Genomic DNA, 56,255 nt, shown 5'->3' on the forward strand with positions numbered 1-56,255 from the left:
CCCCCATTTTGTTTTTTTTTTTCCAAAAATAAAAATCGGGGGCCCCCCCCCCCCCCCGGCCCCCCCGGGGTTTTTTTTTTTTTTCCCCCCCCCCGGGGGCCCCCCCCCCCCCCCGCCAGGTGACAGCCAGTGATGATTTACTGGTTTTCCTTGGTCTGACCCATGATTTCCTGGGCGCTGAAATTGATGCCGCAGGTCGGGAAGGAATTGCCGACGAAGAAATTATCGGATTCCTTGGGGAAGTAATCCGTGCCTTCCTTCAAGTTCGGGTCTTCGGCGATCGCCAGCGGCAGCTTCACCTCTTGTGGCACCACCTCGCCTTCGAGTGCGGCGATCGCGGTCTTGATGGCGACGGCGACCTGAGCCGGACCCGAGCCCGCGGACGAGCACTTCAGCCCGTCGGCCGAATGCGCGGCGCAGAACTTGCGGAAGCCGTTCTCGGTCTCGCCGCCAAACGGCACGAACGGATGCTTGGCGTCGATCATCGCCTGCACGATGCCGGTATCGCCGCCCTGGCCGGTGATGCCGTCGAACGGACCGTTGGTGGCGATCGCATCGGCGGTCACTTTCTGTGCCACGCCGTCATCCCATTTGCCGGCGACTTCGGTGACGTCCCACTTCTTGCCGGACGCAGCGAAGACCTCGTGGATGCCGTTGTGGCGGTCGGTGTCGACGGAGGTGCCGGCGACGCCGCGCACTTCCAGGATCTTGCCGCCATTCGGTATCTTGGCGACCAGCCACTTGGCCCACAATTCGCCAAGGCCTTTCTGATCGACATTGACGTTGATGGCATCCTTGGTGTCAAGGATGTTGTCGAAGGCGACCAGAACGATGCCGGCTTCCTTGGCGCGCTTGATGACCGGACCGAAGGCCGTCGGGTTCTGGGCGTCGGTGACGATGGCGTCATAGCCGGAATCGATGAAATTGTTGATCGCCGAGATCTGCGCCGGCACGTCCTCGCCCGTCGAGACGACCTTGAATTCCTTGATCTTGGCTTTGACTTCAGGTTGTGCGGCGTAGGCCTTGGCCGTCTGCACCATCTGGATGCGCCAGGTGTTGGCAATATAGCCATTGGCGAAGGCGATGCGGAACGGCCCTTCCTTCTTGGGATATTTGAAGAATTTGGTCTCCGCGCTCCACGGCGCGAAACAGTCCGCCTGAGCGGCAGGACCCGATACGATTTCGGGTCCGGCGGCCATGGCGGCCGAATTGAGCATGACGAATGCAGTGGCGGCAACGACGCCACCAACAAGTGACTTGATCATCGATAATCCTCCCGATTGCAGTTCTGATTGTTCGTTTCGCAATGCGAATTTTTCGCGCAATGGACCGGCACCTCCCGCCTCGCCATGCGCTTCCTTGGCCGCCCGTGGTGGCCGACCCGGTTCCTCCCTTGTCGCCGCCAGCGGGGCGAAAACTATCATATTATCCATAATAAACAAGTATTAGTTGTCGCTTATGTATAATAAACAGGTGCGACCTGTCGTTCATGCACCTGCCTGGAGAAGATGGTAGCGCTACCAAATTGGCGTGTAAACCGGCATTCGCACAGTCGCTCCTGTGCGTTTCAACGCGCCGTGCTCTCGCGGCGCTTGAGCTCGAAACCGAGGTCGACGATCCGTTGCTCCGGTCTGTTGCCGGCGATCGCCGCCAGCGCCATGGCGACGGCACGCCGGCCGATCTCATAGCGATGGGTGCGGATGCTGGTGACTGACGGAAACGCCACCTGCATCATGTCGAGATCGTTGAAACCGACGATGCCGACCGTCTTCGGCACCGCGATCGAGGCGCGATGGCATTCGAACAAGACGCCGAGCGCGATATCGTCATTGTTGCAGAAGACACCGTCGAGTGTCGGCACCTTGGCCAGCGCGTCGCGGAACATCTCGCGGCCGAGCGACACGCTGGACAGCACCGGCGTGGTGGTGACGAGGCGCGGGTCGAACAGGCCCGCGGCCTCCATCGCCGCGCGATAGCCGGCAAGGCGCCGCTGCGAACGCGGATCCATGCGCGCGCCGATGAAGCCGATGCGGCGATAGCCGGCCTCGACCAGATGCTCGGTCGCCGCCCTGCCGCCATCGAGATGCGAGAAGCCGACCATCATGTCGACCGGATCTGGACCGGTTTCCATGACCTGCACCACGGGGCAGCCGGCACTTTCCAGCAGCTTTCGCGAGGCCGGTGTCTGATCGATGCCAGCGACGATCAGCGCAGCTGGCCGCTGCGAACCGAACAGCTGCAGCAGCCGCTCTTCCTCGAGGCCGGAATAGTGGGTGTTGCCAAGCTGGATGCGGAACGGGCCGGCCGACAGGCTGTCATAGATGCCGCGCACCACCTCGGCGAAGACGTTGTTGGTGAGCGACGGCACCAGCACGCCGAACACCTCGGCGCGCGCCGAGGCCAGCGCCCGCGCATTCGGGTCCGGCACGTAGCCCAGTTCGTCGACAGCGGCCTGGATCTGGCGGCGCAGCTCTTCGGACACACGCTCCGGCTCACGCAGGGCGCGCGACACGGTAATGGCGCCGACGCCGGCCTTGCGCGCGACATCCGCGATGGTCGGGCGGCCGCCGCCCCGGCGCGAGCGCGGCTTGGTCAAGGACGCACTCCTGGCGACGGGCTTGTGCAGCCAAGCGCCTTTGGAACCATATTCGGGGTCTTTGCCACCGTCGTCATGCCAAACCGGCCTGTTGCCGCACCCATTCGCCTACCGGCGTCGCGCAGCCTTGGGTTGTTGTCAAGCCGCGCAGCTCCCGGACCATTGGGCACGGTGAGCTCAGGCCGTCACGGCTGTGCTGCGCCGTGCCTTCCAGAACAGCAGCCCGATCGCCACCAGGTTCAGCAAATTCCAGGCGATGCCGTTGAGGAACGCAGCGGCGTAGGAACCGGTCAAATCGTAGATCCAGCCCGACATCCAGCCGCCGATCGCCATGCCGAAGATGGTCGCCATCATGACGATGCCGATACGCTGGCCGGCCTCCCTGGCCGGCATGTAGTCGCGCACGATGATCGCGTAGCAAGGCACGATGCCGCCCTGCGACAGGCCGAACACCAGCGACACCACATAGAGCGAGGCAAGCCCGTCGAACGGAATATAGAACAGCAGCGACAGGCACTGCAGAACCGAGCCGATCATCAATGTCCACACCGCGCCGATACGGTCGGCCAGGAAGCCGGACGCCAGCCGGCTGACGACGCCGCCCGCCATCATGATCGACAGCATGTCGGCGCCATGTGCGACGCCGTAGCCAAGGTCCATGCAATAGGCGACGATATGCACTTGCGGCATCGACATCGCCACGCAGCAGCCGAGGCCGGCGGCGACCAGCAGCACCTGCAAGGCCGCCGGCGACAGCGAGATCGGCTGCACCGACCGGCTTCCGGGCGAACCCGCGACGGCCGCCGCCGGGGCACCGCGCCGCAGCATCAGCACCAGCGGCACCATTGTCACCAGGCAGAAGATGCCGATTGCCGCATAGGTGAAGCGCCAGCCCTCCGCCTTCATCAGTGTCGGCATGATGGTCGGCCACAACGCTCCGGCAAGGTAATTGCCGGCCGCCGCCGCTGTGACCGCAACGCCGCGACGGCGGTTGAACCAGTGCGAGATATCGGCGATCAGCGGCCCGAAGATCACCGACGTGCCGATACCGATCAGCACTCCTTGGGCAAGCGTGAACTGCAGGATCGAGGTCGACAGCGCCGCGAGCAGCAGCCCGGCGGAAAGCGCAATCGAAGAGATCAGCGCCGGGATCCAGTAACCCATCCGGTCGATGGCGCGGCCGACCAGCACGTTGCCGGCGGCGAAACCGACCATGGTCGCGGTGTAAGGCATGGACGCCGCGGCGCGGTCGACGCCGAACTCGGCCTGCACCGCGGGCAGCACGACGACGACAGCCCACATGCCCACGGCGCCGATCGTCGCCAGCAGCATCGAGATGGCAAGCCGCATCCAGGCATAGGAGCTGTCGATGCCGGGGCCGGGCTGGATGCTGTCGGTTCGAGTCAAGGCGTTTCCTGTCGGCGGTCTCGGAGATCGGCTGCCGTTTGCGCCACTATCGGCGCATTCTCAGGCCGCAGCAGCGCCACAGCGGGCAAATCCGTGGCTCCAGAGCCAGGCCGGAACCGATGCCGATGTGCGGAGTTTCCCGGCAACCCACCCTGCAAAGGAGTCCAGCGATGACCGCCACCAGGAAAAAATGGTCGGCCGAGGTGACCGAGCACAGCAACGCAATGGATCTTGAGGATCACGTCTTCGAATCCGACGACGCCAGGAAGATCGCCGCCTCGCTGAAACGATCCGCCGAACACAGCCACAGACGCAAGGCCGAGCCTTTCCAATCCGCCATGTCGATGCTGAATTTTTACATCAACCGCGCCGGCAAGAACTTGCCTGCCGCGCGCAAAAAAGTGCTTGAGGACGCCAAGGACGAACTGCGCAGCGCCTTCGGACGTGACAAGGATGACTAGCGGCGGCCGGTCAGGCTCTACCGGGCGCGGATGACGCCGTCTGTGTTGGCGAGCAGTTTGCGCACTGCATTGCGCGCGGCGTCGGGGCGCTGCAGGCGGATGTTCTTCTCGATCGCCTCGTGCAGCTTCTGCGCGTGGTTTAGATCGTCGATCTCCCGCGTCGTATAGGCAAAGAGGTGATCGAACGCGGACTCGATCAGTACGCCGAGCGGCACCAGAAGGTCGTTGCCCGAAGCCCGCAGGATGGCAAGATGGAAGCGCGTGTCGGCGCGGGTCCGCTCCTGCAGGCTCGTCGCCTCTCCCATCTCACGGCAGGCCAGGCTGATCTCGGCCATCTGCTCGTCGGTTCTTCGCATGGCGGCAAACGCGGTCGCTTCCGGCTCGATGATGTGGCGGAATTCCTGCACCGTCTTGAGGAACACTTCGCGATCCGGCGACGTCGCGTACCAGGCAAGCACATCGCGATCGAGCAGGTTCCAGCGTTCCTTCGGCTCGACCCAGCTGCCGATCTTGGGACGTGAGGCCAAAAGGCTCTTGGCCATCAGCATCTTGATGGCTTCGCGCACCGCCGAGCGGCTGACGCTGAAGGTCTCCGACCATTTCGCTTCATTGGGCAGGATGGTGCCGGGCGGATAGTCGCCGCGCACGATCCTGAGGCCGATTTCGCTGGCCAGCGAGGCGTGGACGCTGGAGCCTGGGATACGCGCGGCGTCGGCGCGGCGAACGCCGCCCGGACGGTCCCCGGAGACCGCCTTCCCCAACGATTTTTCCTTGTTCGGCTTCGCGTCCCGCATGGGTTCCAGAAAGTCCGTATTAAGCAGGCTGTCAAGCGCGGCAAGCGGCTTGCACCGCAAAGCCGCCCGCTGTGCACAGATCAGCCCCGATTGCTTCGCGGATCAGTCCTGCTTGACGTATTTGCGCCAGCTATGCTCCGGGCGGAAGCCCAGCACGTCGCGCGCCTTGCGGTTGGAGAGCAGCGTCTCGTATTCGCCGAGTTCGGCCTTGACCGTCACGCCGGGGTAGAACCGCTTCAGGAGTTCGGCGGTCGGCAGGTCGGACGAGGTGTCGTCATTGGCCGCGTTGAACACCTGATAGCCGAGCCCGTCCTTCTCGATGGCGCGCAGCGTGATCTGGCCAAGGTCGCGCGCGTCGACATAGCTCCAGGCGATGCGCTTGCGGAAACCCGGATCGGCGAACCATTTCGGAAACAGCGAATATTCGTGCGGCTCGATGACGTTGCCGATGCGCAGGGCGTAGATGTCGGTGCCGTTGCGTTGCGCAAAGGCCCGCGCCGTTTTCTCGTTGACGACCTTGGACAAAGCATAGCTGTCCATCGGATCGACATCATACTCCTCGTCGAGCGGGAAATATTTGGGATCGCGCGGCTCGTTGGCGAACACAAGCCCATAAGTCGTCTCGCTGGAGGCGATGATAATTTTGCGGATACCGAGCTTCACCGCCGCCTCGACGACATTGTAGGTGCCGAGCGCATTGATGCGGAACACCTCGTTGTCGGTGGTGATCATGATGCGCGGGATGGCGGCGAAATGCACCACTGCATCGACCGGCTGCGGGCGCAGCGAGGGGTCGAATTCATGCAGGCCCATATAGCTCGACAGTGCGTTGAACACCTGCCCGCTGTCGGTGATGTCGGTGATCAGCGTGCGCACCTTGGGATTGTCGAGCGGCTTGGTGTCGATGTTGAGCACCTGGCAGCCTTGCTCGACCAGATATTGGACGACATGGCGTCCGGCCTTGCCGCTGCCGCCGGTGAACATGATCCGCTTCGTCATTTTGCTCTCCACATCCTCAGGAATTTATGTGTATTGTCAGACAATATCGCCATCCGCAACCACCCTCGCCTGCAAAACAGCAGCGCCTGACATCAATCATTGCAACAGGACTTGAAGACATGAACACGACTGCCGCGAGCGAAAAGATCGGCTTCATCGGGCTTGGCCTTATGGGCCACGGGATCGCCAAGAACATCGTCGACAAGGGCTACAGCCTGACCTTCCTCGGCCGCAAGAACCGCAAACCGGCGGAAGACCTGCTTGGCCGCGGCGCCACGGAAGCATCGACCTCGCGCGATGTGGCGGCGGCATCTGATATCGTCTTCATCTGCGTCACCGGTTCGCGCGAGGTCGAAGCCATCATTCGCGGCCCCGGCGGCCTCAAGGAGGGCTTGAAAAAGGGCTCGGTCGTCGTCGACTGCTCGACCTCCGATCCGGTCTCGACGGTGGCGCTGGCAGCGGAACTCAAGGCGCTCGGAATCGATTTTGTCGACGCGCCGCTCAGCCGCACGCCGAAGGAAGCCTGGGAAGGCACGCTCGACGCCATGGTCGGCGCGCCGGACGCCCTCTTTGCCAGGGTGAAGCCGGTGATCGAAACCTGGGCCGGCCGCATCGTCCATATCGGCGACACCGGCGACGGCCATCGCATGAAGCTGCTCAACAATTTCATCTCGCTCGGCTACGCCGCGATCTATTCCGAGGCGCTGGCGCTGGCTGAGAAGGTCGGCATCTCGCCGCCGCGCTTCGACAGCGTCATTCGCAATGGCCGCATGGATTGCGGCTTCTACCAGACCTTCATGCGCTGGACGCTGGAAGGTGACCGCGACGCGCACAAATTCACCATCGCCAATGCCTTCAAGGACCTGACCTATCTGGAATCGATGGCGGGTGCGGCCGGTATTGCCAATCCGCTCGGCAACGCCACCAAGAACTCCTTCGCCGGTGCCCATGCAACCGGGCCGGCCGAGCAATTCGTGCCGATGCTGGCTACGCATATCGCTGGGGTGAACGGTGTCGACCTGATGCCGATGAAGGATGGGAAGAAGCAGACCATTTGACCGATTACCCAACCCTGGCGCCGGTCACCGCCTCCACCGCCCTATCCCATCGTCGGTATCTGCAAGCAGCTTGTGCACGGCGTTGCGCGCGGCGGCTGGGCGCTGCAGGCGGATGTTTTTTTCGATCGCCTCATGCAGCTTCTGCGCCTGGCGCTGATCGGCGACCTGCTGTGTCGTGAATGCGAAGAGATGGTCGAGGGCCGACTCGATCAGCACGCCGAGCGGCACCAGGAGGTCGTTGCCGGAGGCGCGCAGGATGGCCAGATGAAAGCGCGTATCGGCGCGGATACGCTCCTGCAGGCTCAAGGCCTCGCCCATCTCGCGGCAGGCCTGGCTGATTTCCGCCATTTGCTCGTCGCTGCGCCGTATGGCGGCAAAGGCCGACGCTTCCGGTTCGATGATATGACGAAACTCCTGCACGGTTCGCAGGAACGCCTCGCGGTCGGGCGCCGTCGCGTACCACGCCAGCACATCGCGATCGAGCAGGTTCCAGCGCTCCTTCGGCTCGACCCAGCTGCCGATCTTGGGGCGTGAGGCCAGCAGGCTTTTCGCCATCAGCATCTTGATGGCTTCGCGCACCGCCGAACGGCTGACATTGAAGATCTCGGCCCATCTGGACTCGTTGGGCAGGATGGTGCCGGGCGGATAGTCGCCACGCACGATCCGCAGGCCAATCTCGCCGGCCAGCGAGACATGGACGCTCGCTCCCGCAAAATGCGCGGCACCGGCCTTGCGCATGACAGCCGGGCCGTGGCTGGCTTGTGCCTTGGCCCGGTCGGTTTGCTTGCTTGACTTCTCGTCCGGCATCCACGTTCCAATGCGTCGACCGTCTGTCGTCCGGATTGAGCCGAACCGCACGGGCGCCGATCTCGTTGCCGAAAAATCCAGATCACGGGCACGGCAAAGCCGGAGCCGGTTGCCCCAACCATTGCGTCCGTTCGGGAATTATCGCTTCCGTTCAGGAATGACGGGGCGCCCGCAACCGGGCGCCCCGAAATCGAGAACCTACTTCTGGATGCAGGTGTCGACCGTATCCTTGGTGCACTCGTCGAGGCCGGTGAACACCGGATCGGCCACTGCCTTGCCTTCGATCAGGTCGATCATCACCGACGGTGCCTTGTAGCCCATTTCGAACGGCCGCTGACCGACCAGAGCCGTCACGAGGCCGTCACGAGCGATCGCCACTTCGTCGCCGATCGTGTCGGCGGCGCCGATGACGAAGTCGTTGCTGGCGATCCGGTCCTTGAGCGGTCCGAACAGATCGCGATAGGGCTGCGGCGCCCCGAACAGCGGCCAGCCGCCCATGATGCCGAAGGCGTCCAGCTTGGGGTTGGCGGCGAGGATGTCGGTCATCGCCTGTACGCCCTTGGCGCCGTCGTCATTGGTGAACACCGGGCAGCCGGCGACTTCGGTCCAGCCACCTTCACCGGCAAGTGCGGCAAGGCCTTCCTTGCCCGACAGTGCGTCACGCATGCCTTGCGCACGGCGCAGGATGTTGTCGGCCGCCGGGTTGCCTTCGATGGTGCAGATCGTGCCACCATTCGGCTTGCCCTTCTTGATGTACTCGCCGATCTTCTTGCCCATCAGGTAATTGTCGGTACCGAGATAGGTCTTGCGAAGACCTGCGTCTTCCTTGCTGAGATCGGCATCGACCGTCATGATCGGGATCGTCGGATTGGCGCTCTTGATCGTCTGCGCGATCAGCGGCGCGTTGGACGGCGAGATCGCCATCGCCACCGTGTCGGCCTTGCTCAGCATGTCCTGGACGATCTGCGCCTCGCCGGCCTCGTCCGAAGTCGACGCCGGACCGGTGTAGAAGCATTCATACTCCGAGCTGGCGTTTTCCTTGTTCCATTTCTCGCAGCCCTGGTGGATGGCCTCGAAGAACGGATTGTCGAGACCTTTCACGACAATGACGAGCTGTTTCTTGGCCAAAGCCGGCCCGGCACCCAACGCCATTGCGGCGACGGCGGCGAGCAAAAGTGTCTTCCTCATGTCAGTCCTCCCTTGAAACAAACGGACACGGCGTGCCCGCCATACAGATCGACCGGATGCGTGATGACCGAGGGTCGTTTCGAGCGCTCGTGTCGCCAGGACAGATCGATAAGCATTTCCAGATTCGGCTTCAGATCAGCTCACACACAGGTGTCGCCGGATGCTGGGCCGTCAAACCTCCGCCGATTCCGGCCGGCGAACCGCCAGCGGGGATCGGCATAATCTCCTCCGACGCTTAGCTAATATCGGCTTGGCGCCAACGTCAATGCTATTTGTCCTACAAAACGGATTTTTAAAATAGTCCTGGCCCAATTCGTCCGACAATTGATTGACGTGCGCCGGCTTTTGCGTAAAAGAACGCTAACGCCGTCTTCGGGAGGAGCCGGGGAGAGCGAGGCCTAAGCAGCGTCGGCATCCACGCCGGGAACAGCGGCAGGTCGCAAATCACGGGGAGGCAAAGGCTGGTGGCGGTTCTCGAACTCACCAACATCTCTAGGCATTTCGGCGCCATCCAGGCTGTCAACGACGTTTCGCTGTCGATCGAGCCCGGACAGGTGGTCGGCCTCATGGGTGACAACGGCGCCGGCAAGTCGACGCTGGTCAAGATGATCGCCGGCAATTTCCGCCCGAGCCATGGCACCATGCACATGGACGGCAAGGAATTGATCCTGCACAAGCCGGCGGAAGCCCGCCAGCACGGCATCGAGATCGTCCACCAGGACCTTGCGCTCTGCAACAATCTGACTGCCGCCGCCAACGTCTATCTCGGCCGCGAGCTGCGGCGCGGCGTCGGGCCGTTCCGCATCCTCGACTATGCCTCGATGTACAAGCGTGCCGGCCAGCTCTTTGCCGAATTGAAGTCCGAAACCCGTCCGCGCGACCTCGTCAAGCAGATGTCGGGTGGCCAGCGCCAGGCGGTGGCGATCGCCCGCACCATGCTGTCGCAGGCCAAGATCGTGCTGATGGACGAACCGACGGCGGCGATCTCGGTGCGCCAGGTCGCCGAAGTGCTGAACCTGATCCGCCATTTGCGCGATCAGGGCATCGCCGTCGTGCTGATCAGCCACCGAATGCCTGACGTCTTCACCGTCGCCGACCGCGTCATCGTCATGCGGCGCGGCCGCAAGGTCGCCGACAAGACGATTGCGTCGAGCTCGCCCGAGGAAGTCACCGGGCTGATCACCGGCGCCATCGAACAGGTTTGATTTCAGCGAATTTCACCACGCAGCAGATGAAGGTCGACGATGGCACTGACAATTGACCAGCCGATCGAACACAAGCAGCAATCCTTGGCCGCGAGAGTGTTTGCCAGCCAGACCTTCTGGGTGGTGATCGCGGTCATCCTCGCCTGCGTGTTCCTGTCGTTTGCCACCGACGCGTTTGCCACGTCGAAGAACCTCTACAACATCACCCGCAACATCACCTTCGTCGCCATTATCGCGCTCGGCATGACTTTCGTCATCATCACCGGCGGCATCGACCTGTCGGTCGGCTCGGTACTATGCCTGTCGTCAATGGTGCTGGCCGTCACCATGCATGCCGGCTACTCGATCGAGGTCGGCATCCTGGCCTCCATTGCCACCGCGCTCGCCATTGGCGCCTTCAACGGCGTGCTGATCGCCTATCTCGGCTTTCCACCCTTTGTGGTGACGCTCGGGATGTTGTCGATCGCCCGCAGCCTCGCCATGGTCGCCTCCAACAACACCGTCGTCTTCCAGTTCGGGCCGGACCACGCCAAGCTTCTGTCATTGGGCGGCGGCGCCTGGGTGTTCGGCATCGCCAATCCGGTGCTTTACATGATCCTTCTGGCGCTGATCACCGGCTTTATCCTGCGCTGGACGAAGTTCGGCCGCCACATCTTTGCCATTGGCGGCAACGAGCACGCGGCAACGCTGACCGGCGTTCCGGTGCGCCAGATCAAGGTTGCCGTCTACATGATCTCGGCGCTGTCGGCCGGCATTGCCGGCATCATCCAGACCGGCTGGCTGGGCGCCGTCACCACCAATCTCGGCACCGGCATGGAGCTGCAGGTGATCGCCGCAACCGTCATCGGCGGCGCCAATCTGGCTGGCGGCGTCGGCACCGCCTTTGGCGCCATCGTCGGTGCGGCCCTGATCGAGGTGATCCGCAACAGTCTCGGCCTGCTCGGCATCAATGCCTTCTGGCAAGGCGTGTTCATCGGCGGCGCCATTCTGCTGGCGGTGCTGTTCGACCGCATCCGCAATTTCCGCCGCAGCGACTAAGCCGACAGTTGATGGCCAACTCCCTGTTCAGCCTTGAGGGGCGGCTGGCGCTGGTGACTGGCTCCGGCCAGGGCATCGGCTTCGCGCTGGCTCGGGGCATGGCTGAACATGGGGCAAGCGTGGTGCTGAACGGCCGCGACGCCGCCAGGATCGGCGGTGCCGTCGAAAAGCTACGCAATGCCGGCTTCAAGGCGCACGCCTCGACCTTCGACGTCACCGATTTTCAGGCGGTCAACGAGGACATTGCCCGCATCGAGGCCGAGATCGGCGCCATCGACATCCTCATCAACAATGCCGGCGTGCAGTTCCGCGCCCCGCTCGAGGACTTTCCCGAGGAGCAATGGGAGCGCCTGTTCAAGACCAATGTGTCGGGCGCCTTCCATGTCGGCAAGGCGGTCGCCCGCCACATGATCCCGCGCGGCAAGGGCAAGATCATCAACATCGGCTCGGTGCAGAGCGAACTGGCAAGGCCGAACATCGCACCATACACCGCGACCAAGGGCGCGATCCGTAACCTGACAAGGGGCATGTGCGCCGACTGGGCCAAACACGGCCTGCAGATCAATGCGATCGCGCCCGGCTATTTCCGCACCGAGATGAACCAGGCGCTGGTCGACAATCCGGAATTTTCCGCCTGGCTGGAAAAGCGCACGCCCGCCGGACGCTGGGGCGCTGTCGACGAGCTGATCGGCGCCGCCGTGTTCCTTGCGTCCGACGCATCGTCTTTCGTCAACGGCCATACACTGTATGTCGATGGCGGCATGACGGCTTCGGTTTGAGGGGCGTTCTTCCCTTGTGGGAGGAGAGGAAACCTATCGCTCAGTCTGAAAATCCGGCCGCATCGGCCGTCATTCGCCCTCACCGCCCCCGCGCGTCTTGACGCGGCCCCGAACTCAGCCGCACAATCCCTGTTGCAGACGAAGGGAGGCCAGTCGTCTGCGGGAGGATATACCCATGACGGAAGCGATCAGGCTCTACTGGGGCCGGTTCGGACATGTATCTATCCTGAATGTCGCAAGCGACTTCGTCACCCATGCCCATGTCGAGGCCCATCTGATCATCTGGCTGGAAGGTACGGCCGGCGAAATGACCATCGGCCGCGAGACCGTCCGGCTTGGACCTGGAACGGCCGCCGGCATCAACTCCTTCCAGCCGCACAGCCATGTTCTGTCGCAAAACGGGACGCCCGGTCTGTTTCTCGCCTTCTACATCGATCCCGACTGGGCGCGGCGCCGCCGCGACCTGCCTTCGTCGGCACCGCTGTTTTCACAAGCCGCGATCACGCTGGAACCGTGGCTGCATCAGGCCGCCGCCAATCTGCTCGACCACCTCAGCGACAATGAGAGCGTCGACGATATCGCCAACTACGAGATCGAGCGTTTCATCGATAGCGTGCTCGACGCCGCCGACGCCTCGGCGCCGCAGGAGGCCCGTGTCCGCATCAACACCATGCAGGATTTCCGTGTCCGCAAGGCAATCCAGCTGATGAAGGCCAATGTCTGCGAGCGCATCTGCTTCGACGACGTGGCGCGCAGCGTCGGCCTGTCGCGACCGCATTTCTTCGCTTTGTTCAAGGAACAGACCAATCTGACGCCCAATGTCTACTGGAACACGCTGCGCATGGAGGAAGCGGTGCGGCAGCTGCAATGGTCGCGGGAGCCGCTGATCTCGGTCGCCTGCAATCTCGGCTTCACCACGCAGGGCAATTTCTCGCGTTTTTTCCGCGACCATGTCGGTGTGCCGCCGACGCTCTACCGCGAGGCCGCGCGGGCGATTGCCTGAGCCTGTCCTCGTTTAGTCAAGGTCGACTGTTTTTCAGACTCCTTGATACACGCTCAAGACGCATTGATAAGCGTCGCTGAAATGGCCGCCCTACCCTTGCACCGGATCGTTTTTGCAAGGGAACATTTGAATGGCCAAAGTCACCATATCCAGCGTCATCGACGCGCCGGTCGAAAAGGTCTGGGCGCGCATACGCGACTTCAACGGGCTGCCGGGCTGGCATCCGCGCATGGTGGAGAGCCACATTGAAGACGGCAAGGATGCCACCATGATCGGCTGCGTGCGCAATTTCCAGCTCGCCAGCGGCGCCCGCCTGCGCGAAAAGTTGCTCGACTTCTCCGATCAGAATTTCCTGGTCAGCTACTCCATCCTCGAGACGCCGCAACCGCTGACCAATCACAAGGCGACCCTGCAGCTGCGGCGTGTGACCGATGGCGACCGCACCTACGCCGAATGGACCGCCAGCTTCGACGCCGCGCCCGAGGAGGCAGACAAGCTGGCCGAGGGCATGGGCGCGAATGTCTTTCAGGGCGGCTTCAACGCCCTGAAAAGCCATTTCGCCGGCCAGAGCTGACAGGAGCCAAACCATGGCGCTGGCACTGCAGACCTTTGCAACGGTGAAAGACGCGAACGCGGCACTGAAAGCCCAGGGCACACGCTATCTCGGCGGCGGCACGCTGGTCGTCCGCGCGGCCAATGAAGGCGATGTTTCGGTTTCCGGCCTTGTCAGGTCGACCGAGCCGTCTTTGTCCACCATCGCTGTTGCCGGCGGCAAAGTCCGCATCGGCGCTTCGGTGACGATGGCGGCGATCGCCGGCCATCCGGTGCTCGGCACGCTAGCCAAGGCCGCCCGCGCCGTCGGAGGCCCGGCCATCCGCAACATGGCGACCATCGGCGGCAATCTTTTTGCCCCGGCCCCCTATGGCGATTTCGCCGTTGCCCTGCTGGCGCTCGATGCGACGGTCGGCACCGATGACGGGCAAACGCCGATCGAGACTTTTCTGGCCAATCGGGACGGCAGCCGCGCCGTCGTCACTTCCGTAAGCTTCACGCTTCCGAAGGCCGACAGTTTCCGCTTCCTGAAAGTGTCGAGGGTCAAGCCCAAGGGCGTCTCTGTGCTCAGCATAGCCGGTGCTCTGGAACTGTCGCCGGATGGCACCGTAACCTCGGCGCGGATCGCGCTCGGCTGCATGGCGGATCGGCCAATGCGCGCCAGGGCGGCGGAAAAAGCGCTGATCGGCCGAACGCTGACCGCTGACGGCATCGCGCCGGCCTTGGCCGCGGCCGGTGATGGCACCTCGCCCATCACCGACCCAATCGCCAGCACCTGGTATCGCGCCGAAGTCCTGCCGGTTCATCTCGGCCGGTTGCTGCTCGCATAATATTTCGTTCGGGGGCGCGCGTCTGTCCGCCGGTTCGGGCAGGCGCGCTGGGAGGAAAACATGGCAAAAGTTCCGGTTCAATTCACGCTCAACGGCTCGGAAAAGGCCGAATTCATCGACAGCGGCACAACGCTGCTGCACGCGCTACGCGACAAGATCGGCGACACCTCGCCGAAAGGCGGCTGCCATCAAGGCACCTGCGGCGCCTGTTCGGTCATCATAGACGGCGAACTCAGGCTCTCCTGCCTGACGCTGGCCGAGACCTGCGATGGCGCCGTTATCAGCACGACTTCAGGGCTTTCGGAAAGCGGCGTGCTGCACCCGCTGCAGCGCGCCTTCCTCGACACCTTCGCCACGCAATGCGGCTTCTGCACGCCGGGCATGATCATGGCGGCCAAGGTGCTGCTCGATCATACGCCCAACCCCAGCCGCGACGAGGTGGTCGAGGCGCTATCGGGCAACATCTGCCGTTGCACCGGCTACGAACCGATCATCAAGGCGGTGCTGACTGCCGCCCGCGCCAATTCGCAGAACGCGGCCTGAGGGGTCCAAAAGAATGGAACTGCGCAAGAACTACTTCGCCGATGTCCGCAAAGATGATCTGCACGAGATCGGCCAACCTCGGCCGCGCTCCGATTCACCCGGCCATGTCACCGGCAAGACCGCCTTTTTCGCCGACCGCAATTTCCCCGGCATGCTGCACCTGAAGATGGTGCGCAGCCCGCATCACCATGCCCGCATCCGCTCGATCGACACCTCCGAGGCGGAAAAACATCCAGGTGTGGTGAAAATTCTGACCGCCAAGGACGTGCCGCACAATGTCTACACCATCCTGATCCTGATCCAGGTCGGGCCGGAGGACGAGACGGTGCTTGCCGACGGCAAGGTGCGCTGGAAGGGCGAGGCCGTAGTGGCGGTGCTGGCCGAAACCGAGCGTGCCGCGCAAGAGGCCGCAGCCAAGGTCAAGGTCGACTATGAGGTGCTGCCGGCCGTCTTCGACATGGAAGAGGCGCTGAAACCCGGCGCGCCGCTGGTCAACGAATATCACGGCCAGAATTATTATCTCTATGACAGCGGCGAATGCCGCAAGGTGCGCTTCGGCGACGTCGAGGCGGGCTTCGCCGGTGCCGACCACATATTGGAGGAGAGCTACCAGTCCTCGCCGATCGAGCACGCGCCGACCGAGACCACCGGCTGCGTGGTGGCGCCCGAGGGCAATGACCGCTTCACCTGCTACACCAACACGCAGGCGATGTTCTTCACGCTCGACAACACCTCGATCATCCTGCAGATGCCCGGCAGCAAACTGCATTTCGTCGGCGGCACCGTCGGCGGCGGCTTTGGCGGCAAGGTCGACGTCATCGTCGAGCCGATCGCCATCCTCGGCGCAAAATTAACCGGACGACCAGTCTGTTTTATCTACAGCCGCGAGGAGGAGATGCAGATATCGTCGCCACGCGCCGCTGAAAAGGTCGTCATCAAGGACGGCGTCATGAAGGACGGCCGCATCGTCGCGCGCAAGGTCACTGGCTACACCGATGCCGGCGCCTATTCGCGCCACTCGCCCTATGGCGCGCAGAAGGGCGCGGGGCACTATCCCGGCCCCTACACTATCCCGAACGTCTGGATCGACACCTACTGCGTCTACACCAACCGCACGCCCTCCTCCGCCATGCGCGGCTTCGGCGTCACCATCGGCGATTTCGCGCTGGAGGTGCAGATGGACAAGCTGGCGCGGCTGATCGGCATGGATCCGCTCGAATTCCGCTTCATCAATGCCTATCGCGACGGCGACATGAAGGCGCACCGCCAGCCGACCGAGGGCGCGGCGCTGATCGAATGTATGCAGGAAGCCTCGCGCGCCGCCAACTGGCCGGTGGCGGAAAAGTACATGGCGATGTCATCCTACGTGAAGGGAGCTTGAGATGGCGATCAGGCGCGGACGCGGCGTTGCCGCCATCAACTATCCCACAGGCATGAACCTCGGCGGCGACCCGACGCAGGCGCTGGTGCATTCGACGCCGACAGGCAATTTCATGGTGACGCTGTCATCGGTCGATCTCGGCCAGGGCATGAAGCAGATCATGGCGCAGATCTGCGCCGAGACGATCGGCGTGCCGACCGACCGTGTCGTCGTCGACACCGCCGACACCGACACCGGCCCGCACTGCATGGGCACCTTCGCCTCGCGCGGCACACACCGCGCCGGCAACGCCGTCATCCAGGCGGCAAGGGAAGCCCGCCAGGTGATGCTGGAAGTGGCGGCCGAGGAGTTGGAGGTGAATGCATCCGACCTCGAGACCGACGGCCAGGGCAACATACTGGTCAAGGGCGCGCCGAAAAAGTCGATCTCGATCTTCGATGTCGCGCTGTCGGCGCATTTCAAGCGCGGCCGCTCGATCTCGGGCCGCGGCATGTTCCTGATCCCGCGCTCTTATCCCGAGAAAGAAACCGGCGCGATGAAGCCGTCGACCTGCTACGCGCATGCCTGCACCGTGGCCGAGGTCGAGGTCGACGACGAAACCGGCGAGGTCACCGTACTGACGGTGAAGAACGTCTTCGAGATCGGCCGCGCGCTGAACCCGAAAATGGTCGAACAGCAGCTGGTCGGCGGTTCGTGGATGGGCATCAGCCATGCGCTCTACGAGACGACCGAGCCCTATTATCCCAACCGCGATCATGGCGGCACCGACTTCAACCAGTATCTGATGCCGGGTCCCGGCGACCTCGCCGAGACCGAGATCATCGTGCTGGAGCGGCCATCGGCGGACGGACCATACGGCGCCAAAGGGCCGGGCGAAATGTGCGCCAACCCACAGATCCCGGCGGTCGCCAATGCCGTCTTCGACGCCGTCGGCGTGCGCATCGACACGCTGCCGATCACGCCGGAGCGCATCCTGCGCGCGCTGAAGGCGCAAGCGGCGAACTGAGGGCCGAAATGACCGGGACAAGCGCCGAGACATCAGCGACCTCGCCGGAGGCGGTGGCGCAGCATCTGGCCGCCTCGCGCTATCTGGCCGATGAAAGCCTTTCGACCGCCATCTTCCTGGCAATCCGGCTGGGCAAGCCGCTGCTGCTCGAAGGCGCGCCGGGCGTCGGCAAGACGGAAGCGGCCAAAGCGATCGCCGAGCTGCTGGGCCGCGATCTGGTGCGGCTGCAATGTTATGAAGGCATCGACGCCGCGCACGCGCTCTACGAATGGAATTATCAACGCCAGCTGCTTGCCATCCGCCATGCCGGCGAGCATGAGATCGACATCTACGACGACCGTTTCCTGATCGCACGACCGCTGCTGCAGGTGCTGAAGGCGCCCGAGCAGCGCGTGCTGCTGGTCGACGAGATCGACCGCTCGGACCACGAATTCGAAGCGCTGCTTTTGGAATTCCTCTCCGACTTCCAGATCAGCATTCCCGAGCGTGGCACCATCCGCGCCGCCGCACAGCCGATCGTCATCCTGACCTCGAACCGCACCCGCGAGCTCGCCGAAGCGCTGCGCCGCCGATGCGTCTATCATTGGATCGGCTATCCCGACGCCGAGCGCGAGGCCGCCATCATCATGCTGCGCGCCGGCAATGTGGCTGAAGCAACGGCGCGCGCCGTGGCGGCGGCCGTGCAGACCATTCGCGCCCGCCCACTGGCCAAGCCGCCCGGCATCGCCGAGGCCGTCGAATGGGCCAATGCCGCCACCATCCTGGAGAAAGGCGGCAGCCCGTGGCCGGAAGCCTTCCGCCGCGCCATCGGCGTGCTGATCAAGGACGAGGAGGACCTCTCCTACATTGCGCCGGAGCTTGGCCGGATTGTCGAGGAGGCGCTGGCGTGACGCGCGAGGTCATTTTGCAATGCTGGCGGGAGAGCGCCCCCCTCTGCCCTGCCGGGCATCTCCCCCTCAAGGGGGGAGATCGGATGTCATCCCCGCTTTCGCTAATCGCTCACGTCGCCGAACAGAGCGAAGCGTCGAACCTGCCAATCTCCCCCCTTGAGGGGGAGATGTCCGGCAGGACAGAGGGGGGCGCCACGCAATGATGCGGGAAACAAGCTTGCCCCGCGCCGCCGTACCCCTCCTCGGCTTCGGCCGCTTGCTGCGCCGCTATGGTTTCGCCATCGCCCCCGAGCAGGTCTCCGGCTTCATGCAGGCGGTGACCCTGCTCGGGCCGCGCTCGATGGCAGACATCCGCGAGGCCGCCCTTGCCACGCTGGCGCCGCCGCCCGACCGCCGCGACGAATTCGAGGCGCATTTCCAGGGCCACTTTTATGGCAATACGTTCGCCGTGGTCGAAGGCGACGCCGACGAAGAAACTCGCATCAAGGATGATGGCGGCGCCGACGACGAACGGCTCGAGGCCGAACAAAGCCAAGAGGGCGGCGACCTCTCTTCGGCCCTGGAGCAGTTGAGTACCCGCGACTTCCAGCGCGACGACGACAGGCTGACCGCCTTTCGTCGCAAACTCTCGACCGCTTTACCAGCCCGGCGCTCCTTCCGTACGATACGCACCCACTCGCGCGGCAAGCTCGATTTGCGCCGGTCGCTGCGGGAAATCGTCAGCGCCGATGGCGACGTCCCCTCGCCGCTGCTGCGCCGCCGCCAGACCGTCCCGCGCAAGCTGCTGCTCCTAATCGACGTTTCCGGCTCGATGAAGCTGCACACAGCGGATTATCTCAAGCTGGCGCATGCGGCCGTGCAAGGTGCCGACCGCGCCGAGATATTCACCTTCGGCACGCGGCTGACGCGCATCACCACGGCATTGCGCATCCGCGACCGCGACCAGGCTCTGGCGCGCGCCGCGGCCCAGGTCGACGACTGGGACGGCGGCACCCGCATGGGACCGACGCTGCTCGCCTTCCTCTCGGTGCCGCGCTTCTCGTCGTTTGCACGCGGTGCCACGGTCGTGATCCTGTCCGACGCGCTGGAGCGCGGCGACCATGGTGAGCTGGAGACCGCGATACGCCGGCTGAGCGCCCGCGCTTTTCGACTGTCGCTGGCCACACCGTTGGCCGGTGACCCTCGCTTCCGGCCGGCAACAGCGGCACTGCGCGCAATCCTGCCTGACCTCGACGATCTGGTCGACGGCTCGTCGCTTGCCAGTCTCGCCGATTTCATCCTGTCGCTCGCCCGCCCTGCTCCAGCGGCGGCAGCCATCTGGAAGAGGGTTTCGTGATGCAAAAAGCCATCGACGCGCATTTTCACATCTGGCGCCAGAAGGACCAACCCTGGCTGGTCGGACCGATGGTGCCACGCATCTTCGGTCCCTACGAGCCGATCCGGCGCGACTATCCAATCGAGGAATTTCTGGCCGACCAGCAGGACGCCGGTGTCGAGAAGGCCGTCTACGTCCAGACCAACTGGGCCAAGGAAGATTTCGAGAAGGAAGTCGCCTTCCTGCAGAAGACTGCTGACGAAACCGGCTGGCCGCATGCCATCGTCGGCTATACCGACATGACCGTCGACGATATCAGGCCCCAGATCGATCGCTTGATGAAATACAAGCTACTGCGCGGCGTGCGCATGCAGCTACACTGGCACGAGACGCCGGCCTTCCGTTTCGCCGCCTCGGCCGACCAGGTGATCGACCCGAAGGTCGGCGCCAATGTGGCGCGGCTCAAGGATTATGGCCTGTCCTTCGACCTGCAGCTCTTCCCCGCCCAGATGAAGGACGGCCTGACGCTGGTCGGCGAAAACCCCGAAACAAATTTCATCCTCACCCATGCCGGCATGCTGACCGGCATGGAGCCGGAAACCACCGAAGCCTGGAAGGCAGGCCTGCGCACGCTTGCAGCCGCCCCCAACTTCTACGCCAAGCTCTCCGGCCTCGGCACCTTCGTCCATCGCAACGACCCGGCGCTGATTGCCTATATCGTCGACAACGCGATCGAGATCCTGGGCGCCGACCATTTGATGTTCGGCTCGAACTTCCCGATCGAAAAACTGTGGACCAGCCACGCCGAGCTGATCAAGGCGCACCGCGACGCGGTGGCGAAGCATGGTGCGGCGGCGGAGGCGGATATTTTCTGGAACACGGCGGAGAAGGTTTACCGGCCGGTGTGAGGCCTCACTTCACCTCGAACTGCGGGTCAACCGGAATCTGCATCGCCGTCACCAGATGGTTGGTCTGGCCGGCCAGCCCGATGATCGACACCAGCTCGCCATGCTGCGCATCGGTCATGCCCTTGGCTCGAGCCGCCGCCGTGTGCGAGTGGACGCAGTAGGAGCAGCCATTGGCGGTCGACACGGCAATGTAGATCATCTCCTTGGTCAGCGGGTCGATGGCGCTGTCAGCGACCATCACCACCTTCAACTGCTCCCAGATCCGCTTCAGCGCCGGAGGATCATTGGCCAGCCCGCGCCAGAAATTGTTGACGAAATCAGATTTGCGCGTCGCGCGGATGTCGTCGAACACGGCTTTCACGGCCGGGATTTTCTCGACCTCGGCATCGCTGAGGAGTTTCGTCGTGGCCATGGCGTTCCCTTTCGTTTGAATTGAATCAAGTGTTGAGCAATTACGGCCAACCACCTTGGATGAATCGGTTTTCAGCCCCTCACCTTCGTCATCCTAGAGCGAAGCAGGAGCGAAGCTCCGTCGCGGAGACCCTAGGATCCATTCCGTGACGTCTCTCGAAGTGTGCGGCGGAGCAGAATCCTGCGCCGCAGCGACGCATGGAAGTCGCGGCATGGATCCTCGGGTCTGCGCCGCGTCGCTACGCTCCTTGCTTCGCCCGTGGATGACGAAGGGATGGACGTCCCGGCCAATTATCGACGTACGCACCGCCCGGAAACCTAATGCACAGCCGCGTACATGATCTTCTCCTCCGTCGCCTCGGCCGGCGAAAACTCCTCGACGATGCGGCCCTGGCGGCAGACCAGGATGCGGTCGGACAGGTTCATGATCTCCGGCAGGTAAGACGAGATGACGACGACGGCCAAGCCCTCATCGGCCAGCCGGTTGATGATCTGATGGATCTCGGCGATCGCGCCGACATCGACGCCGCGCGTCGGCTCGTCGAAGATGACGATGCGCGGCTGCTGCACCAGCCCCTTGCCGATCACCACCTTCTGCTGGTTGCCGCCGGACAGTTCGACGACGCGCGCATTGTCGTTGATCGCCTTGATGTTCAGCGTCTTCGTCCATTCGGCTGAGAGCGCGCGCATTTCCTGCGCATTGATCACCCAGGCCTTTTCCCGGCCCGCCGCCAGCAGTCCGCCGAACAGGTTCTCGGCAATGCCCATCGTCTCGAAGATGCCCTCGCTCTTGCGATCCTCGGTGACATAGACGATGCCGTCGGCCACCGCCTCGCTCGGCACGAGATAGCGCACCGGCCTGTCATCGAGCTCGATGGCGCCGCCGCGCAGAAAGTCGCGCTTGTAGATGCCGGAGACGATCTTGAACGTCTCGGTCCGGCCGGAGCCAATCAGCCCGAACACGCCGGTGATCTGGCCCTCGAAGATCGAGAAGGACGTGTTGCGCACGACATTGCTCATCGAGATGTCCTGCACCGACAGCACCTTCTTGCCCGCCTTGCGAAGCTTCGCTTCGTCGCGCTGCCGGTAGATCTGCCCCGACAGCGTGCGCCCGACCATTGCGGACACGATCCTGTCGCGGTCGAAAGCAGACGTGTCGTCGGTGATGACCAGCTCGCCGTCGCGCAGGATGGTGATGCGGTCGGCAATATCGAGCGCCTCTTCCAGCGCGTGGCTGATGAAGACGATCGACACGCCGCTCGCCTTCAGCCGCCGGATCAGCGCGAAGAAGTGCCGCTTTTCTTCCGGCGTCAGCGTCGCCGTCGGCTCGTCGAAGATGATGATCTCGGCATTGTGGTGCACCGCGCGCGCGATCTCGACCATCTGCCGCTTGGCAGCACCCAGCGTCGCCACCATGGCGTTCGGGTCGACGGGAAAGTTCAGCGATTGCAGGAATTGCTGCGCCGAAATGTAGGTGCCGCGCAGCCGGTTGAGGAACTTTTCGGTGCCGAGATAGAGGTTCTGCGCCACAGTCATCGACGGCACCAGGCTCGTCTCCTGGAACACCATGGCGATGCCGGCTTCAAGCGCTGCATGCGGCGAGGCGTAGGCGATCTCTTGCCCCTTGTGGAACATCTTGCCCGAGGTGGCGTCGACCACACCGGCGATGATCTTGGTCAGCGTCGATTTTCCCGCGCCGTTCTCACCGAGCAGCGCGTGGATTTCGCCTTTGCGCAGGTCGAAGCTGACATTCTTCACCGCGGGCACGCCGCGGTAGTTCTTGGTGACATTCTCCAGACGGACAATCGGTTCCATCAGAAACCTCCCGTGGCGACGGAAAGGATGCAGTCGCCGCCCCTGGAGGCGATGAACAGAAGACCGTCCTTTTCCGTAACGCTGCAGATGCCATGGCGCGTGCCGTTGGCGCGGCTGTGCAGGCTGAATTGCGGCTGCATCTTCTGGTCGAGCCTGACCACCAGCCCGTAGGAGCGGCTCGGCGACCATGGCTTGTGGATGCCCATGGTGCGGATGCCGCCGCATTGCAGCGGCTCGAGGAAGCTGCGGCTGGAGGCCAGCGCTGGCGCGATCCAGTAGGCCGGCGGCACCTGGCTCAGCATGTCCTGACGGTAATGCGTTTCCTGTAGCACGAATTCGATCAGCCGGTTGCGCGGCGCAAACAAGGTCAGCCACGCCCCACCATCGGCGGAAGGCGACAGCCGCGCGGGATAGCCGGGCAGATGCGTCAGAACCGTCGAGCGGCTGCCCGTCGCGCCATCGAAACGCACCAACTGATGACGCCAGCTTTCGCAGACCAGCACATCCCTGCCGACAGGATGCAGCCCATAGGGAAAGGCAATCTCGCCGGCGACTTTGCGGAAATCACCGCCCGCGGCGTCTCGCTTCCACAGCGAACCGGAGGCACCCTTCTTCATCAGATCGGCGGCCCATTGCGACGGCGCGTGCTCGGCCGAGCCATTGGCCAGCCACAACGTGCCGTCATCCGCATAGGCAAGTGCGGTGATGCAGCTGAGGTCAGCCGGCAGCGAAACGTCGCTGCCGCCAATCAGCAGCTTTCCGCTTTCCAGCCCGACCGTCAGTTCACCGGATGGCGACAGCGCCAGCGCGGTGACGGCAGACGGAAAAGTCTCGATCACGACAGGTTCCGCTCCAGCCGCAATCGAATGGATGGCGTTGCCGCTGGAGGCCAGCAGCCTGTCACCGGCGACGAGCAGATTGTCTGGTTCCGTCATCTCGGCGAAAGCCGGCGCATCATCCAGCCGCGTATTGGGGCGAAAAGCGCCGTCGAGCGGCGGGATGGTGACCGCCTTGCCGCGAAACAGGCCAAGCACCGGATCGAGGATCATGGCTTTGCTCCCCAATAGGAAGCGGGACAGGTCCAGTTCGGGTCGGCGCCTGCGATCTTGTAGCGGCCGATGCGGTTGTTGAGGATGCCGCCGACGAACAGATATCCCTTGTGCTCGCGCATCGAGGTGACCATCGGGTGCGCGCCACCGGTGAGGTCGCCCATCGCCTCGACGATGCCGCCCTTCTCGTTGAACTTGACCACGCCGCCGGTGTTGATGTTGGGGAACAGCCATTCATCCTGCGGCAGCCGGCGCGTCATGCGCTTGCGCATGTCGGGATGGCGCAGCGACAGGTCGAAACTCGGCGTGCGCATGCCGAGCCACGCCATCCAGTAATTGCCATCGGAGGCGCGGTTGATGTTGTCGGGATAGCCCGGCATGTCGCGGATGACGCATTCGGCGGTGCCGGCTTTCGGTCCTTCCAGCCAGTAGCGATGCACGCGGCAGGCCCAGCTTTCGGCGAAGAACAGCGACTTGCCGTCATGCGCCATGCACACACCGTTGGTGTAGCGGTAGCCGTCGAGCAGCGTCTTCGTCGAGCCGTCCTTCGGGTCATAGACCAGCAGCCGGCCCGTGGCGCGGTTCTCGATCGAATCCAGCGCCCAGTCATGCGCGTCGTAGCGCTTGGTGGAGTCGGTGAAATAGATGCGCCCGTCGGGTGCGATGTCGCAGTCATTGGGATCGCGCAGCCGCGCATCGTCCACGATCGAGGTCCACGAACGCGACGTCTCCGCCGACAGGCGTTTAACCTCCCGATCCGGCGAGACCGAATAGAGCCCCATGGCGCCGACGCAGCTGATCAGATTGCCTGATTTGTCGAAGGCCAGCCCCAGGGGGAAACCGCCGATGTGAGCAAACACTTCGGATTTGACGTAGTCCGGCGCGAAGAAACGGACGATCTCGCCATGACGCGTGCCGCAATAGAGATTGTCGTCGCGGTCGAGAATGACGTCTTCAGGCCCTTCCAGCTCGCCAAGCCCGATATGCTCTGCGGCCGACAGCCGGTTGTCGAGTTCGTAGGGCGTTCCGGAGCCTGGTGCGGCCGACTTTGTCTCGCCCATCTTGAGATAGACCGGCGCAACATAGACCTCGTTCAGCACCTTGTGGCGGTTCTTCAGCCAGCGGATGTCGATGGTCACCGCGACCGCCAGCATGATGCCCAACACCATCTGGTTGGTGCCGGTGCCATAGCCCAGCCGGATCAGCCCGTTGGTCATGGTCAGCACAATGATGGCGCCCATCAGCCCCTTGATCACCGAGCCGCGGCCGCCGCCCAGGCTGACGCCGCCGACCACCGCCGCCGTCAGCGCCATGATTTCCAGATTGAGGCCGGTGCCCGGCCCTGCCCCACTCAGCCGGCAAGCGATGAGGAAGCCGCCGATCGAGGCGCAGAAGCCGGAGAAGACGTAGGTCATGAACACGGTGCGGCGCACGCGGATGCCGGCATTGTGCGCCGAGCGCCTGGAGCCGCCGACCGCCAGCACGTGCCAGCCCGGCCGTGAACGGGTCAGCGCGATATGGGTGACGATGGCCAGGATGATCGCCAGCCACACCGAGACCGACAGCCCCCAGAAGGTGCCGTCGCCGATGAAATCCAGCACGTCCGACGTGGCGCCGGAAAGTTGCACATCGGCGGCATAAGTGGTGACCAGGATGTCGAACAGCGCGCGGCCGAAGATGAAGGTGACCAGCGTGGTGAGAAAGGCGCGCAGCCTGAAATAGCCGACCAGATAGCCGTTGATCGCACCGAACAGCAATCCTGTGGCGATCGATGCGGCAAGCGCCAGCCACACGGACTGATCGAGGATGAAGAAGACATAGACCGCGGAAAAACAGGAGAGCGCGAAGATCGAACCGACCGACAGGTCGATGCCGCCGCCCAGCATGACCACCGTCATGCCGGTGACGATCAGCGAGAACTCGCCGAGCTGACGGGTCGAATCCTGCAGCGCCGTCAGCTTGAAGAAGCCCGGGATGAGCGAGCCGAAGGTTGCCAGCGTCGCCACCAGCGCCAGGAACGGAATGGCGTTGTCGGTCCAGCGCTTGGTCAGGATCTCGCCGACGACATGGTCGGGCACGAGATTGTAGCGCCAGGACTGGAGGCGTTCGCGAAAGGACATCAGGTCACTGCTGCAAGAGAAAAGACAAAGAGGTGGCCAGGCAATCCGACCACCTCATCGATATCGATTGAAGAGGCTTGGCTTACTTCGCCGCCGCTTCGGCCTGCAGGGCCTTCAAGTCCCAGCAGCTATCGGGCTTCAGGTCAGCCTTGGTCGTCGCCTTCTCCAGCGTGTAGATGTAGGTGTGCGAGGTGCCGGCCGGCTGGCCGCTCTGCAGCAGGAACTTGATGATGGCGTTCATGTCGCCCGACTGGCGGGCAAGATCGGTCATCACCACAGCGCCATAGGTGCCGTCCTGCAGCTTGTCGCAATCGGCCGCCTTCTCGCCACCGCCCGTGGTGACCAGGAACACCTTGCCGTCGAGCTTGGCGTCGCGGATCGCGGCAGCCGCGCCGGTGGCATCGCCGTCCCAGAAATCGATGATGGCGCAGATGTCGGGATTCTGCTGCAGCATCGTCGTCGTCACGTTGCGCGAGGTGGTCGCGTCCCAGTTGGAATCCGGCTTGGCCACCACCTTGAAGTCGGGGTTCTTGTCCAGCACCTTCATGATGCCGGCATATTGGTAGAGGCTCGACGAATTGGCCTGGTCGCCTTGCACCAAACCGAGCTTCTTGGAGGAGTTCGGGCCGCAGCCCTTGATCGCCGCTTCGGCCTCGAGCTGGCCGAGCCGGTCCCAGTCGCTGCCGACAAAGGCGTCGGCCGGGAAATTGGCCGGATTGTCGACCAAAATCACATAGGTGCCGGCGGCTTGCGCCTTCTTCATCAGCTTGGCATAGGAATTGAGGTCCGGCGAATGGATGATCAGCACATCCGGCCTGGTGTCCGACGAGATCGCGTCGGTGATCGCTTGCGCGCCGGCGTCGACGACCCAGTTCGGATCGCGTGTCTCGAAGGTGCCGCCCCAGGCTTCGACTTCCTTCTTCAGGAAATGCGTCCAGCCCTGTGCCAGGTCGAAACCCATCGCCATCGGCACCAGCATGACGCGCTTGCCCTTGAGCGCCTGTGCGTAAGCCGCCGGGCCAGGATCGTCGGCGGCAAAGGTTGGCGCCACGAAGGGGGTAACGGCAAGCGCCGTGGCCGCTGCCATGAGTGTTCTGATCAGTTTCATGTCACATCCTCTGGTTTGGTTTTGTTATCAGCGGCCGGCCCCAACCGTCCGCCGCAGTTCAGGTACTCTCTTGTTTGAGCATGATCTTTTCCGAAAACCGGTTTCCACTTTTCGGGATCATGCTCTAGATGTCGCCCTGCTGGGCGGTCTGTTCGTCACGTGGGTTGATGATGCCGTCGACGATGATGGCGCCGAGCAGGATCGCGGCCTTGATCAGGTTCTGGTAGAGCAGCGGGATGTCGATGATGGTCATGGCGTTGAGCAGGATGCCGATCAGTGCCGCCCCCACCAGCACGTTGCGCACCCCGCCCCGCCCGCCCGAAAGGCCGATGCCGCCGATCACGGCGACCAGCACGATGTCGTAGAGCAGCGTCGAATTGACGACGCGGGTGTTGATCGAATGCAGGCTCGCCGCCGTCAGCAGGCCGGCGACCAGTGCGACGAAAGCGGAAAGCACATAGCGCAGCACCAGCATCGGCCGCACCGGAATGCCGATGTTGCGGGCTGCAACCGGATTGTCGCCGGCGAAGTAGATGTAGCGGCCCCATTTGGTGTAGCGCAGGAACAGGAAGAAGAGGAAGGCGAGGCCGGCAAAGACGAACACCTCGACCGGAATATCGAGGAAGCGCAGGCCGCCGAGCAGCTCGACCCAGTGGCCCTGCGGCACCGGCACCGCATCCTGCGTGATCAGCTGCGAGCGCACATAGCCGAAGACGAAGGAGCCTGTCGCCAGCGTCACGAAGATCGCGGGCACATCGGCATAGGCGACGAGAAAGCCGTTGAGCAGGCCGATGGCCAGCACACCGGCCAGCACATAGGCGAAGGCCAGCCCGTCCGGCGTTCCCGAATTCAGAAGTTGCAGATACCAGGCGACAGACATCGCCATGATCGCCACGGCGGAGAGGTCGATGCCGCGTCCGATGATGACGACGGCCATGCCGAGCGCAAGGATGCCCAGCACCGACACCGAGCGGACGATGGCGACGAGATTGTTGGGGTCGATGAAACCTGGCAGGCCTATGGCCGCTGCAACGAACAGCACCACCGCTATGGCAAAGACAATGCCTTCCTGATTCAGGCTCCTGAAATTCGGCCAGCCGATCGTGTTCATGTCTGCGTTTGCCCCGATGGCAGCGCTGCCATCCCTGGGAAAGAACGCTAATCGGCCCAACGCCGGTTCGTCAAATGAATCCGCGCTCGGAACCCCGGCCGGCAACGATATTTGCCAAATGGACGCATCGATTGCCGAAGCTGGCGCAATGCTCGGAAAACTCTGCACTTTTGGCAATTGCTTGCGCCATAGCCGCCACTCGCGAAAAGGCTGCACCAAGGCGAAAGGACAGACGGAATTTATCTCCGCATTAGGCGGAAAAATCGATCTCAATTTCCCGGCGAGTGGCCGGAAACCTCCGCGCCCGCACCTGGCGGCAGCACGAGAAAACGCAACGCCGCCACCAGCCCGATGGCGCCGATCGCCAGGAAGGCTACTCGAAAATCCACAAGATCGAGGGCCGGCCGGTCCCTGGCGATCTGCGACAAATTGAGGATCGCCGCCGCCACCGCGACGCCGAACAGCATCGCCACCTGCTGCAGCATCGAGGACAGCGTCGCCGCCGAGCTTCGTTGCGCCGCATCGATGTCGGCGAAGGCCAGTGTGTTGAGCGCGGTGAACTGCATCGAGCGCGACAGGCCGGCGATCAGCATCAACGCCACCACCAGCGCTTGCGGCGTCTGCGGTGAGATCGCAGCACATGCCATGATCGCCGCCGAAGCGATCAGGCCGTTGACGACCAGCACCGACCGGAAGCCGAAACGGCGCAGCGTTGGTGTCGTCACCGTCTTCATGCCGAGATTGCCGAGGAAATAGGCCAGGATCATCAAGCCGGCATCGACGGACGAGAGGCCAAAGCCGACCTGGAACAGCAGCGGCAACAGGAACGGCGTGGCGTTGATCGCCACCCGGAAAATGGTGCCGGCGGCAAGCGTCGAGATGGCGAAGGTCAGCACCTTGAACGAGGAGAGATCGAGCAGCGGATGCGGCGCGCGCCTGAGATGCCGCACCGCCAGCCAGCCGATGACGATGCCGGCAACGATCAGCAACGCTGTAGGCAACACGCCGTCCTCCGGATGAGCAATGCGTTCAAGGCCATAGAGAAGCAGGGCAAGCCCCGCCGATGTCAGGAAAAAACCCGGCCAGTCGAGCGGCTTGGGGTCGGCTTCGCGATCGCCCGGAATGAAGCGGGCGACCAGCACCAACCCGACCACGCCAAGCGGGATGTTGATGAAGAAATTCCAGTGCCAGGACAGATAGGTGGTGATGAAGCCGCCGAGCACCGGCCCGATCACCGGCGCAAACAGCGCCGGCCAGGTGATCAGTGCCGTGGCGTTCAGCAGCTCCGACTTCGACGCATTACGCAGTACCAGGATGCGCCCGACCGGCGTCATCAGCGCGCTGCCGAGCCCTTGCACGACACGTGCGGCGACGAACTGGGTCAGGTTTTGCGAGACGCCGCAGGCAAGCGAGGCCAGGGTGAACAGGACGATCGCCAGCAGGAAGATGTTGCGTGCGCCGAACCGGTCGGCGAGCCAGCCCGACAGCGGCACGAATACGGCCATGGTCAGCATGTAGACGGTGATGCCGATGCTGATCGCTACCGCTGACACGCCGAAGGAAGCCCCCATCTGCGGCAGCGAGGTCGAGATGATCGTCGAATCCAGAAACTGCATGAAGAAAGCGATGGCGACGATCAGCGCCACGCGCCGCGCATTGGTGGCCGTTTCGGGTAAGGTTGCGGTCTCGGGAACGGCTGTCATGACGGAACCGGTTTGAACAGCATCTCACCTGCGGCGTCCAGAGACCTCGCAACAAACTTTCGTGTCCCGCCTTGGCCTGCTATGGGATGAACGGGGTGGCCGAGGAAAGTGTCCGCGTAACATGAAGCCCATCTACATCGACTACCTCAATGCCCTCGACATCGACGCCCTTGCCATGACCGATGGCGAAATCATTGCCGCCGTCGAGGCTGGCCTGGTTGCGCAAGGCAAGGGCCAGACGGTGATCGAACCACGCGTCCATCTCGAGCCGGACCCGTCCTTCCACGGCCATTTCAACGTCTTGCGCGGCTACGTCGCGCCGCTCGACACGGCCGGCGTCAAGATCGTCGGCGACTATGTCGACAATTACCTGCATGGCCTGCCTTCCGAATTCGGCATCCTCAACCTGTTCGACCCGCGCACCGGCGCGCCGCGCGCCATCCTCGACGCCACCGTCATCACCGACATGCGCACAGGCGCCGTCACCGCCATCGGCGCCAGGCATCTGGCGCGAAAGAATTCCAAATTGCTGGCCCATATCGGCGCGCGCGGCACCGCCTACTGGAATGTCCGCCTGCTCGACCATCTCTTCGATTTCGACGAGATCCGCGTCCATTCGCGCCGCCCGGAAAGCCGCGACGGTTTTGCCGCCAGACTGTCCGCCGATCTCGGCAAGACGGTGACGGCGGTGGCCGACTGGAAAAGCTGCATCGAGGGCGCCGACATTGTCGTCGAGGCCTCGCGGTTGCCGGAGCCGCAGCCATTGCTGAAGACCGAATGGATCAAGCCCGGCGCGCTGGTCGTGCCCTATGGCACGATGAGCGCGGTGGAACTGTCATTGACCGATATCATGCAGAAAATGGTCGTCGACGATTGGGGCCAGTGCAAGGGCGGCAAGTTCGGCTCGCTGCGCGCCCATGTCGAGACCGGGCGGCTGAGCGAGAAGACGCTGCATGCCGAGCTCGGCCAGATTGCCGCCGGTCTGAAAGCCGGGCGCGAAAGCGACGCCGAAACGATCCTGTTCTGGCATCGCGGCCTGTCGCTGTCCGACATTGCGCTGGGCAAGGCGATGCTGGCCAAGGCCCAAGTGCAAGGCATCGGCCAGCGGCTGCGCTTCGCATGAGCGCGCTCGTCCTCACCGGAACCGGCGTCGGTATTGACGATGTCGCTGCGGTCGCCCGCGATGGGCGCAAGGTGGAGGTTGGACCCGATGTCATCGGCAGGCTGGAGAAGGCACGAAAAGTGCTCGACCAGGCCGCCGCGTCCGGCCAGCAAATCTATGGCCTCAACACCGGGCTCGGCGCCAATCTCGGCACTGCTGTCGAAGGCGACGCGGGCGCCTTCCAGCGCCAGTTGCTTGAAGGACGCAGCGGCGCCGTCGGCGAGGTGCTGCCGGTCGAAGCCGTGCGGGCAACCATGGCCGCCCGCGCCGCGATGCTCTCGGTCGGCGGCTCCGGCCTGTCGCCTTCCGTCTTCGTCGCTTTGGTCGACGCGCTCAATGCCGGCGTCCATCCCGTCATGCCGTCGCTCGGCTCGATCGGCGCCGGCGACCTGGTGTTGATGACGGCACTCGCCCGCATGCTCACTGGCGATGGCGAAGCCGACTATCAGGGCCGTCTCATGCCGGCGGCCAAGGCGCTGATGATCGCGCGCCTCGCCCCCATCAGCCTGGCGCCGAAGGACGGCCTGTCGCTGATCAACGCCTCGGCGGTATCCGCCGGCAGCGGCGCGCTTGCGGTGACGGATGCGCTGACCGCCCTTGCCCGGCAACAGCAGGCCGGGGCGCTGACCATGGAAGGTTTTGCTGCCAACCGCACCATCCTCGACCCGCGCCTGCATATGGCGCGTCCGGCGGCAGGCCAGCAGCAAGCAGCCAAGGTGCTGCACGATCTGCTCGCCCGAGACGACGCGCCGGCGCCGACCACCTTGCAGGACCCGCTGTCGATCCGCTGCATGCCGTCGATCCATGGCGCGCTGATCGAGGCGATCGGTCAGGCGAGACAGGCTGTCGAGATCGAACTCAACGCCGCCGCCGACAACCCGCTGGTGCTGGGCGATGATGAGCTGGTGCTGTCGACCGGCAATTTCCACACAGCCTCGCTGGCGCTCGCCTTCGAGACGCTCGGCCTGGCGATCGCCCAATGTGCCGCGGCCAGTGCAGCCCGCTTCATCCAGCTCACCGGTTCGGGCCGCAATGGCCTGCCGAAATATCTGTCGCCGGTCGGCGGCGCCTCGGCCGGCCTCGTACCGCTGCAGAAGACGGTGACCTCGATCCTGGCCGCCATCCGCCACAAGGCCAATCCGGTGATGCTCGACTTCCTGGCCGTGTCGGAAGGAGTCGAGGATCACGCCACGCAGACGCCTCTGGCGGTGGCAAAATGCGCCGGGATGATTGCGCTGTGGCGCCGCCTGATCGCCTTCGAATTGATGGCCGCCGCACAGGCCGTCGACCTGCGCGACGGCTTCACATTGGCGCCACGCACCGCCGCAATTCACACGGCGATACGCTCGCTCGTCCCCATGCTGAAAGAGGACCGGCCGCTCGGTATCGACGCCGAGACGCTTTACGCCGCGCTCGCAGGCGGCAGTTGGCCGGCCTGACGTGGCTTCTCAGAAGACGATGGTCTTGTGGCCGTTGAGCATGACGCGGGCTTCGAGATGCAACTTGACGGCGCGCGCCAGCACCCGGCTTTCGATGTCGCGCCCGACAGCGACGAAGTCCTCGGCGCTCATCGCATGGGTGACGCGTTCGGTCTCCTGATCGATGATCGGACCCTCGTCGAGGTCGGAGGTGACGTAATGCGCCGTCGCACCGATCAGCTTGACGCCGCGGTCGAAGGCCTGGTGATACGGCTTAGCGCCCTTGAAGCTCGGCAGGAACGAATGGTGGATGTTGATCGCCCGTCCGAACAGCCGGTCCGACAGGCCTTTTGAAAAGACCTGCATGTAGCGCGCCAGGATGACCAGTTCGGCCCCCGTCCGCTGCACCAGGTCCAGCAGCTTCTGTTCCTGTTCGGCCTTGTTCTCCTTGGTGGTCGGCCAATGGTGATAGGGAATGCCCTCCAGCTCGGCGAAGCGGCGGGCATCCTCGTGGTTGGAGACGACGGCGGCAACCTCCGCGTTCAGCCAGCCGACCCTGATCTGGTACAGCAGATGGAGAAGCGCGTGGTCGAACTTGGAGACCATGACGATGATCTTCGGGCGGCGCGCCTGATCGACGAGCGCGGTCTTCATGCCGAAGCGGTCGACGCTTGATTTCAAGGCCCGCTCCAGGCTGTCCCTGGTCGAGCCTGGCGGGCTGATGAAGGCTATCCGCATGAAAAAGCGATTGGTCTGCCGGTCCCAGAACTGGCTGCTTTCGGCGATGTTGGCGCCGTTCGCGGCAAGCTCCGCCGTGACGGCGGCAACGATTCCCGGCCGATCCTCGCAGGAAAGCGTGAGAATATGAACCGGCGCGGCCTCGTCCGTCGCCTCATTGCCTTGAGATTTCACGCCCTGTCGACCCTTTTCGTGAACAGGCTGAGCTCAGCCGGATCCATATGCACCACATGCTTGTCTTCGGGATAGGCGAGACTGTTGACATCGGCAACATACTCCGAGAACGCGGCGATGCGCTCGGCCTGCAAACGATCATATTCGGCGGCGAAATTGCGATAGACCTTGGAATGGCGAGGCATGTGGCCCCGGGTCTGGCCGAGAATGTCGTCGGCGAACAGATATTGCGCATCGCAACCGGTGCCCGCCCCCATCGACAGCATGATCAAGGATGTGCGTTCCGAGATCGCCTTGGCCACCTCGACCGGCACGACCTCGATCTCGGCGCCGATGGCGCCTGCGGCCTCCAGTTGTTTCACCGCCGCGAAGACCTCCATGGCGGTGTCGGCGGTCTTGCCGACCGCCTTGAAGCCGCCGGTCCAGGTGGCCCGTGACGGGATCAGCCCGACATGGCCGATCACCGGGATATTGTCATCGGCCATCCGCTTGACCGTGGCGTAGCCGGCGCTGCAATAGACCGCGTCGGCGCCGGCCTTGTAGAGCCGGAAAGCCCAGCGCACGAAATCGTCCGCCGTGCCGATCTCGTAGAAATTGTCGCCTGGCATGGTGAACAGGCTGGGTGCGGCGTCCCGGTATTGCGGGTTGAGCACCAGTTCGGGCGGCACCGAGACGATGTCGACCCCTGCGCGCTCCGCGGCCTCTGCCTCGTCCATCGTCAGCACGCGCAGCATGGTCAGCTGGCGCTTGCCTTTCATGGCGCGCAAATCCGCCACCGTCGGTCTTTTTCGGCTCATCAAAAGGGTTCCCTCAGTTGCATTCGGCGGCAGGTCAGCCGATCTGGATCATCACTTTGCCAGCCTCGACCTTCACTGGATAGGTGGCGAGATTGACGCATACCGGTGCGCCTCGAGCCACGCCCGTCTTGTAGTTGAAGCGGCCATTGTGCTTGGGACATTCGATGATGTCGTCCATCACCAGCCCATCGGCCAGATGCGCCTTCTCATGCGTGCAGTATCCGTCGGTTGCGAAGTACTCGTCATCGGGACTGCGATAGATGGCGAAGGTCCGGCCGCCATGATCGAAGCGGATGACATCCTCTTCCTCGACATCGTCGACGCCGCACGCTTCAACCCAGTCGGCCATCTCTCGTCTCCTGCAACTCTATTCCGCCGCCGCCGGAACGGTCAGCGCATGGAACTCGTCCCGGTATGGCTTGGCCGTCGGCGGCAATTCACGCTTGAGAAAATAGTCCTCGTACTGAAGCTGCTTGATGAGCACCGGCCAGACCTCGCGATAGGCATGCCACATCGAAGGGTTCGGCTCGGGCAGATCGTGCTTGATTAATTCATGCAGCCTCGGCAGCGCGTGATACGGCACCATCGGGAACATGTGATGTTCGACATGATAGTTCATGTTCCAGTAGATGAAGCGGCTGATCGGGTTCATGTAGACGGTGCGCGTGTTCAGCCGGTGGTCGGTGACATTATCGGCCAGGCCGATATGCTGCAGCAGGCCGGTCAGCACCATGTGCCAGCTGCCGTAGAGGCGCGGCAGGCCGATCAGCACCAGCGGCAGGAACGACCATAAATAGAGCGCCAGCACGATCGTCGCGACATAGATGGCGACATGCCAGCGCGCGGCTTTGACCACCTTGTGAAGCTCCATCTCGGGAATAAAGCTTTTCTCGTCGGGCGAGATGCTGCCGAACGCATTGCGCACAAGCGACGGCAGCGAATAGCGGAAATCGAGAATGCCGGTGAAGGCGAGTGCGGCGCGCAGCAGGTCCGGCGGACGCATCACCGCGATCTCGGCGTCGCGGCCGACGATGATCGTGTCGGTGTGATGGCGGGCATGGCTCCAGCGCCAGGTCACCGGGTTGCGCATCAGCATGAAACTGGCGATCTGGTAGACGGCATCGTTCATCCAGCGCGTGCGGAAGGCGGTGCCGTGGCCGCACTCGTGCCAGCGCGAGTCGCTGGACGAGCCATAGAGCACGCCATAGACGAGCAGGAACGGCACCACCCACCACGTCCCCCAGAACCAGGCGATCCCGGCGGCGGAACCCAATATGGCAGCGATCCAGATGATCGTGTCGCGGATCGCCGGCCCGTCCGAGCGTTGCATCAGCTCTTTCATCGCCTTGCGCGGCACATCGGTGTGATACCACTCGGCCGAGGCCAGCCCGGTCTCGATCGCGATGCGCGTGCTTTCCCCGACCAGGCTGTAGTCGCGCTTTTTCTCCATCACATCGACCTCCGATTTCCGGCCCGCCAGCCGGAGCATTCGTTTCGCATCATGCCCTGTCCGCCAATCCCGGGAAATTGCCCGACGGCACAGGATAATCCTGTTGCGGCTGCCTGGCGATCGACGCGATCTTTGCTTCGGCCGCCGCGATCGCGCCGGCGCCGTCGAGCACTCGGAACACCGCGTCGTAAGAACGGCTTTCGCCATGCTCCAGCCAGATCATCTCGCCTCGCTCGCGCGCCGCGAGATTGCCCAAGACATGGTGTGTCGAGGGCTCTATGCCCAGCGCATACTGCCCTGCCTGGAAATTCTGCCATTGGTAGGCGCAAGGCAGCTGATCCTTGCGCGTGATCACTTCGAAGCCGAGCCCGAGCTGATCGTTGACCACCGCCACCGGCACCTCGCCATTGGCGTCCGCCGCCATCTCATGCTGCCAGACCTGCTCGCTGAAGCCCAGTCGCGGCGCCGGCACGGTGCGGTAGCCGACCTTCTGCGCCTCGTAGCGTTCGCCTGCATGGCCAGCCCAGACGACGTCGCGGATCGGCGCCAGATAGCGCGAACCCTCGTCGAGCAAGGGGTGGCTGACATTGACGTGGTAAAAATACATGTGCGGCGTGCGATTGAAGCCATGGTTGACGACGCGGTCCGACAGCCGGATCTCGTTGCCGCCGACATCGGCCTCGATACGCCGGATCAGATGCAAATCCTCGCCGAACACCGCCGATTGCTGAACGATGCCTTCGGCCCAAAGCACGCAGCGGTCGCCATCCCAGGCCTCGCCATAGCCGGTCAGCCGCGCTGGAATGGTGCCGACGCGGCCATGCATCGAATGGATCACGGTCTTCTTGCCCGGGTAGTTGTAGCTATCGGCAGGCACCTCTTCGCGGCCCAATATGTGGTCGAGGCCGCAGGTGACAAGCAGGCCTGAAAACGAGCGCGCCCAGGCGAGTCCCCCTTCCCCCTCATAATCGTGCAGGCCGGGGTGGCGAAAACCGCTCGGCGAATGCCAGCCGATCGCCTGGCCCTTGAAGTCGCAATCGGCGATATCGAGCGCCCGGTCGACCAGCGTCGTGAAGCGCAGCCCCGTGCCGGTACGGAACTCCAGCATGCGGATGCCGCGTTCCACCCCATCGCCAAGCGTCATCAGCCGCACGCCGGCAAATTGCGACAGCATGCCCGAACGTTCCGACACCTGCCGGCGCGAAAGCGTCTTGCCGTAGAGTTCTACCATGTGACGGCCAACTTCTTCACTTCGCTCTCGTCTCTTTCAGCAGGGCCGACATATCGGCGCCGGTGATGATGCTCTCCACCGTCAGGAGATCGGTATCGGCAACCGTCTGCTCGGCGACGATCTCGCCGCGGCGCATGACGATGATGCGGTCGGCGACCTGGAACACGTGGTGGATGTTGTGGGTGATCAAAAGCACGGAATGACCGGCGTCGCGCACCTCCTTGACGAAGCGCAGCACGCCATGGGTTTCCTCGACACCGAGATTGTTGGTCGGCTCGTCGAGGATGATGACCTTGGCGGCGAACTGCATGGCGCGAGAAATCGCGATCGACTGCCGCTCGCCACCCGACAGCGTCGAGACCAGCGCATCGGCGTCGAGTTTTTTCGAGATGCCGACGCGCTTCAACAGCGCCGACGCCGCATCGCGCAATTTGGCGAAATCGAGCGGCGCGAACACGCCCAGCCATTTCAGCTTGACCGGTTCGCGCCCAAGGAAAAGATTGCGCGCAATGCTGAGATCCGGCGCCAGAGACGTATCCTGGTGGATGGTCTCGATGCCGAGGTCCATTGCATCGCGCGTCGAGCGGATCGAGACCTTCTCGCCGCGCACATAGATGTCGCCACGGTCGATCGGAAACACACCGGAAATCGCCTTGATCAGCGTCGATTTGCCGGCGCCATTGTCGCCGAGCAAGGCCACCACCTCGCCCTCCTTGAGGGCAAAGGACGCATTCTTCAGCGCCCGAACGCTGCCGAAGGATTTTTGCAGATTCTGCAGCCGGAGAACTTCCATGATCAGCCCCTTGCAGCGTTCTTCTGCAGCAAAGCGTGCAGGATGAGCATGGCGAGGATGATGAGGCCGACGAAGATGTTGTAGGCGAGGCCCGGCACGCCGATCAGCACGATGCCGTTGCGGATCGCGCGCAGCATCAGCGCGCCCACGATGGTGCCGAGGATCGTGCCGCGCCCGCCGGTCAGCGCCGTGCCGCCGACCACCACCATGGCGATCACTTCGAGCTCATAGCCGGTGCCGGCCACCGGTGAGGCGGCCGAGATGCGGAAGGCGCTGATCATGCCGGCCAGTCCCGCAAGGACCGAAGTCAGGATGAACAGCCACACCTTGACGGCGTCCGCCGGCACGCCGCGCGCCACCGCCGCGTTCCGGTTGGAGCCGATGGCGCTGATCCAGTTGCCGAGCTTGGCATAGCGCAGCACGTAGATCGCCAGCAGCGAGAGACCGATGAACCACCACAGCGAGGTGTAGAACCGGAACGACCCGACATTGAAGCTGCCGGCCAGCAGCGTGACGAAAAAGCCTGGCTGGTCCCAGGATTTCAGCGGAAAGCCCTGCGTGATGTAGAGCGCCGCCCCGCGCACCACGAGCAGCATGGACAGCGTGACCAGGAAGGACGAAATGCCGATCTTGGTGACGATCAGCCCGTTGATGGCGCCGATGGCGATGCACAGCAGAAGCCCGGCCAGAAGCGCGATGCCGATATCGACGCCTCCGTTCTGCACCAGAAGCATGACGACGACCGGCGCCAGCCCGAACACGGCACCAACCGATAGGTCGAATTCGCCCGCCGTCAGAAGCAGCGTCATGCCGAGCGCGATAATGCCGAGCTCGGGGAGGAACGCCATCATGTTGGAGATGTTGAGCGGCGACAGGAAATTGGCATCGGCGATGGCGAACACCGCGAGCAGGACAATGAGGATGACGAGCGAGGAGAATTGCGGCGAGCGCATAAGGCTCGATCTACGTTTCCCGACAGGCATTTCGTCTTCTGCGGCGATCATCATGACTGCTTGAACCATGCTTTGAAATGGTGCCCGCGGCCTGCGCCGCGGGCACCGGTTTTCACTTCGTGTCGTAGAGTTTCAGGATCGGTTCGACGCTCGAGGCGTCGTAGAGGCTGAAAGTATGGATGTCGTAGCCGATCGGTTCGCCCGACGCGGCGAGCCCGAGCAGCGCCACCGGCATGAAGCCTTGCGCAGACGGGAACTGCCAGGCGGCCGCGTTGACGAAGCCGGACTTCACGGCTTCCGCGGTTTCCTTCGAATTGCCCCAGCCGACGACCGGGATCTTGCCGGCCGGCACACCGGCGCCGTCGAACACCCGCTTGACGCTGGCCGCGACGGAATCGCCGAGCGCGATGATCGCCGGCGGATTGTTGGCCACCATATAGTCGGTCATCTTGGCAATGATGCCGGCCGGGTCGGTGCCGCAATCGACCACATCATATTTGATCCCCAACGGATCGAAGACGCTGGCGATGCCTTCGGTCTCCAGCTGCTGATAGCTGGCGCCAGGCACTTCCACCGGCAGGAACACCTTGTCGCCCTGCTTCACCATCTTGTGGTCGACAAGATACTTGGCCCAGATGACCCCCGCCTCCTTGAGATCGGCGCCGACATAGGCCTGCCGTCCGGTCGCCGGATCGTCTGTGTTGAAGAACACGATCGGGATCCCGGCCGCCTTGGCAGCCTTCACTTCCTCGGTCCACAGGCCCGGCTGGGCCGAGGTGGTGGCGATGCCGTCGGGCTTGGCCGCAAGCGCGGAATTGAAGGCCTCCTTCTGCGCCGCCATGTCGCCGCCGCTGAAGGAGATCTTGCAGGTCACCTTGAGCTGGTCGCAGGCTTTGGTCGCGCCGGCATTCCAGTCCAGCCAGAACGCATCCGACGGACCGCCATGCGACAGCAGATAGAACGTCTTCTGGCCATCCTGCGCCATTGCCGGCGAGGCGAATGCGATGCCCGCGAACACAGTCGCGGCCGCTGCCAGTTTCAATCCGAATTTCAACACTGCAATTCCTCCCTTGTTGTTGCTTCCAAGCCGGATGCACCGCCGGCAAAGGGCGGCGCACAGCTGGTCAGAGACCGTTGGCGCGGAACTTGTCGTCGAGAAATTTCTTGGCCCTCGGCACGTCGTCTTCCGAAAGGTGTTCGATGATCACCGGGATGTTCGGGTTCTTCTGCGACAGGCGCTGCAGATAGAGGTCGTAGTTCAGCGAGCCGGTGCCCGGCGCGTTGAGGACCATCTCGCCAACGCCGCGGAAGGTGTGCGAGGCCAGCGCGTCGTCATCGCCGATGTCCGCATGCTTCTCGCTCTTGTCGTCGCCGGCTCGTGCGACATCCTTGGCATGCGCGATCTTGACCTTGTCGGCCAGCGTGTCGAACACCTGGTTCAGCACCTTGTCCATCTGGTCGATGTTGTGGCTTTCGAAGTAGTTGGTCGGATCCATCAGCAGGCCGAGGCCCGGATGGTCGACCTGCGCGAACATCCTCACCGTTTCCTCGACCGAGCCGACGACATTGTTGACGTAGGTTTCGAGCAGGAACATTGAGCCGTGGTCATAGGCTTCCTGCGCCAGTTCGGAGATCACCTTGCGGCACATCTCAAAACCCTCTTCGGACTTGTTCTTGGGATCGCTCATCCACTCGCTCTCGGTGTTGTAGGTACCGGTCTCCGAGATCACGTAAGGACTGCCGAGCTGGCGGGCGTTGCGGATGATTTCCTTCAGCCGATCGACATTCGCCTTGCGGTGCGCGAGGTCGGGATGAATGACATTGGTGTAGCCCGAGATGCAGCAGATCGGCAGGTCGTGGGCACGGAACGTGTCGCGAACCTTCTTGGCCTTATCCTTGGTGATCTGGCCGGCCGACAGGTCGATATCCTTGAAATGAAGGTCGAGCTGCACGGTGTTGAAACCGTGGCCACGGATCTTCTTCGCCGTCTCTTCGAGGCCGTACGGGAAATAGCCCGTGAAAATACCTGCCTGCATCATAGTGTGAATTCCTCCCTGTAAGCGATTCAGTTGTCTGGTGTTTCAGTTGCGGTGATCAGGTAGCGATTTCGGAAAGCTTGACCGTGCGGCCCTCGTCGATCGAGCGATAACCCGCCTCGACCAGCGCCATGGTCTTGACGTTGTCGGCGACCGACAGCGCCGGCGGTGTGCCGGTCTTCACCGCGTGCTGGAGCTGCTCCATCACCCCGATAAAGGCATGCGGGAACCACATCGTGTCCCAGCTCGGACTGACCCACTCGCCTCCGGTCGTCTCGGTCGAGGCATAGGTCAGCGTCGAGGCAGCGCCCGTCGGCCAGCCAATGGTGCCCTTCGCGACCCCCTTGCTGCCGTCGACGCGCCATTTGATGTGCTGGTCGTCCTTGTAGCCATCCTGACGCGGACCGGACCAGACATCCTCCAGCGACACGGCAAGCACACCGGACGGGAAGCGCAGCGTCGACACGGTGATGCCGTCGGAATGGTCGAATATCGTGCGCGGATCCTTGCGTGTCAGCGTGGTGATCTCGTCGGGATCGCCGAACAGAAAGCGCAGCACGTCGAGATGATGCACGCTCATATTGGCGAGCGTCAGCCGGTCATAATCCTCGAGGAAGCTCTGCCAATGCGGGATGGCGTGCATGTCGATCTGCGCGAAGACGATGTCGCCCAGCGCGCCGCTGTCGATGATCTGCTTCAAGACGCGCATCGACTGGTCGTAGCGCATGTTCTGATTGACCGAGAGGATCTTGCCGGCTTTTGCCGCCTCGTCGCGCAGCTTGACCGCTTCCTCGACCGACAAGGCCAACGGCTTCTGCGCCAGGATCGCCTTGATGTGCTTCTGCTTCAGCGCGTGACGGATCAGCGCCGGCTGCAGGTCGGGCGGGAAAGCAAGATCGATGATCTCGACATTCTCGTCCTCGATCAGTTTTTCCGGCGTGTCGTGGACCGTGGGGATGCTCCAGCGCGTCGCCACCTTCTCGGCGCTGGCCCTGGTGCGCGAGGCGATTGCCACCACCGGGAACCCGGCTTCCTTGTAGGCGGCGAGATGGCACTCGGCCATGATCATGCCTGCGCCGACGCAGCCGATCTTGTATTCCTTCGTGCGGACCTTCACGTCCGGCTCGAAGCCTTTGCTTCCCATCTCTTCCTCCCGAAACTCTTTCCTTGCGGCGGCCGTCATCGTGCCAACGCTCCGCCGCTCTGTTCGAAATAATGCACTCTGGCCGGCTCGCAGGATATCGCCACCATGGCATCCGGCCGGATGTCGGGCTGGCCGCGCAGCAATGCCTTCAGCCGCGCCTGCCCGGCAGCGAGCGTCACCACGGTATAGCCGCCAAGCGGCTCGACCTCGAACACTCGCGCCGGGCGGCCCGGGCCCCCATCCGCCCACGGTCTAACCTTGATGTCTTCCGGCCTCAGCCCGATCTCCACGGCGTCGGCGGGCGCTGTCTTGTCTTCGATGCGGATCGTGCCTTCAGCCGCTTCGACACCGCCCTCGCCGCGCGCCGATCTCAGGATGTTCATCATCGGCGAGCCAAGCAGCCTTGCCACATAGGTGCTGGCCGGGCGGTCGTAAATCTCTGCCGGCGTACCGATCTGCCTGATCTGGCCGTCCTCCAGGATAGCGATGCGGTCGGCGACCGACATCGCCTCTTCCTGGTCATGCGTGACATAGATCAGCGTCTTGCCGAGTTCGCGCTGGATGCGCTTCAGCTCGACGCGCGTTTCCTCGCGCAGCCTGGCGTCGAGCGCCGAGATCGGATCGTCCATCAGATAGGCATTGGGATCGCGCACCAGAGCCCGCGCGATCGCCACGCGCTGCCGCTCCCCGCCCGAAAGCTGTCCCGGCGGCTTGTGCAGGATATGGCCGATATGCAGCTTCGCCGCGACGTCGGTGACCCGCCGCTTGATCTCGGTCTCGGCGACCCGGCGTTCGACAAGGGGAAAGCGGACATTTTCGAGCGCGCTCATATGCGGAAACAGCGCCAGGTTCTGGAACACCATCGCCACGTTGCGCTCGGCCGGCGACATCGCGTTGACCGGCCTGCCTCCGATCAGGATTTCGCCGGTGTCAGGTGTCTCCAGCCCGAGCACCAGGCGCAGGATCGTCGACTTGCCCGACAGCGGCGGTCCGAAGAAGCAGAAGAACTCGTTGTCGTCGACGGTGAACGAGGCGTCGTCGACGGCGAGTGTATTGCCGTAGCGTTTGGTCACATTGCGGAAGACGATATCGGCCATCTCAACCTGCCTTCATCGCAAGGCCGGTAGCGGCGTCGAAGACGCGCACCGACGACGTAGTGGGGGCGATGACAGCGGTGTCGCCGATAGCCAGTCCGACATCATTGTCGAACACCGTTTTCACAGCCGCCTCGCCCTGGCCGAGATGAACGATGGTGCGCGCACCGATCCGTTCGACAAAGGTCACCGGCATTGCGAGCCCCTGCCCATTCTGAACCAACGTCGCCTGTTCAGGCCGGAATCCGTAAAGCACCTCGCCGCGCGCACCGCGCATGGCCATCGCGAGTTCGCCCGGCAGCGGCGGCGTGACGCCCAGCGGTCCGAGATCGACGACCAGTCCGCGGTCGCTCTCCGCTGGCCTGCCCTTGAGCAGATTCATGCCCGGCGCACCGATAAAGCGGGCGACGAAGACATTGGCCGGATCGTTGTAGACCTCGAGCGGCGTGCCGACCTGCTGCAGCACGCCATGATCCATGACCGCGATGCGGTCGGCCATGGTCATCGCCTCAAGCTGATCGTGGGTGACATAGACCATGGTCTGGCGGAACTGCCGCTGCAGCTGCTTCAGTTCGGTGCGCATGACGGCCCGGAAAGCGGCGTCGACATTGGACAGCGGCTCGTCGAGCAGGAAGATCGCCGGCTCCATGATCGCCGAGCGGCCGATCGCCACCCGCTGCAAGATGTTGACCGACAGCCTGTCGGCCTTGCGGTCGAGCAGCGGCGTCAGCTGCAGCATCTCAGCGATAGCGCCGACACGGCGATCGATCTCGGCTTTGGCAGCCCCTCGCATTTTTGGTCCATAGGCAAGGTTCTGGCACACCGTCATATGCGTGAAGATGGCGTAGTTCTGGAAGACGAAGCCGACGCCGCGCCGGCCCATCGGCACGCCGGCCATGTCGCGCTCGCCAAACAGGATCTTGCCGCCGGTCGGCTCTTCCATGCCGGCGATCATGTTCATCGTCGTCGACTTGCCGCAGCCCGACGGGCCGAGCAGCGCCATGAACTCGCCGTCTGATATTGCCAGGTCCATGGTCTTGAGCGCGGTAAAGTCGCCGAATTTCTTGACCAGGTTCTGCAAGTGGATCGCGCTCATGCCGTTACCTCGCGTGCCCGCGCCATGCGCTTCATGGCAAACACCGCGACGATCGACAGCACGACCAGAATGGCCAGCGCGATCGCCGCCACATAGCCCCAGATCAAATCCTGAGTGGTGAGCTTGTAGATGTAGACCGAGATGGTTTCGGTGGCGACGCCTGGACCGCCGCCGGTCATGATGTAGAGCGTGTCGAAGATCTTGAAGTTCTCGATCACCCGGATCGCCAGCGCGATGATGATGATCGTCTTCATCTTCGGCAGCACGATGGTGACGAAGCGCTGCCAGGGATTGGCGCCGAGCAGCGTCGCCGCCTTGATCTGATCCTCCGGCACGCCGACCAGACCGGCAAGCAGGATGAGGAACATCAGCGGCGTCCACTGCCAGATGTCGGCGACCATCACCGCGATCAGCGCCAGAGTCGGATCCGACAGCCAGGCGATGGTGACGGGAGATCCGGTGAGCGCCGACAAGATGTCGTTCACCGGCCCTCCCGACTGGAACAGCATGAAGAACATGTAGCCGGCCACCGCCGGCACCACCATCATCGGCATCAGCAGGATCGAATAGAAGGCGCGCTTGCCCGGGAAATCGTCGGCAAACAGCGTCGCCAGCGCCAGCCCAAGCAGGAATTCCGCCGGCACGCAGACGATCATGACAATGACCGTACGCTTCAGCGCGCTCCAGAAGCGCGCGTCGGCGGCGAGATCGGTGTAGTTGGCAAAGCTGTTCCACATCGACCAGGCGTTCCACCAGCCGGTGCCCGACAGCGGCGACCAGTCGGTGACGCTGATGTAGAGCTGCATCAACAGCGGGAAGGCCGAGATGAACAGCACCAGGATCTGCGCAGGCAATGTCAGCCGGAAACCCAGCCTTGCGCCCTCATCGCGCGAAACCGGCTTTGCTCCGACGGCTTTCATCTCATCCTTGGACGTCATGGCAGTCACCGCGCTCATTGCTTGAGCGCCCCGAACGTCAACCCGCGCACAAGATGGCGCTGAATGGCGATGCCCATGATCACCGGCGGCACGGCCGCGATCAGGCCAAGCGCCGCCTTGGCGCCATAGAGCTGCCCGGTCATCGAGGAGGATAGCGAGGCCATGTAGACCGGGATGGTCACCCATTCGCGCGTCGTCAGAAGCAGCGCGATCAGATAGTCCGACCAGTTGAGGATGAAGACGAAGAGCGCGGCACTGGCCAGCGGCGCGCGCATCATCGGCAGCGTGATGCGGGTGAAGACGCGCAGCCGCGAACAGCCTTCGACAAGCGCTGCCTCCTCGATCTCGCGCGGCATGTCGTCGAAGAAGGTCTTCATCAGCCAGAAGGCGAACGGCAAGGTGACGATGCCGTAGATCAGCGCCAGGCCCCACCAGCTGTCGGTGAAGTTGAGGAAAGCCCACATGATCATCACCGGGATCATGACCGCCATCGGCGGAAAGATCCTGAGCTGGATCAGCGCCAGCGGCAGGTTCTGGCCGGAGCCGAAACGCGACAGCCCATAAGCCGCGGCAGTGCCCGCCGACATGGCGATCACCGTGCCGAAAACCGCCGACAGCAGCGATGCGAGGATCGGCTTCAGCGCGTTACGGTCGAGCGCGACGATCAAATTGTTGGTCGACTCGCCGAAGACGAAACGGAAATTGCTGAGCGTCGGGTTCTTCGGCCACCAGGTCAGTTCGGCGCCGGTCGCCGACCATTCGGCGATCGGCTTGAACGCCATCGATACCATCCACAGGATCGGCACCAGCGTCACCGCCATGGCCGCGAAGATCGCCGCATAGCGGAATATCAGGAAAGGAACGGAACGCTTCATCTGGCGGCTTTGCTGGTGGCGTTGTGGGCGGAGGGGAGAAGCAAGCTCCTCCCCTCCTTCGATATGATCCAGGGAGAAGGATCAGACGATTGGATCGAGAACTGTCGGCCAGGCCTCCTTGTTGGTCTTGATGGCTTCGAGCAGTTTGTCCTCGCCGGTGCGCCGGGCGATCTTCTTCCACTCTGCCTCGGTGTCGGCCATCGCCTGCTCCGATGTCTTGGCCTTGGTCAGCGCCGCCATCAGGTTCTCGTCGAGCGCATTGTGGAAGGCTGTCGCGCCGGGATAGTTGATGGTCGGCACGGTGCGGGCGACCGTCTCGCGCACGACGTCCATGTGGTAGGCATGATAGGTCTGGCGCACCAGCGGATCGGAGAAGTCCGAAAGCCGGAACGGGTCCAGATAACCGCCGGGGTTGGCACTCATCCAGGCATAGATGCGGGCCGAGCCCAGCCATTGCAGCAGGAGGTAGGCGACCTCCTGGTTCTTCGACTGTGACGAGACCATGCCGGTCAGCGAAAACCACAGCACGGAACGGCTGATCAGCTTGCCGCCGATCTCGCGGCCGGGCGGCAGCATCGAGCCGATCTTGCCGGTGACGGCTGAATCCTTATTGCCGGCATTGTCGAGGAATTTCGGCAGGTTGGAGAAGGCGCAGGTCATCGCCGCACCACCCTTGGCGAAGTTGCCATATTGCTCCGGCCAGCCCCAGGAGATCGCATCCGGCGAATGATGCGCGAGCGAAGCAACATATTCGTTGGTGGCGGCGATGCCTTGCTCGGAATTGATCATCGGCTTGCCGTCATCGCCAAACAGGAACTGGTTGGGCGAAGCCATCGAGACATAGCGCTGGTACCAGTTCGTGTAGCCCCAGCCCTGGTTGCGCAGGTCGGTCGAGCCGAACAGGCCCTTGTCCGGTCGCTGGAAGAAGGCGGCGATGTCGCCATGCTGCTTCCAGGTCTTCGGCGGCGCCAGATCGTAGCCGTATTTGTCCTTGAAGGCCTTCTTCTCGGCTTCGTCGCCGAACAGGTCGGTGCGGTAGACCCAGGTCTGGAAGTCGCCGTCCAGCGACACGCCATAGTTCGAGCCGCGGTATTTGTTGAGCAGCGACACGCCCTTGGCGCCGTTGACATAGCCGCTGACGGGATCGTCCCATTCAGGCTTATGCTGCGCGACAAAGTCGTCGAGCTTGGCGATGCCGCCGGTTTCGGCGAGGTCGCCGAGGCGGTTCCATTCGGTCGAGTAGATGTCGTAGGCCCCACCCTTGGTGGAGATGTCCTGCATCGTCTTGGTGAATTCCTGGCCGTTCGGCAGACCGACGATTTCGATCGCGATGCCGGTTTCCTTTTCCCACAGCTCCTTGATCGACGGCGCACCGGCCGGGAACGGCTGCGTGAGCTGGCCGATCGAGCCGTCGGACAGGCCGAGCACGATCTTGGTCGGCGCCTTGCCGGCGCCCTTCAGCGCCTTCGCCGCCTCGATGGCGCGGCCTTCCGGCGTATCGGCGCCATACTGGTAGCGCTCGGCCCCTTCGAAGCCCGTCGGGCCGCCGATCATGCCTGGCGCCAGCGCGTCGGCCGCATAGGCACGGCCGGGACGAATGAATTGGGGTGCGATACCAGCGGCGGCCATGATCACGGCCGCCTTTCCTCCGGATGCCAGCAGCCGGCGCCGCGAGATGCGGATCAAGTCAGACATTGAAACTCCTCCCTCAGGGCCACGTTTCCTCCACGACCCTTATGAGGGATATTGACGACAGCATGGCAAGGCTGTCAACATCATAAATAATCAAAACACATCATAACATCGCAATAGGGCAAGGAAATGCACAAAAACGGGATCCATCCGTCAAGCCGGATGCCTCAATTTGAGGGCACCCGACCCTTCCCGGCCCTGCGCAGCCCTGCCGGACCATTTGATTTAGCCCGGCGGCTTGCACATCGGCCAAGGGCGGATACATCATTTCCCATCAGAATCGCCGATGACGGGGAAGCCGTCACCAGCCGATCTGACGCATGCAGGAGATGAAAGACGGTGCGTTCCACCCTGACTGACATAGCCCGGGAGGCCGGCGTCTCGGCCGCCACCGTCGACCGCGTGCTCAACAACCGACCCGGCGTACGGGCGCGCACACGGGAAATCGTGCTCGAAATGGCGCAGCGCCTCGGCTACATCGCCGAAGGCCCGAACGGCGCGCCGCCACGGCCCTCGCCCGGCGAGGTCATCCGGCTCGACTTCGCCCTGCCGGCCGGCACCAATTCCTTCATCAAGATGCTGCACCGCCACATCGAGGCACAGGCTCTGGCGCGGCCCGACCTCGATGTTCGTATCGCCACCATAGAGGGCTTCAATCCTGACCGGCTCGCTCGCCTGCTGCAGGATCTGCGCGGACAGACGCAAGGCGTCGGCGTCATCGCACTCGACCACCCCACGGTGCGCGAAGCGATCCGCTCGCTGTCGGCCAACGACATCAAGGTGGTGACCATCGCTTCCGACATCCTGCATGTGCCCAGGGTCGCCTATATCGGCATCGACAACCGCGCCGCCGGGCGGCTGGCCGGCTATCTGCTCAACCGCTTCATGGGATCGGGGCGTCCGGGCAAGGTGGCGCTGTTCGCCGGCTCGCTGTCCTATCGCGGCCACGAAGAACGCGAGATGGGGTTCCGCCACGTGCTGACCGAGGAATCACCCAATCTGCAGATCGTCGAGATGCGCGAAATGCTCGACGATCGCGAGAAGGCCTATTCGGAGGCATCGGCCCTGCTGGAGCGGCACCCCGACCTTGCCGCGATCTACAATGTCGGCGCCGGCAACACCGGCATCGCCCGCGCGCTCAAGGAGCGCGACCGCGCCCAGTCCATGGTCTTCCTCGGCCACGAAGTGACGGACGGGACCAAGGACCTTCTGCTCGACGGCACGCTCGACGCTGTCATCGACCAGAACCCGCGCGTCGAGGCCCGCGAAGCGCTCAACACCCTGATCCATGCGGTCCGGGGACTGCCCTATGAACTGCACCAACCAAGGCTGCAGGTGATCTTCAAGGAGAACATCCCGGAGATTTGACCTGTACGAGGCGGCGCCGCAAAGCGCCCGCCCGCTCGATGCTTCTAGTCTATTGGACGGCAGCGACTTCAGCCGCGGCGCCATCGACAAAGCTCTTGTCGACCCATTTGCCATAGTCGATCGAGCCCTTCAGCAGCCCGGCGCTGGCCATGAATTTCTCCTCGCCTTGCAAGGCGGCGATCGCGCCGTCCGTGAGTTTCGGATCCTGATGGAACACCCCGTCGGCATAGGTCTTGCGGACGGATTTTTCCGACGACTTGGTGGCCTCCACAAACGTCTTGATCGTCTCATCCGGATGGGCATCGGCCCAACGCGAAATCTCGATATCGATCTTCAGCAGCCGCTTGACCAGATCGGGATATTTCGCCGCGAAGGCGCCGTTGACCGAGATGACGTTGGGCACGTTCCATTCCGGATGAGTGCTGGTGTCGAACAGGACGCGCGCCTCGCCGGTGTCGACCAGCTTGGCCGCCGTCGAATCGGTCTCGACAATGGCGTCGATATCGCCGCGCAGCAACGCCGGGCCGGATGCCTCGAACGGCAGGTTCAGACCTTCGACGTCATTGATGGTCAGGCCGACGCTGCTCAGTGCCTTGCTGAAGTTCGAATGCCGCACCGTGCCGGTGAGATAGGCGACCTTCTTGCCCCTGAGATCCTGCAGCGTCTTCAGCGGCGAGTCGGTCTTGACGACGATGTAGGAACCGCCGGCCTTCACATAACTCGACAGGCCGATCAGCTTGACGTCGGCGCCGGACGCAGCAACCCGCAGCGCCGGATTGTTGCCGGTATAGGTGAACTCGATCGCGCCGGTGGCCAGCGCGGTCGTCGCCTCCGAACCGCCATTGAAAGTCACCAGTTCGACCTTGATGCCGTCCTTGGCGAACTCCTTCTCCCACCAGCCGTCCTTCTGGGCGAGGATGAATTTGAGATGCCCCGGCGCGGTACTGCCGATGCGGATAATTTCAGGCTTGTCCTGCGCGAAGGCAGGCATGCCACCAAGGCCGATGACGACGCCAATAGCGCCCTTCAGCAGCAGCCGGCGAAGTGCGTCGAATGGAATGTTGGGCATGGGAAAAATCCTTCCTGGTTGGAATGAATGGACCGCTTAAATGAGCGAGGTCTCGGACTGGCCTTTCCAGGCTGTTGCCCAGCGCTCGAACCAGACGAGCAGGTAGTTGACGGTCAGGCCGATGACGGTCAGCGTCAGGATGCCGGCGTACATGTCGGCCGTTTCCATCATCAGCTGCGAGTTCTGGATGAGGAAACCGAGGCCGGATTTGGCCGCCAGCATCTCGGCGCCGATGACCGCGAACAGCGAGGATTTCACCGCCAGCCGGGCGCCGGCGACGATCGAGGGAATGCTGGCCGGCAGGATGACTTTGCGGAACAGATCGAAGTCGGACGTACCCATCGAGCGCGCCGCCTTGATCAGCAGCGGATCCACCGACTTGACGCCGCTGATCGTGTTGACGAGGAGAAAGAAAACCGAGGAGTAGAAGGTGATCGCCACCTTCGATTCCTCTCCGATGCCGAGCAACAGGATGAACACCGGCAGCAGTGCGAATTGCGATGTGTTTCGCAGCGTCTGCACCAGGAGGTCGGAAACCTTCTCGAACAGCGAATAGCGCCCCATCAACAGACCGAGGGGGATGGCCACCACCACGCCGAGTGCGAAGCCGATCGCGGCGCGCTGCAGGCTGATGCCGATATGCTCGATCAGCACGCCCGAGGCGAGCAGCGCCCACCAGGCGACCAGGACCTCGCTCAGCGGCGGAAAGAAGATGCGGTTCAGCCAGCCGAGCCGGGGCGCGATCTCCCACAGCAGGAAGAACAGGCCGAGCAGCGGCACGCCATAGAGGAACGTGCCGTGGCTTGCTTTCTTGCTCCGGATCTTGGCGCTGGCCTTGATGGCCGGGACCCTGGCGGCGGCTAGCGTTTCGCCAGCGCCGGCAAACAGGTGGAGCGCTCCCGCGGAGCCAAACTTCTCGGTCAGATAGGCCATTGGTCCAGCTCCTCAGTGACTGAAGGCTGGCGACAGGGTCCAGTCCTTCTGCGCCTTGTTGACCTCGTCGCGCAGCACGTCCCAGACGCGGGCGCGATATAGATTGAATTCGGCGCTGGCGCGGATGTCGCCGTCGCGCGGTCGTGGCAGGTCGATGTCGATGATCTCTTTCACCGCGCCCGGCCGTGCCGTCATCACCACGACGCGGTCGGCGAGGAAGATCGCCTCGTCGATCGAGTGGGTGACAAAAATCACCGTGGTGTTGATCTTGCCCCAGATCCGCAGCAGCTCGCCTTGCAGAAGCTCGCGCGTCTGCTGGTCGAGCGCCGCGAACGGCTCGTCCATCAGCAGCACTTCCGGGTTGCTGGCCAGCGCACGCGCGATCGCCACACGCTGCTGCATGCCGCCGGACAGCTGGTTGGGAAAACGGTCCTCGAAACCGGCAAGGCCGAACAGCGCCAACAGATGGCGGGCTGTGGCGGCACGCTCGGCCTTGGCTACGCCGCGCACTTCCAGCGCATATTCGATGTTGGCGAGCGCCGTGCGCCAGGGAAACAGCGCATATTGCTGGAAGACATAGCCGGTCTTTGGATCGGGCCTGGTGATGCGCCTGCCGTCGAGCTGGACGTTGCCGCCGGTCGCCTGCGTCAGCCCGCCAATGATATCGAGCAGCACCGACTTGCCCGAGCCGCTCGGGCCGACCAGCGTGATGAACTCGCCCTTGCGGATGGAAAGCTCGACGCCGTCGAGCACGGTGACGCGGTCGGTCGCCTCGCCATCCACGGTGACGAACTGCCCCGGCTTGAGCTGGAAGGTCTTGCTGATGTCGCTGACGACGATCCGGTCCATGTTCGGGCGATCCATATCTGTCTCCGATCGGTTCACTGCGCCACGCGGATGCGGTGCGTCGGGTCGAATTCCGAGCCGCCCGCCTTGCCGCGCTTCCAGCCAAGCGCGCGGGCATAGGAGCCGAACATCTGGCGGGCGTCGGCCTGAGCTTCCGTGATGCCGGTCGGCCCTTCGGCGAACTCGGCCACATAAAGCGCGTCGGTCGGGCAATAGATCTCGCAAAGAAAGCAGGTCTGGCAGTCCTCCTGGCGAGCGATCACCGGCACGCCATTGTCGGTCGCGTCGAAGACGTTGGCCGGGCACACCTTGACGCAGATGTCGCATTCGACGCAGCGCGTGGCCGAGACGATCTCGATCATGACGCCAGCTCCGCCAGCCGCTCAGGCGCACCTGCGATGCGGAACGCATCCACACCGGTGATGACCAGCCGGTGCGCGAAGGCCGGGCTCTTGCCCGCCAGATCGGTGCGGCGGTGCATGCCGCGGCTCTCGGTGCGGTGCAGCGCGGCGGCCACGGACCAACGCCCAGCAGCGGCGATCGATGCCGCTTCGCGCGTGCGGACCCGGTCCAGCCCCTCGCCTTGCAGATGGCTGCGCACGTCGCGCCAGACACTCTCCAGCCGCTCGCCGCTTTTCTCCAGGCCCTCGCCAGTGCGGAAGAAATTCTTGTCGAGCGGCGTGACTTCGCTACGCACCGCCTCGATAACTTCGCCCGCCGAGATGTCGGCCCTCGCCGATGATGCAGGACGCAACCCGGCCTGGCCGAGCGATTGCACCGCGCTGCGGAAGGCCTTGCCGGTGCGGCGCTTGGCATGGGTCGAGGCGCCCTTGCCGGCCCACCAGCCACTGGCCAGCGCCCAGGACGAATTGACGGCGCCGCCGCCTGATAGCGCACCGGTCATCATCTCGCGGCTGGCGGCATCGCCGGCAACATAGAGGCCGGGCACGCCGGTGGCGCAATCGTCGGAGACGATGTCGATGCCACCGGTGCCCCGCACCGTGCCTTCGGCGCGCAAGGTGATGCGGAACAGTTCGCTGAACGGATCGATGCCGGCGCGGTCATAGGGCACGAAGCAGTTCGGCTGGCCCTGGCGCAGCCAGCCTTGCAGCACCGGCTCGGCTTGATCGAGCCGCGCATAGACCGGGCCGTCGATCAGCGCACGCGCCACTTCCTCCTCGCGGTCGCCGATGCCGTTGCGCAACGGCTCGCCGGTCGGCCCGAGGATCGGCGAACCATCCTCGCGATGGAACGATGCCCAGCGGAACGGCAGGCCCTTGTTCAATGAGGAGCCATAGGGCGCCAGCGTGTACTTGCCGGTGAACTCCATGCCCGACAGGCTGGCGCCGGCTTCCGCCGCCATCAGATAGCCGTCGCCGGTCAGCCCGGTCGCGCCGAGGATGCGCTCGCGGAAAGCGCAGCCGCCCGTCGCCAGCACCACCGCGTTGGCGTCGACGCGCCAGTCCTGGCCGATCTGCCGGGCGACACCGGCGGCGCCGACGATGGCATTGCCGTCGGACAGAAGTTCGAGCGCCGGGTGATGGTCGAGCACGGTGACGCCGGCCAACAGCACCCGGCGGCGCATGAAGCGCATGTAGTCCGGCCCGCGCAGATTGGCGATGTAGAGCCGGCCGTCATCCTCGCTCGGAAAGGGATAGCCCCATTCGGACAGCCTGAGCAGATTGCGGTAGGCGGTATTGACGCAGCGCAGCATCCAGCGCGGGTCGGCGAGTTCGCCGGTGCGCTGCCAACGCCGCTCAACGACGGCATGCCTGTTGTCGCCCGGCGGCACGCACCAGGTGCCGGTGTTGGAGGGCGCGGTGGCGCCACTGGTGCCAAGATAACCTTTGTCGGCCAGCACCACCTTGGCGCCGCTCTCGGCCGCAGCGACAGCCGCCCAGGCCGCTGACGGACCTCCGCCCAGCACCAGCACGTCGGCCTGGAGGTGCAGCCTGTCAGAAACGGATTTTTGCGGCTTGGGCATGGATACCTGGCGAATGCCTCGAGGACGGCGCTAGGCCGCGCGGGCCGCGCTGGAAGACCAGACCGGCTCGTTGCCGGCGCTCCACTTGATGTTGCAGCCGATCGACGGCACCTGGCTGGCAGTGGGCCTGCCGCCCTCCAGCACCGTGTCGACCGCTGCCCGCAGATCGGCACCGGTCACCGGCTTGCCATTACCCGGCCGCGCATCGTCGAACTGGCCGTGATAGGCGAGCCGCCGGTCGGCATCGAACAGGAAGAAGTCGGGTGTGCAGGCGGCGCCGTAGGCCTTCGCCGTCTGCTGCGACGCGTCCTTGAGATAGGGGAAGGAATAGCCGAATTTTTCGGCCTCTTCGCCGATGCGGGCCAGCGTCTCCTCCGGATGCGCCTCATGGTCATTGGCGTTGATCGCCACCACTTGCAGCCCCTTGCCGGCATAATCCCTGGCGAAAGCGGCAAGCTGCTCACGGATCAGCACGACGAACGGGCAGCGGTTGGAGATGAAGGCGACGAGCAAGGCCGGCTTGGCATCGAAATCGGCGAGCCGGTGCAGCACGCCTTGCGCGTCGGGCAACAGGAAATCGGCGGCCTTTGTGCCGAGGTCGATCGGATTGGACTCTGTCTTCGGCATCGATGCGCGCTCCCTTTGTGCAGCCGGTTTTCACAGGCCAAGGTGCGAGCGCCTCGAACGTTCGCAGTTAGTCTATGAATTTAGTATAATTATAGGCTAGAGAGCACATTCACGGTCAACCGCGCGGCTTAGAATATCGTGCCAATGTTTCAGGCCGAGCCGCCAAGTTTGTTCGGGCGGAAGCCGATCCGGAGAAATCCGAACGGACAGGATTTATCAAGCGCAACGGGTTCGACGACGAATTGGTACTGCCCAGCCGAAACGCCTTGCGATTTTCGCGACGTCATTCCCCTTCCGGATAGAGCGCCTTCGCCAGGTCGCGGATCGCATCTGATGTGCGCGGGCCGAAGCCGATCATGTAGGCGCCGTCAAGCACGACCAGCGCCTTGTTGGCCGCCGCCGGCGTTGCCGCCAGCGCGCGGTTGCCGAACACCTGCTCGGGCGTCGGGCCACCCTTGCCGTCGCTCATCATCAGGATGACATCAGGCGCCATCTCGATCAGCTTTTCCTCTGATGCCGCCTTGTAGCCCTGCACGACATCCATCGGGTTGCGGCCGCCGGCGTAGCGGATGATGGCGTCGGCCGAGGTGCCGGCACCGGCTGCGCTCAGCTTCACAAGGCCATGAAAGAACACCACTTTCTTGCGCCGCTCCGGCGGGATTTTTGCTGCCAGATCGGCTGCCGTCTGAAAGGCGGTGAGCACCTCGGCGGAAACCACCTTGCCCTTGTCCTCGAGCCCAAGGCTGGCGGCGATCAGGGTGATCTTGCGCTCGATGCCTTGCGGGGTGTTGTCCTGCGGGACGAAGACGATCGGGATCGCCAGCGACTTCAGCACCTCGACCGCCTCCGGCGGCCCGCTGTCCTCGGCCGCCAGGATCAGATCGGGACGCAAGCTGGCCAGCCCCTCGACCGAAAGCTGGCGGCGGTAGCCGACATTGGGCTTCCCGGTTACGGATGGCGGATATTTGCTGCCGCGATCGACGGCGATGATCCGCTCGCCGGCGCCGAGCGCGTGCACGATCTCGGTGACGTCGGAGCCGAGCGTCACGATTCGGGTCGCCGCGCCCGGCACGACGCTTCGCCCCAGCGCATCGACAACCGTCTCGGCGGCCAGCGCCTTGAAGCCGCAGGAAGGCGCCAGCACCGACAGCGCCAGAAGCAGCACCGCCGCGATCCTGCCCGGTTGCAACCAGCCGATCCTCTTGCCATCGCCCACACTTCCGACCATGCCGCTGCTCCCGTGCCAAATGCTTCTCGATGACGGTCGGCTATAAATTTAAAGTTGACTTATGTCATCATGTTTTAATATGTGACCCCTGCCCCGGCCCGCGTGGTCGAGGGATTCTCGATCATGCCAGCCAAGGCCCTTCAGCCACCGCCAGCAGTTTTGCTTTTGCTTGGGGGCTGCATGACTATGACAACGACAACAAACACGACCTTGATGGCGAGCACCGCGCTCGCCTTCGTGCTCGGCCTCTGCGCCGTGCCTTTTGCCAACGCGCAGGAACAGGACCAGGAGAAAAAGGCCGCCGCCAAGGCCGGCCGCCTGGCACCGGCCAGTGCCGCGCAGCACCAGCCGGCGACCATGCTCGACGTGATCACCATCTCGGCGACGATGATCAAGACGGCGGTGATCGAATCGATGGCCGCCATCAGCGCCATCGATCAGGACGAACTCGACCGCATTCAGCCCGACACCGCCGCCGACATCTTTCGCACCACGCCCGGCGTCGCCGCCTCGATGAACGGCGACGATCCGG

General features: G+C 63.6%; 54 protein-coding genes (1 of these 54 cut by a window edge). 18 read left to right on the forward strand and 36 right to left on the reverse strand.

Translation table 11 applies throughout. The features are described 5' to 3' along the window. Window positions 1–137: 137 nt before the first annotated feature. The 3 genes from AC0L3E_RS14440 to AC0L3E_RS14450 all read right to left on the reverse strand — a co-directional run bounded on the left by AC0L3E_RS14440 (window position 138) and on the right by AC0L3E_RS14450 (window position 4,003). Entirely contained in the window at window positions 138–1,265 is a 1,128-nt protein-coding gene (locus AC0L3E_RS14440; protein WP_127273383.1) for a sugar ABC transporter substrate-binding protein, read from the reverse strand. A gap of 302 nt (window positions 1,266–1,567) precedes the next feature. Continuing rightward, window positions 1,568–2,596 carry an HTH-type transcriptional regulator GntR gene (gntR, locus tag AC0L3E_RS14445; protein WP_473605013.1) on the reverse strand — a complete coding sequence of 343 codons (1,029 nt, stop codon included), beginning with the start codon at window positions 2,594–2,596 and terminating at the stop codon, window positions 1,568–1,570. Window positions 2,597–2,773: 177 nt separating this feature from the next. Continuing rightward, a complete protein-coding gene (locus AC0L3E_RS14450; RefSeq protein WP_473605014.1) occupies window positions 2,774–4,003 on the reverse strand; it encodes an MFS transporter in 1,230 nt (409 codons plus the stop codon). 170 nt (window positions 4,004–4,173) lie between these two features. On the opposite strand from AC0L3E_RS14450, the gene AC0L3E_RS14455 reads away from it, so the two are divergent. Beyond that, entirely contained in the window at window positions 4,174–4,464 is a 291-nt protein-coding gene (locus AC0L3E_RS14455) for a DUF3175 domain-containing protein (RefSeq protein WP_024501537.1), read from the forward strand. Window positions 4,465–4,481: 17 nt separating this feature from the next. Here AC0L3E_RS14455 and AC0L3E_RS14460 read toward each other — a convergent pair whose 3' ends face one another. Both AC0L3E_RS14460 and AC0L3E_RS14465 read right to left on the reverse strand, forming a co-directional pair. Beyond that, window positions 4,482–5,258, reverse strand: a complete 777-nt coding sequence (locus tag AC0L3E_RS14460; RefSeq protein ID WP_127271478.1) for a FadR/GntR family transcriptional regulator — start codon at window positions 5,256–5,258, stop codon at window positions 4,482–4,484. A 102-nt stretch (window positions 5,259–5,360) separates the two neighbouring features. Further along, window positions 5,361–6,257 (reverse strand): NAD-dependent epimerase/dehydratase family protein, encoded by an 897-nt coding sequence (locus AC0L3E_RS14465; RefSeq protein WP_473605015.1) that lies wholly within the window; start codon window positions 6,255–6,257, stop codon window positions 5,361–5,363. 119 nt (window positions 6,258–6,376) lie between these two features. On the opposite strand from AC0L3E_RS14465, the gene AC0L3E_RS14470 reads away from it, so the two are divergent. Beyond that, entirely contained in the window at window positions 6,377–7,315 is a 939-nt protein-coding gene (locus tag AC0L3E_RS14470; RefSeq protein ID WP_127331723.1) for an NAD(P)-dependent oxidoreductase, read from the forward strand. Window positions 7,316–7,339: 24 nt separating this feature from the next. Here AC0L3E_RS14470 and AC0L3E_RS14475 read toward each other — a convergent pair whose 3' ends face one another. Then, window positions 7,340–8,122, reverse strand: a complete 783-nt coding sequence (locus tag AC0L3E_RS14475) for a FadR/GntR family transcriptional regulator (RefSeq protein WP_127396613.1) — start codon at window positions 8,120–8,122, stop codon at window positions 7,340–7,342. Between the two features lie 198 nt (window positions 8,123–8,320). Beyond that, complete coding sequence (locus AC0L3E_RS14480) at window positions 8,321–9,310, reverse strand: sugar-binding protein (RefSeq protein ID WP_127396614.1); 990 nt, start codon at window positions 9,308–9,310, stop codon at window positions 8,321–8,323. Between the two features lie 464 nt (window positions 9,311–9,774). On the opposite strand from AC0L3E_RS14480, the gene AC0L3E_RS14485 reads away from it, so the two are divergent. The 12 genes from AC0L3E_RS14485 to AC0L3E_RS14540 all read left to right on the forward strand — a co-directional run bounded on the left by AC0L3E_RS14485 (window position 9,775) and on the right by AC0L3E_RS14540 (window position 20,760). Then, complete coding sequence (locus AC0L3E_RS14485; protein ID WP_013530854.1) at window positions 9,775–10,515, forward strand: ATP-binding cassette domain-containing protein; 741 nt, start codon at window positions 9,775–9,777, stop codon at window positions 10,513–10,515. A gap of 39 nt (window positions 10,516–10,554) precedes the next feature. Further along, complete coding sequence (locus AC0L3E_RS14490; protein WP_127266789.1) at window positions 10,555–11,553, forward strand: ABC transporter permease; 999 nt, start codon at window positions 10,555–10,557, stop codon at window positions 11,551–11,553. A gap of 11 nt (window positions 11,554–11,564) precedes the next feature. Further along, window positions 11,565–12,332, forward strand: a complete 768-nt coding sequence (locus AC0L3E_RS14495) for an SDR family oxidoreductase (protein WP_473605016.1) — start codon at window positions 11,565–11,567, stop codon at window positions 12,330–12,332. 175 nt (window positions 12,333–12,507) lie between these two features. After that, entirely contained in the window at window positions 12,508–13,335 is an 828-nt protein-coding gene (locus AC0L3E_RS14500) for an AraC family transcriptional regulator (RefSeq protein ID WP_127266791.1), read from the forward strand. 130 nt (window positions 13,336–13,465) lie between these two features. Then, window positions 13,466–13,909 (forward strand): SRPBCC family protein, encoded by a 444-nt coding sequence (locus AC0L3E_RS14505; protein ID WP_127266792.1) that lies wholly within the window; start codon window positions 13,466–13,468, stop codon window positions 13,907–13,909. Between the two features lie 13 nt (window positions 13,910–13,922). Beyond that, on the forward strand, window positions 13,923–14,717 hold the full coding sequence (locus tag AC0L3E_RS14510) for an FAD binding domain-containing protein (protein ID WP_473605017.1): 795 nt from the start codon (window positions 13,923–13,925) through the stop codon (window positions 14,715–14,717). 60 nt (window positions 14,718–14,777) lie between these two features. Then, a complete protein-coding gene (locus AC0L3E_RS14515) occupies window positions 14,778–15,260 on the forward strand; it encodes a (2Fe-2S)-binding protein (RefSeq protein WP_256746926.1) in 483 nt (160 codons plus the stop codon). A gap of 13 nt (window positions 15,261–15,273) precedes the next feature. Then, window positions 15,274–16,641, forward strand: a complete 1,368-nt coding sequence (locus AC0L3E_RS14520) for a xanthine dehydrogenase family protein molybdopterin-binding subunit (RefSeq protein WP_127266795.1) — start codon at window positions 15,274–15,276, stop codon at window positions 16,639–16,641. A 1-nt stretch (window position 16,642) separates the two neighbouring features. Beyond that, complete coding sequence (locus AC0L3E_RS14525; RefSeq protein WP_128309882.1) at window positions 16,643–17,647, forward strand: xanthine dehydrogenase family protein molybdopterin-binding subunit; 1,005 nt, start codon at window positions 16,643–16,645, stop codon at window positions 17,645–17,647. Window positions 17,648–17,655: 8 nt separating this feature from the next. Next, the gene (locus tag AC0L3E_RS14530) at window positions 17,656–18,537 is read left to right on the forward strand and encodes an AAA family ATPase (RefSeq protein WP_128309883.1); all 882 of its coding nucleotides are present in this window, start codon (window positions 17,656–17,658) and stop codon (window positions 18,535–18,537) included. A gap of 199 nt (window positions 18,538–18,736) precedes the next feature. Continuing rightward, complete coding sequence (locus tag AC0L3E_RS14535; RefSeq protein ID WP_473605018.1) at window positions 18,737–19,873, forward strand: vWA domain-containing protein; 1,137 nt, start codon at window positions 18,737–18,739, stop codon at window positions 19,871–19,873. Beyond that, window positions 19,873–20,760: an amidohydrolase family protein gene (locus tag AC0L3E_RS14540; protein WP_473605019.1), complete on the forward strand. Its 888-nt coding sequence runs from the start codon at window positions 19,873–19,875 to the stop codon at window positions 20,758–20,760. Before AC0L3E_RS14535 ends, AC0L3E_RS14540 begins: the two co-directional genes overlap by 1 nt. A 4-nt stretch (window positions 20,761–20,764) precedes the next feature. Here the strand turns inward: AC0L3E_RS14540 and AC0L3E_RS14545 are convergent, their stop codons facing one another. The 7 genes from AC0L3E_RS14545 to AC0L3E_RS14575 all read right to left on the reverse strand — a co-directional run bounded on the left by AC0L3E_RS14545 (window position 20,765) and on the right by AC0L3E_RS14575 (window position 30,077). Beyond that, window positions 20,765–21,172 (reverse strand): carboxymuconolactone decarboxylase family protein, encoded by a 408-nt coding sequence (locus AC0L3E_RS14545; RefSeq protein WP_063172539.1) that lies wholly within the window; start codon window positions 21,170–21,172, stop codon window positions 20,765–20,767. A 317-nt stretch (window positions 21,173–21,489) separates the two neighbouring features. Beyond that, window positions 21,490–22,986 carry a sugar ABC transporter ATP-binding protein gene (locus AC0L3E_RS14550; RefSeq protein WP_292457994.1) on the reverse strand — a complete coding sequence of 499 codons (1,497 nt, stop codon included), beginning with the start codon at window positions 22,984–22,986 and terminating at the stop codon, window positions 21,490–21,492. Continuing rightward, window positions 22,986–24,035 (reverse strand): SMP-30/gluconolactonase/LRE family protein, encoded by a 1,050-nt coding sequence (locus AC0L3E_RS14555; RefSeq protein WP_473605020.1) that lies wholly within the window; start codon window positions 24,033–24,035, stop codon window positions 22,986–22,988. Before AC0L3E_RS14555 ends, AC0L3E_RS14550 begins: the two co-directional genes overlap by 1 nt. Continuing rightward, window positions 24,032–26,155: an ABC transporter permease gene (locus AC0L3E_RS14560; protein WP_128309908.1), complete on the reverse strand. Its 2,124-nt coding sequence runs from the start codon at window positions 26,153–26,155 to the stop codon at window positions 24,032–24,034. Before AC0L3E_RS14560 ends, AC0L3E_RS14555 begins: the two co-directional genes overlap by 4 nt. Before the next feature lie 82 nt (window positions 26,156–26,237). Continuing rightward, the gene (locus AC0L3E_RS14565; protein ID WP_473605021.1) at window positions 26,238–27,263 is read right to left on the reverse strand and encodes a sugar ABC transporter substrate-binding protein; all 1,026 of its coding nucleotides are present in this window, start codon (window positions 27,261–27,263) and stop codon (window positions 26,238–26,240) included. Between the two features lie 124 nt (window positions 27,264–27,387). Then, entirely contained in the window at window positions 27,388–28,374 is a 987-nt protein-coding gene (locus tag AC0L3E_RS14570) for an ABC transporter permease (RefSeq protein WP_236382988.1), read from the reverse strand. A gap of 269 nt (window positions 28,375–28,643) precedes the next feature. Then, window positions 28,644–30,077 (reverse strand): DHA2 family efflux MFS transporter permease subunit, encoded by a 1,434-nt coding sequence (locus tag AC0L3E_RS14575; protein ID WP_473605022.1) that lies wholly within the window; start codon window positions 30,075–30,077, stop codon window positions 28,644–28,646. Between the two features lie 121 nt (window positions 30,078–30,198). Between AC0L3E_RS14575 and AC0L3E_RS14580 the strand changes: the two genes are divergently transcribed. Further along, window positions 30,199–31,200: an ornithine cyclodeaminase family protein gene (locus AC0L3E_RS14580; protein ID WP_473605023.1), complete on the forward strand. Its 1,002-nt coding sequence runs from the start codon at window positions 30,199–30,201 to the stop codon at window positions 31,198–31,200. Further along, window positions 31,197–32,678, forward strand: coding sequence for an HAL/PAL/TAL family ammonia-lyase (locus AC0L3E_RS14585; protein ID WP_473605024.1), 1,482 nt, complete (start codon window positions 31,197–31,199; stop codon window positions 32,676–32,678). The genes AC0L3E_RS14580 and AC0L3E_RS14585 overlap by 4 nt, the downstream gene beginning before the upstream one ends. A gap of 9 nt (window positions 32,679–32,687) precedes the next feature. Here AC0L3E_RS14585 and purU read toward each other — a convergent pair whose 3' ends face one another. From purU to AC0L3E_RS14660, 15 genes are all read right to left on the reverse strand, one after another. After that, window positions 32,688–33,569 carry a formyltetrahydrofolate deformylase gene (gene purU / locus AC0L3E_RS14590; RefSeq protein WP_128309564.1) on the reverse strand — a complete coding sequence of 294 codons (882 nt, stop codon included), beginning with the start codon at window positions 33,567–33,569 and terminating at the stop codon, window positions 32,688–32,690. After that, complete coding sequence (locus AC0L3E_RS14595) at window positions 33,566–34,366, reverse strand: 3-methyl-2-oxobutanoate hydroxymethyltransferase (RefSeq protein WP_128309565.1); 801 nt, start codon at window positions 34,364–34,366, stop codon at window positions 33,566–33,568. The genes purU and AC0L3E_RS14595 overlap by 4 nt, the downstream gene beginning before the upstream one ends. Before the next feature lie 34 nt (window positions 34,367–34,400). Beyond that, complete coding sequence (locus AC0L3E_RS14600) at window positions 34,401–34,715, reverse strand: MocE family 2Fe-2S type ferredoxin (protein WP_013530832.1); 315 nt, start codon at window positions 34,713–34,715, stop codon at window positions 34,401–34,403. An 18-nt stretch (window positions 34,716–34,733) separates the two neighbouring features. Continuing rightward, on the reverse strand, window positions 34,734–35,816 hold the full coding sequence (locus AC0L3E_RS14605; RefSeq protein WP_473605097.1) for a fatty acid desaturase family protein: 1,083 nt from the start codon (window positions 35,814–35,816) through the stop codon (window positions 34,734–34,736). A 49-nt stretch (window positions 35,817–35,865) separates the two neighbouring features. Beyond that, window positions 35,866–37,047 (reverse strand): aldose 1-epimerase family protein, encoded by a 1,182-nt coding sequence (locus tag AC0L3E_RS14610; protein WP_128310029.1) that lies wholly within the window; start codon window positions 37,045–37,047, stop codon window positions 35,866–35,868. Window positions 37,048–37,063: 16 nt separating this feature from the next. Further along, window positions 37,064–37,846 (reverse strand): ATP-binding cassette domain-containing protein, encoded by a 783-nt coding sequence (locus AC0L3E_RS14615; protein ID WP_164761550.1) that lies wholly within the window; start codon window positions 37,844–37,846, stop codon window positions 37,064–37,066. Then, entirely contained in the window at window positions 37,843–38,844 is a 1,002-nt protein-coding gene (locus AC0L3E_RS14620; RefSeq protein ID WP_127267579.1) for an ABC transporter permease, read from the reverse strand. Before AC0L3E_RS14620 ends, AC0L3E_RS14615 begins: the two co-directional genes overlap by 4 nt. Window positions 38,845–38,905: 61 nt before the next feature. Further along, window positions 38,906–39,850, reverse strand: coding sequence for a sugar ABC transporter substrate-binding protein (locus AC0L3E_RS14625; protein ID WP_127267574.1), 945 nt, complete (start codon window positions 39,848–39,850; stop codon window positions 38,906–38,908). 67 nt (window positions 39,851–39,917) lie between these two features. Continuing rightward, window positions 39,918–40,832, reverse strand: coding sequence for a sugar phosphate isomerase/epimerase family protein (locus tag AC0L3E_RS14630; protein ID WP_127317901.1), 915 nt, complete (start codon window positions 40,830–40,832; stop codon window positions 39,918–39,920). 55 nt (window positions 40,833–40,887) lie between these two features. Further along, on the reverse strand, window positions 40,888–41,973 hold the full coding sequence (locus AC0L3E_RS14635; RefSeq protein ID WP_473605025.1) for a Gfo/Idh/MocA family protein: 1,086 nt from the start codon (window positions 41,971–41,973) through the stop codon (window positions 40,888–40,890). A 35-nt stretch (window positions 41,974–42,008) separates the two neighbouring features. Continuing rightward, the gene (locus AC0L3E_RS14640; protein WP_473605026.1) at window positions 42,009–43,070 is read right to left on the reverse strand and encodes an ABC transporter ATP-binding protein; all 1,062 of its coding nucleotides are present in this window, start codon (window positions 43,068–43,070) and stop codon (window positions 42,009–42,011) included. Between the two features lies 1 nt (window position 43,071). Next, window positions 43,072–44,163, reverse strand: a complete 1,092-nt coding sequence (locus AC0L3E_RS14645) for an ABC transporter ATP-binding protein (protein WP_473605027.1) — start codon at window positions 44,161–44,163, stop codon at window positions 43,072–43,074. After that, complete coding sequence (locus AC0L3E_RS14650) at window positions 44,160–45,119, reverse strand: carbohydrate ABC transporter permease (RefSeq protein WP_256746908.1); 960 nt, start codon at window positions 45,117–45,119, stop codon at window positions 44,160–44,162. The genes AC0L3E_RS14645 and AC0L3E_RS14650 overlap by 4 nt, the downstream gene beginning before the upstream one ends. Next, complete coding sequence (locus tag AC0L3E_RS14655; RefSeq protein ID WP_127269508.1) at window positions 45,116–45,976, reverse strand: carbohydrate ABC transporter permease; 861 nt, start codon at window positions 45,974–45,976, stop codon at window positions 45,116–45,118. The genes AC0L3E_RS14650 and AC0L3E_RS14655 overlap by 4 nt, the downstream gene beginning before the upstream one ends. Before the next feature lie 81 nt (window positions 45,977–46,057). Further along, the gene (locus AC0L3E_RS14660) at window positions 46,058–47,671 is read right to left on the reverse strand and encodes an extracellular solute-binding protein (protein ID WP_473605028.1); all 1,614 of its coding nucleotides are present in this window, start codon (window positions 47,669–47,671) and stop codon (window positions 46,058–46,060) included. 336 nt (window positions 47,672–48,007) lie between these two features. Between AC0L3E_RS14660 and AC0L3E_RS14665 the strand changes: the two genes are divergently transcribed. Beyond that, window positions 48,008–49,036 (forward strand): LacI family DNA-binding transcriptional regulator, encoded by a 1,029-nt coding sequence (locus AC0L3E_RS14665; RefSeq protein ID WP_473605029.1) that lies wholly within the window; start codon window positions 48,008–48,010, stop codon window positions 49,034–49,036. Window positions 49,037–49,085: 49 nt separating this feature from the next. On the opposite strand, the gene AC0L3E_RS14670 is transcribed toward AC0L3E_RS14665, so the two are convergent. From AC0L3E_RS14670 to AC0L3E_RS14700, 7 genes are all read right to left on the reverse strand, one after another. Beyond that, on the reverse strand, window positions 49,086–50,105 hold the full coding sequence (locus AC0L3E_RS14670; RefSeq protein ID WP_473605030.1) for an aliphatic sulfonate ABC transporter substrate-binding protein: 1,020 nt from the start codon (window positions 50,103–50,105) through the stop codon (window positions 49,086–49,088). Window positions 50,106–50,141: 36 nt separating this feature from the next. Then, window positions 50,142–51,038, reverse strand: a complete 897-nt coding sequence (locus AC0L3E_RS14675) for an ABC transporter permease (protein ID WP_473605031.1) — start codon at window positions 51,036–51,038, stop codon at window positions 50,142–50,144. Between the two features lie 12 nt (window positions 51,039–51,050). Next, entirely contained in the window at window positions 51,051–51,887 is an 837-nt protein-coding gene (locus AC0L3E_RS14680) for an ABC transporter ATP-binding protein (RefSeq protein ID WP_473605098.1), read from the reverse strand. Between the two features lie 32 nt (window positions 51,888–51,919). Next, window positions 51,920–52,246, reverse strand: a complete 327-nt coding sequence (locus AC0L3E_RS14685) for a 4Fe-4S dicluster domain-containing protein (RefSeq protein WP_127270526.1) — start codon at window positions 52,244–52,246, stop codon at window positions 51,920–51,922. Next, the gene (locus tag AC0L3E_RS14690) at window positions 52,243–53,868 is read right to left on the reverse strand and encodes an FAD-binding protein (RefSeq protein WP_473605032.1); all 1,626 of its coding nucleotides are present in this window, start codon (window positions 53,866–53,868) and stop codon (window positions 52,243–52,245) included. The genes AC0L3E_RS14685 and AC0L3E_RS14690 overlap by 4 nt, the downstream gene beginning before the upstream one ends. A gap of 30 nt (window positions 53,869–53,898) precedes the next feature. Continuing rightward, window positions 53,899–54,495 carry a thioredoxin family protein gene (locus tag AC0L3E_RS14695; RefSeq protein WP_128309625.1) on the reverse strand — a complete coding sequence of 199 codons (597 nt, stop codon included), beginning with the start codon at window positions 54,493–54,495 and terminating at the stop codon, window positions 53,899–53,901. A 283-nt stretch (window positions 54,496–54,778) separates the two neighbouring features. Continuing rightward, window positions 54,779–55,723 carry a heme/hemin ABC transporter substrate-binding protein gene (locus tag AC0L3E_RS14700; protein WP_473605034.1) on the reverse strand — a complete coding sequence of 315 codons (945 nt, stop codon included), beginning with the start codon at window positions 55,721–55,723 and terminating at the stop codon, window positions 54,779–54,781. 186 nt (window positions 55,724–55,909) lie between these two features. On the opposite strand from AC0L3E_RS14700, the gene AC0L3E_RS14705 reads away from it, so the two are divergent. After that, window positions 55,910–56,255 carry the beginning of a TonB-dependent hemoglobin/transferrin/lactoferrin family receptor gene (locus AC0L3E_RS14705; protein WP_473605035.1) on the forward strand. Its footprint extends 1,781 nt past the window's final position, so the window shows 346 of its 2,127 coding nt (coding positions 1–346); it begins with the start codon at window positions 55,910–55,912; its stop codon lies beyond the right edge, outside the window.

The organism is Mesorhizobium sp. WSM4822, assembly GCF_055811155.1.

Excerpts from the sequence above, each read along its gene's own strand:
- AC0L3E_RS14515 (WP_256746926.1), top strand. The coding sequence starts at position 14,778 with ATGGCAAAAGTTCCGGTTCAATTCACGCTCAACGGCTCGGAAAAGGCC.
- AC0L3E_RS14540 (WP_473605019.1), top strand. The coding sequence starts at position 19,873 with ATGCAAAAAGCCATCGACGCGCATTTTCACATCTGGCGCCAGAAGGAC.
- AC0L3E_RS14610 (WP_128310029.1), bottom strand. The coding sequence starts at position 37,047 with ATGGTAGAACTCTACGGCAAGACGCTTTCGCGCCGGCAGGTGTCGGAA.
- AC0L3E_RS14475 (WP_127396613.1), bottom strand. The coding sequence starts at position 8,122 with ATGCCGGACGAGAAGTCAAGCAAGCAAACCGACCGGGCCAAGGCACAA.
- AC0L3E_RS14645 (WP_473605027.1), bottom strand. The coding sequence starts at position 44,163 with ATGAGCGCGATCCACTTGCAGAACCTGGTCAAGAAATTCGGCGACTTT.
- AC0L3E_RS14650 (WP_256746908.1), bottom strand. The coding sequence starts at position 45,119 with ATGAGCGCGGTGACTGCCATGACGTCCAAGGATGAGATGAAAGCCGTC.
- AC0L3E_RS14630 (WP_127317901.1), bottom strand. The coding sequence starts at position 40,832 with ATGATGCAGGCAGGTATTTTCACGGGCTATTTCCCGTACGGCCTCGAA.
- AC0L3E_RS14490 (WP_127266789.1), top strand. The coding sequence starts at position 10,555 with ATGGCACTGACAATTGACCAGCCGATCGAACACAAGCAGCAATCCTTG.
- AC0L3E_RS14520 (WP_127266795.1), top strand. The coding sequence starts at position 15,274 with ATGGAACTGCGCAAGAACTACTTCGCCGATGTCCGCAAAGATGATCTG.
- AC0L3E_RS14640 (WP_473605026.1), bottom strand. The coding sequence starts at position 43,070 with ATGGCCGATATCGTCTTCCGCAATGTGACCAAACGCTACGGCAATACA.
- AC0L3E_RS14500 (WP_127266791.1), top strand. The coding sequence starts at position 12,508 with ATGACGGAAGCGATCAGGCTCTACTGGGGCCGGTTCGGACATGTATCT.
- AC0L3E_RS14695 (WP_128309625.1), bottom strand. The coding sequence starts at position 54,495 with ATGCCGAAGACAGAGTCCAATCCGATCGACCTCGGCACAAAGGCCGCC.
- AC0L3E_RS14595 (WP_128309565.1), bottom strand. The coding sequence starts at position 34,366 with ATGAGCCGAAAAAGACCGACGGTGGCGGATTTGCGCGCCATGAAAGGC.
- AC0L3E_RS14685 (WP_127270526.1), bottom strand. The coding sequence starts at position 52,246 with ATGATCGAGATCGTCTCGGCCACGCGCTGCGTCGAATGCGACATCTGC.
- AC0L3E_RS14480 (WP_127396614.1), bottom strand. The coding sequence starts at position 9,310 with ATGAGGAAGACACTTTTGCTCGCCGCCGTCGCCGCAATGGCGTTGGGT.
- AC0L3E_RS14575 (WP_473605022.1), bottom strand. The coding sequence starts at position 30,077 with ATGACAGCCGTTCCCGAGACCGCAACCTTACCCGAAACGGCCACCAAT.
- AC0L3E_RS14635 (WP_473605025.1), bottom strand. The coding sequence starts at position 41,973 with ATGGGAAGCAAAGGCTTCGAGCCGGACGTGAAGGTCCGCACGAAGGAA.
- AC0L3E_RS14560 (WP_128309908.1), bottom strand. The coding sequence starts at position 26,155 with ATGTCCTTTCGCGAACGCCTCCAGTCCTGGCGCTACAATCTCGTGCCC.
- AC0L3E_RS14555 (WP_473605020.1), bottom strand. The coding sequence starts at position 24,035 with ATGATCCTCGATCCGGTGCTTGGCCTGTTTCGCGGCAAGGCGGTCACC.
- AC0L3E_RS14495 (WP_473605016.1), top strand. The coding sequence starts at position 11,565 with ATGGCCAACTCCCTGTTCAGCCTTGAGGGGCGGCTGGCGCTGGTGACT.
- AC0L3E_RS14605 (WP_473605097.1), bottom strand. The coding sequence starts at position 35,816 with ATGGAGAAAAAGCGCGACTACAGCCTGGTCGGGGAAAGCACGCGCATC.
- AC0L3E_RS14670 (WP_473605030.1), bottom strand. The coding sequence starts at position 50,105 with ATGCCCAACATTCCATTCGACGCACTTCGCCGGCTGCTGCTGAAGGGC.
- AC0L3E_RS14545 (WP_063172539.1), bottom strand. The coding sequence starts at position 21,172 with ATGGCCACGACGAAACTCCTCAGCGATGCCGAGGTCGAGAAAATCCCG.
- AC0L3E_RS14660 (WP_473605028.1), bottom strand. The coding sequence starts at position 47,671 with ATGTCTGACTTGATCCGCATCTCGCGGCGCCGGCTGCTGGCATCCGGA.
- AC0L3E_RS14525 (WP_128309882.1), top strand. The coding sequence starts at position 16,643 with ATGGCGATCAGGCGCGGACGCGGCGTTGCCGCCATCAACTATCCCACA.
- AC0L3E_RS14530 (WP_128309883.1), top strand. The coding sequence starts at position 17,656 with ATGACCGGGACAAGCGCCGAGACATCAGCGACCTCGCCGGAGGCGGTG.
- AC0L3E_RS14440 (WP_127273383.1), bottom strand. The coding sequence starts at position 1,265 with ATGATCAAGTCACTTGTTGGTGGCGTCGTTGCCGCCACTGCATTCGTC.
- AC0L3E_RS14510 (WP_473605017.1), top strand. The coding sequence starts at position 13,923 with ATGGCGCTGGCACTGCAGACCTTTGCAACGGTGAAAGACGCGAACGCG.
- AC0L3E_RS14565 (WP_473605021.1), bottom strand. The coding sequence starts at position 27,263 with ATGAAACTGATCAGAACACTCATGGCAGCGGCCACGGCGCTTGCCGTT.
- AC0L3E_RS14700 (WP_473605034.1), bottom strand. The coding sequence starts at position 55,723 with ATGGTCGGAAGTGTGGGCGATGGCAAGAGGATCGGCTGGTTGCAACCG.
- AC0L3E_RS14455 (WP_024501537.1), top strand. The coding sequence starts at position 4,174 with ATGACCGCCACCAGGAAAAAATGGTCGGCCGAGGTGACCGAGCACAGC.
- AC0L3E_RS14470 (WP_127331723.1), top strand. The coding sequence starts at position 6,377 with ATGAACACGACTGCCGCGAGCGAAAAGATCGGCTTCATCGGGCTTGGC.
- AC0L3E_RS14655 (WP_127269508.1), bottom strand. The coding sequence starts at position 45,976 with ATGAAGCGTTCCGTTCCTTTCCTGATATTCCGCTATGCGGCGATCTTC.
- AC0L3E_RS14570 (WP_236382988.1), bottom strand. The coding sequence starts at position 28,374 with ATGAACACGATCGGCTGGCCGAATTTCAGGAGCCTGAATCAGGAAGGC.
- AC0L3E_RS14460 (WP_127271478.1), bottom strand. The coding sequence starts at position 5,258 with ATGCGGGACGCGAAGCCGAACAAGGAAAAATCGTTGGGGAAGGCGGTC.
- AC0L3E_RS14535 (WP_473605018.1), top strand. The coding sequence starts at position 18,737 with ATGATGCGGGAAACAAGCTTGCCCCGCGCCGCCGTACCCCTCCTCGGC.
- AC0L3E_RS14600 (WP_013530832.1), bottom strand. The coding sequence starts at position 34,715 with ATGGCCGACTGGGTTGAAGCGTGCGGCGTCGACGATGTCGAGGAAGAG.
- AC0L3E_RS14585 (WP_473605024.1), top strand. The coding sequence starts at position 31,197 with ATGAGCGCGCTCGTCCTCACCGGAACCGGCGTCGGTATTGACGATGTC.
- AC0L3E_RS14580 (WP_473605023.1), top strand. The coding sequence starts at position 30,199 with ATGAAGCCCATCTACATCGACTACCTCAATGCCCTCGACATCGACGCC.
- AC0L3E_RS14675 (WP_473605031.1), bottom strand. The coding sequence starts at position 51,038 with ATGGCCTATCTGACCGAGAAGTTTGGCTCCGCGGGAGCGCTCCACCTG.
- AC0L3E_RS14690 (WP_473605032.1), bottom strand. The coding sequence starts at position 53,868 with ATGCCCAAGCCGCAAAAATCCGTTTCTGACAGGCTGCACCTCCAGGCC.
- AC0L3E_RS14550 (WP_292457994.1), bottom strand. The coding sequence starts at position 22,986 with ATGGAACCGATTGTCCGTCTGGAGAATGTCACCAAGAACTACCGCGGC.
- AC0L3E_RS14465 (WP_473605015.1), bottom strand. The coding sequence starts at position 6,257 with ATGACGAAGCGGATCATGTTCACCGGCGGCAGCGGCAAGGCCGGACGC.
- AC0L3E_RS14620 (WP_127267579.1), bottom strand. The coding sequence starts at position 38,844 with ATGATCGCCGCAGAAGACGAAATGCCTGTCGGGAAACGTAGATCGAGC.
- AC0L3E_RS14505 (WP_127266792.1), top strand. The coding sequence starts at position 13,466 with ATGGCCAAAGTCACCATATCCAGCGTCATCGACGCGCCGGTCGAAAAG.
- AC0L3E_RS14680 (WP_473605098.1), bottom strand. The coding sequence starts at position 51,887 with ATGGACCGGATCGTCGTCAGCGACATCAGCAAGACCTTCCAGCTCAAG.